Source organism: Delftia sp. RIT313, from assembly GCF_000632165.1.
Classification (GTDB): domain Bacteria; phylum Pseudomonadota; class Gammaproteobacteria; order Burkholderiales; family Burkholderiaceae_C; genus Comamonas; species Comamonas acidovorans.
The window spans coordinates 56,188-112,815 of record NZ_JFYT01000024.1 but is presented as its reverse complement, the minus strand read 5'-3'; the positions used below and the strand labels follow the sequence as shown (position 1 = coordinate 112,815).

The 56,628-nt window shown below is 68.0% G+C and carries 50 protein-coding genes and 1 pseudogene (2 of these 51 cut by a window edge); 17 read left to right on the top strand and 34 right to left on the bottom strand.

The genetic code is table 11. The features are described from left to right. A protein-coding gene (locus BW39_RS03960; protein ID WP_043819957.1) for a Crp/Fnr family transcriptional regulator crosses the window boundary here: on the bottom strand, positions 1-83 show its 5' end (the start). It extends 655 nt beyond the left edge of the window; only the first 83 of its 738 coding nucleotides appear in the window; its start codon is at positions 81-83; the stop codon falls past the left edge of the window. 153 nt (positions 84-236) lie between these two features. Between BW39_RS03960 and BW39_RS03955 the strand changes: the two genes are divergently transcribed. Genes BW39_RS03955 through BW39_RS03925 form a run of 7 tightly spaced genes read left to right on the top strand, consistent with a single transcriptional unit; the run spans position 237 to position 9,485 of the window. Next, the gene (locus BW39_RS03955; protein WP_043819955.1) at positions 237-1,301 is read left to right on the top strand and encodes a porin; all 1,065 of its coding nucleotides are present in this window, start codon (positions 237-239) and stop codon (positions 1,299-1,301) included. A 9-nt stretch (positions 1,302-1,310) separates the two neighbouring features. Then, complete coding sequence (locus BW39_RS03950) at positions 1,311-3,437, top strand: acetate--CoA ligase family protein (protein WP_043819952.1); 2,127 nt, start codon at positions 1,311-1,313, stop codon at positions 3,435-3,437. Further along, positions 3,434-4,456, top strand: a complete 1,023-nt coding sequence (locus tag BW39_RS03945; RefSeq protein ID WP_043819949.1) for a Bug family tripartite tricarboxylate transporter substrate binding protein — start codon at positions 3,434-3,436, stop codon at positions 4,454-4,456. The genes BW39_RS03950 and BW39_RS03945 overlap by 4 nt, the downstream gene beginning before the upstream one ends. A gap of 24 nt (positions 4,457-4,480) precedes the next feature. Further along, positions 4,481-5,866: a DUF1254 domain-containing protein gene (locus BW39_RS03940; protein ID WP_043819947.1), complete on the top strand. Its 1,386-nt coding sequence runs from the start codon at positions 4,481-4,483 to the stop codon at positions 5,864-5,866. Between the two features lie 8 nt (positions 5,867-5,874). Continuing rightward, positions 5,875-7,194 carry a DUF1254 domain-containing protein gene (locus BW39_RS03935; RefSeq protein WP_043819944.1) on the top strand — a complete coding sequence of 440 codons (1,320 nt, stop codon included), beginning with the start codon at positions 5,875-5,877 and terminating at the stop codon, positions 7,192-7,194. Further along, positions 7,191-8,444 (top strand): alkyl sulfatase dimerization domain-containing protein, encoded by a 1,254-nt coding sequence (locus BW39_RS03930; RefSeq protein WP_043819942.1) that lies wholly within the window; start codon positions 7,191-7,193, stop codon positions 8,442-8,444. Before BW39_RS03935 ends, BW39_RS03930 begins: the two co-directional genes overlap by 4 nt. A 51-nt stretch (positions 8,445-8,495) precedes the next feature. Continuing rightward, the gene (locus BW39_RS03925) at positions 8,496-9,485 is read left to right on the top strand and encodes a Bug family tripartite tricarboxylate transporter substrate binding protein (RefSeq protein ID WP_043819940.1); all 990 of its coding nucleotides are present in this window, start codon (positions 8,496-8,498) and stop codon (positions 9,483-9,485) included. Positions 9,486-9,510: 25 nt separating this feature from the next. Here the strand turns inward: BW39_RS03925 and BW39_RS03920 are convergent, their stop codons facing one another. The 3 genes from BW39_RS03920 to BW39_RS03910 all read right to left on the bottom strand — a co-directional run bounded on the left by BW39_RS03920 (position 9,511) and on the right by BW39_RS03910 (position 12,831). Continuing rightward, the gene (locus tag BW39_RS03920; RefSeq protein ID WP_043819936.1) at positions 9,511-10,539 is read right to left on the bottom strand and encodes a Bug family tripartite tricarboxylate transporter substrate binding protein; all 1,029 of its coding nucleotides are present in this window, start codon (positions 10,537-10,539) and stop codon (positions 9,511-9,513) included. Positions 10,540-10,615: 76 nt separating this feature from the next. Further along, positions 10,616-11,632, bottom strand: a complete 1,017-nt coding sequence (locus BW39_RS03915) for a Bug family tripartite tricarboxylate transporter substrate binding protein (protein ID WP_043819935.1) — start codon at positions 11,630-11,632, stop codon at positions 10,616-10,618. 14 nt (positions 11,633-11,646) lie between these two features. Further along, complete coding sequence (locus BW39_RS03910; RefSeq protein WP_043819932.1) at positions 11,647-12,831, bottom strand: M20 family metallopeptidase; 1,185 nt, start codon at positions 12,829-12,831, stop codon at positions 11,647-11,649. Positions 12,832-12,908: 77 nt separating this feature from the next. Here BW39_RS03910 and BW39_RS03905 point away from each other — a divergent pair, with 77 nt between their 5' ends. Then, positions 12,909-13,853, top strand: coding sequence for a MurR/RpiR family transcriptional regulator (locus BW39_RS03905; RefSeq protein WP_043819930.1), 945 nt, complete (start codon positions 12,909-12,911; stop codon positions 13,851-13,853). A gap of 55 nt (positions 13,854-13,908) precedes the next feature. On the opposite strand, the gene BW39_RS03900 is transcribed toward BW39_RS03905, so the two are convergent. The 5 genes from BW39_RS03900 to BW39_RS03880 form a co-directional block, all read right to left on the bottom strand. Continuing rightward, positions 13,909-14,646 (bottom strand): amino acid ABC transporter ATP-binding protein, encoded by a 738-nt coding sequence (locus BW39_RS03900; protein ID WP_012203297.1) that lies wholly within the window; start codon positions 14,644-14,646, stop codon positions 13,909-13,911. A 25-nt stretch (positions 14,647-14,671) separates the two neighbouring features. Then, a complete protein-coding gene (locus tag BW39_RS03895; RefSeq protein WP_012203296.1) occupies positions 14,672-15,343 on the bottom strand; it encodes an amino acid ABC transporter permease in 672 nt (223 codons plus the stop codon). Position 15,344: 1 nt separating this feature from the next. Further along, entirely contained in the window at positions 15,345-16,097 is a 753-nt protein-coding gene (locus BW39_RS03890) for an amino acid ABC transporter permease (RefSeq protein ID WP_043819928.1), read from the bottom strand. 112 nt (positions 16,098-16,209) lie between these two features. Further along, positions 16,210-17,109 carry a transporter substrate-binding domain-containing protein gene (locus BW39_RS03885; protein WP_043819925.1) on the bottom strand — a complete coding sequence of 300 codons (900 nt, stop codon included), beginning with the start codon at positions 17,107-17,109 and terminating at the stop codon, positions 16,210-16,212. Between the two features lie 443 nt (positions 17,110-17,552). Beyond that, complete coding sequence (locus tag BW39_RS03880) at positions 17,553-18,488, bottom strand: LysR substrate-binding domain-containing protein (RefSeq protein ID WP_170962088.1); 936 nt, start codon at positions 18,486-18,488, stop codon at positions 17,553-17,555. Positions 18,489-18,694: 206 nt separating this feature from the next. On the opposite strand from BW39_RS03880, the gene BW39_RS03875 reads away from it, so the two are divergent. From BW39_RS03875 to BW39_RS03865, 3 genes are read left to right on the top strand one after another with little or no spacing between them, the layout of a single operon-like run. Next, positions 18,695-19,240, top strand: a complete 546-nt coding sequence (locus tag BW39_RS03875) for a TRAP transporter small permease (RefSeq protein ID WP_013804178.1) — start codon at positions 18,695-18,697, stop codon at positions 19,238-19,240. Next, complete coding sequence (locus BW39_RS03870; protein ID WP_043819923.1) at positions 19,237-20,535, top strand: TRAP transporter large permease; 1,299 nt, start codon at positions 19,237-19,239, stop codon at positions 20,533-20,535. The genes BW39_RS03875 and BW39_RS03870 overlap by 4 nt, the downstream gene beginning before the upstream one ends. A gap of 32 nt (positions 20,536-20,567) precedes the next feature. Further along, the gene (locus tag BW39_RS03865; RefSeq protein ID WP_043819922.1) at positions 20,568-21,611 is read left to right on the top strand and encodes a DctP family TRAP transporter solute-binding subunit; all 1,044 of its coding nucleotides are present in this window, start codon (positions 20,568-20,570) and stop codon (positions 21,609-21,611) included. A 157-nt stretch (positions 21,612-21,768) separates the two neighbouring features. Here BW39_RS03865 and BW39_RS03860 read toward each other — a convergent pair whose 3' ends face one another. Then, positions 21,769-22,425, bottom strand: coding sequence for a TetR/AcrR family transcriptional regulator (locus BW39_RS03860; protein WP_043819920.1), 657 nt, complete (start codon positions 22,423-22,425; stop codon positions 21,769-21,771). A gap of 116 nt (positions 22,426-22,541) precedes the next feature. Here BW39_RS03860 and BW39_RS03855 point away from each other — a divergent pair, with 116 nt between their 5' ends. Further along, positions 22,542-22,973, top strand: coding sequence for a hypothetical protein (locus tag BW39_RS03855; protein ID WP_235264147.1), 432 nt, complete (start codon positions 22,542-22,544; stop codon positions 22,971-22,973). Positions 22,974-22,989: 16 nt separating this feature from the next. Here the strand turns inward: BW39_RS03855 and BW39_RS03850 are convergent, their stop codons facing one another. The 7 genes from BW39_RS03850 to BW39_RS03820 all read right to left on the bottom strand — a co-directional run bounded on the left by BW39_RS03850 (position 22,990) and on the right by BW39_RS03820 (position 30,289). Then, a complete protein-coding gene (locus BW39_RS03850) occupies positions 22,990-23,937 on the bottom strand; it encodes a 2-hydroxyacid dehydrogenase (RefSeq protein WP_012203287.1) in 948 nt (315 codons plus the stop codon). A gap of 106 nt (positions 23,938-24,043) precedes the next feature. Next, entirely contained in the window at positions 24,044-25,006 is a 963-nt protein-coding gene (locus tag BW39_RS03845) for a PDR/VanB family oxidoreductase (RefSeq protein ID WP_043819915.1), read from the bottom strand. A 33-nt stretch (positions 25,007-25,039) separates the two neighbouring features. After that, positions 25,040-26,113, bottom strand: coding sequence for an aromatic ring-hydroxylating dioxygenase subunit alpha (locus BW39_RS03840; RefSeq protein ID WP_043819912.1), 1,074 nt, complete (start codon positions 26,111-26,113; stop codon positions 25,040-25,042). Positions 26,114-26,143: 30 nt separating this feature from the next. Continuing rightward, positions 26,144-27,496 (bottom strand): MFS transporter, encoded by a 1,353-nt coding sequence (locus BW39_RS03835; protein ID WP_043819996.1) that lies wholly within the window; start codon positions 27,494-27,496, stop codon positions 26,144-26,146. Between the two features lie 254 nt (positions 27,497-27,750). Further along, positions 27,751-28,224: a MarR family winged helix-turn-helix transcriptional regulator gene (locus tag BW39_RS03830; RefSeq protein ID WP_043819911.1), complete on the bottom strand. Its 474-nt coding sequence runs from the start codon at positions 28,222-28,224 to the stop codon at positions 27,751-27,753. Between the two features lie 98 nt (positions 28,225-28,322). Beyond that, positions 28,323-29,414, bottom strand: coding sequence for an aromatic ring-hydroxylating oxygenase subunit alpha (locus BW39_RS03825; protein WP_043819909.1), 1,092 nt, complete (start codon positions 29,412-29,414; stop codon positions 28,323-28,325). A gap of 116 nt (positions 29,415-29,530) precedes the next feature. Continuing rightward, entirely contained in the window at positions 29,531-30,289 is a 759-nt protein-coding gene (locus BW39_RS03820) for a GntR family transcriptional regulator (protein ID WP_043819906.1), read from the bottom strand. Between the two features lie 230 nt (positions 30,290-30,519). Here BW39_RS03820 and BW39_RS03815 point away from each other — a divergent pair, with 230 nt between their 5' ends. Next, positions 30,520-32,412 (top strand): S9 family peptidase, encoded by a 1,893-nt coding sequence (locus BW39_RS03815; RefSeq protein WP_152547182.1) that lies wholly within the window; start codon positions 30,520-30,522, stop codon positions 32,410-32,412. Between the two features lie 60 nt (positions 32,413-32,472). Here BW39_RS03815 and BW39_RS03810 read toward each other — a convergent pair whose 3' ends face one another. Next, the gene (locus tag BW39_RS03810) at positions 32,473-34,299 is read right to left on the bottom strand and encodes an ABCB family ABC transporter ATP-binding protein/permease (RefSeq protein WP_012203279.1); all 1,827 of its coding nucleotides are present in this window, start codon (positions 34,297-34,299) and stop codon (positions 32,473-32,475) included. Between the two features lie 41 nt (positions 34,300-34,340). Between BW39_RS03810 and BW39_RS03805 the strand changes: the two genes are divergently transcribed. Continuing rightward, positions 34,341-34,817 (top strand): acyl-CoA thioesterase, encoded by a 477-nt coding sequence (locus tag BW39_RS03805; RefSeq protein ID WP_012203278.1) that lies wholly within the window; start codon positions 34,341-34,343, stop codon positions 34,815-34,817. A 72-nt stretch (positions 34,818-34,889) separates the two neighbouring features. Here BW39_RS03805 and BW39_RS03800 read toward each other — a convergent pair whose 3' ends face one another. After that, positions 34,890-35,555 carry a bactofilin family protein gene (locus BW39_RS03800; RefSeq protein WP_012203277.1) on the bottom strand — a complete coding sequence of 222 codons (666 nt, stop codon included), beginning with the start codon at positions 35,553-35,555 and terminating at the stop codon, positions 34,890-34,892. 218 nt (positions 35,556-35,773) lie between these two features. Here BW39_RS03800 and BW39_RS03795 point away from each other — a divergent pair, with 218 nt between their 5' ends. Continuing rightward, positions 35,774-36,241: a MarR family winged helix-turn-helix transcriptional regulator gene (locus BW39_RS03795; protein ID WP_013804191.1), complete on the top strand. Its 468-nt coding sequence runs from the start codon at positions 35,774-35,776 to the stop codon at positions 36,239-36,241. Further along, positions 36,238-37,617, top strand: coding sequence for an MATE family efflux transporter (locus BW39_RS03790; RefSeq protein ID WP_043819903.1), 1,380 nt, complete (start codon positions 36,238-36,240; stop codon positions 37,615-37,617). Before BW39_RS03795 ends, BW39_RS03790 begins: the two co-directional genes overlap by 4 nt. Before the next feature lie 40 nt (positions 37,618-37,657). Here the strand turns inward: BW39_RS03790 and BW39_RS03785 are convergent, their stop codons facing one another. The 15 genes and pseudogenes from BW39_RS03785 to BW39_RS03715 form a co-directional block, all read right to left on the bottom strand. Next, the gene (locus tag BW39_RS03785) at positions 37,658-38,149 is read right to left on the bottom strand and encodes a thioesterase family protein (protein ID WP_043819902.1); all 492 of its coding nucleotides are present in this window, start codon (positions 38,147-38,149) and stop codon (positions 37,658-37,660) included. Beyond that, complete coding sequence (locus BW39_RS03780) at positions 38,143-38,937, bottom strand: enoyl-CoA hydratase (protein ID WP_013804194.1); 795 nt, start codon at positions 38,935-38,937, stop codon at positions 38,143-38,145. Before BW39_RS03780 ends, BW39_RS03785 begins: the two co-directional genes overlap by 7 nt. A 16-nt stretch (positions 38,938-38,953) precedes the next feature. Further along, positions 38,954-39,784 (bottom strand): acyl-CoA thioesterase, encoded by an 831-nt coding sequence (locus BW39_RS03775; RefSeq protein ID WP_013804195.1) that lies wholly within the window; start codon positions 39,782-39,784, stop codon positions 38,954-38,956. A gap of 37 nt (positions 39,785-39,821) precedes the next feature. Continuing rightward, a pseudogene (locus BW39_RS03770) lies at positions 39,822-40,726 on the bottom strand (alpha/beta hydrolase family protein). A 179-nt stretch (positions 40,727-40,905) separates the two neighbouring features. Then, positions 40,906-42,102, bottom strand: a complete 1,197-nt coding sequence (locus tag BW39_RS03765; protein WP_043819900.1) for an acetyl-CoA C-acyltransferase — start codon at positions 42,100-42,102, stop codon at positions 40,906-40,908. A gap of 154 nt (positions 42,103-42,256) precedes the next feature. Further along, positions 42,257-44,659 carry a 3-hydroxyacyl-CoA dehydrogenase/enoyl-CoA hydratase family protein gene (locus BW39_RS03760; RefSeq protein ID WP_043819898.1) on the bottom strand — a complete coding sequence of 801 codons (2,403 nt, stop codon included), beginning with the start codon at positions 44,657-44,659 and terminating at the stop codon, positions 42,257-42,259. A gap of 53 nt (positions 44,660-44,712) precedes the next feature. Further along, positions 44,713-45,153 (bottom strand): DUF2147 domain-containing protein, encoded by a 441-nt coding sequence (locus BW39_RS03755; RefSeq protein ID WP_012203268.1) that lies wholly within the window; start codon positions 45,151-45,153, stop codon positions 44,713-44,715. An 80-nt stretch (positions 45,154-45,233) separates the two neighbouring features. Then, positions 45,234-47,039 (bottom strand): acyl-CoA dehydrogenase C-terminal domain-containing protein, encoded by a 1,806-nt coding sequence (locus BW39_RS03750; RefSeq protein ID WP_012203267.1) that lies wholly within the window; start codon positions 47,037-47,039, stop codon positions 45,234-45,236. A 63-nt stretch (positions 47,040-47,102) separates the two neighbouring features. Next, entirely contained in the window at positions 47,103-47,810 is a 708-nt protein-coding gene (locus BW39_RS03745) for a TetR/AcrR family transcriptional regulator (protein WP_043819896.1), read from the bottom strand. Positions 47,811-47,997: 187 nt separating this feature from the next. Further along, positions 47,998-48,693 (bottom strand): nucleoid occlusion factor SlmA, encoded by a 696-nt coding sequence (slmA, locus tag BW39_RS03740; protein ID WP_012203254.1) that lies wholly within the window; start codon positions 48,691-48,693, stop codon positions 47,998-48,000. Between the two features lie 82 nt (positions 48,694-48,775). Continuing rightward, entirely contained in the window at positions 48,776-50,263 is a 1,488-nt protein-coding gene (locus BW39_RS03735; RefSeq protein WP_034390299.1) for a sensor histidine kinase, read from the bottom strand. A 37-nt stretch (positions 50,264-50,300) separates the two neighbouring features. Next, a complete protein-coding gene (locus tag BW39_RS03730; protein ID WP_012203252.1) occupies positions 50,301-51,020 on the bottom strand; it encodes a response regulator transcription factor in 720 nt (239 codons plus the stop codon). Positions 51,021-51,141: 121 nt separating this feature from the next. Then, the gene (gene argB / locus BW39_RS03725) at positions 51,142-52,032 is read right to left on the bottom strand and encodes an acetylglutamate kinase (protein WP_012203251.1); all 891 of its coding nucleotides are present in this window, start codon (positions 52,030-52,032) and stop codon (positions 51,142-51,144) included. 110 nt (positions 52,033-52,142) lie between these two features. Next, positions 52,143-53,246 (bottom strand): glycosyltransferase family 4 protein, encoded by a 1,104-nt coding sequence (locus tag BW39_RS03720; protein ID WP_081816121.1) that lies wholly within the window; start codon positions 53,244-53,246, stop codon positions 52,143-52,145. 5 nt (positions 53,247-53,251) lie between these two features. Beyond that, a complete protein-coding gene (locus BW39_RS03715; RefSeq protein WP_043819891.1) occupies positions 53,252-54,025 on the bottom strand; it encodes a glycosyltransferase family 2 protein in 774 nt (257 codons plus the stop codon). A gap of 344 nt (positions 54,026-54,369) precedes the next feature. Between BW39_RS03715 and BW39_RS03710 the strand changes: the two genes are divergently transcribed. Next, on the top strand, positions 54,370-56,628 hold the 5' portion of the coding sequence (locus BW39_RS03710; RefSeq protein ID WP_043819890.1) for a methyltransferase domain-containing protein. It continues 1,533 nt past the right edge of the window; 2,259 of the gene's 3,792 nt are visible here — the first part of the coding sequence; it begins with the start codon at positions 54,370-54,372; its stop codon lies off the right edge, out of view.

Genomic DNA, 56,628 nt, shown 5'->3' with positions numbered 1-56,628 from the left:
CAGTTGCGCAGCATGCGGCACAGGCCCAGGGCGCGGCGGATCAGCGCCGAAGGGTCGGCCACGGGAGCAGGCTTGGAGCGCATGGTTCTCTCACGATGTCGAAGGCCCCGGGTTAGTCCGGTGCCCATGTACCGCCATTTGTCAATGGCTTGACAGAGTGCATCCCCTGTCGCTCGGGATAGTAGCAAGCAAGCCACCGGGCAAAGCATCCGGGGCGCTACCAAGGAGACAAGTTCGTGAAGCACAAGCATTGGCTGGCCGCCGGCGGCATGGCGGCCCTGGGCACGTCCGCGTGGGCGCAGGGCAGCGTGGAGATGTTCGGCATCGTCGACGTCCACATCAACAGCGCAAGGTCGGGCGCCACGCGCCTGAGCCGGCTGGAGGACGGGGGCAGCGCGGCATCGCGCATCGGCTTTCGCGGCAGCGAGGACCTGGGCGGCGGCCTGCGCGCCCAGTTCATGCTGGAGGCCGGCGTGGCGCCGGATACGGGCCTGGGCACCATTCCCGGCCCGGGCCTGGCCTTCACGCGCCAGGCCTGGGTGGGGCTGAACAGCGGCTGGGGCGCAGTGGAGATGGGCCGCATGTACACGCCCATGTTCGGCGCGCTGTTCCGCGCCGATCCGCTGGGCATGAACGCGCTGTTTTCCTCGCTGAACCTGGTGTCGGCCACCGATGCCCAGGCCGGCCTGCGGCCGTTTGCGGCGCGGGCCAACAACCTGGTGCGCTACCGCACGCCGGCAGGCCAGCCATGGCTGGCGGACCTGGCCTATTCCTTCGGCGAAGTGGCTTCGCCGAACAGCAGCAACGGCCGCCTCTATGGCGCCACGCTGGGCTGGAACCAGAAGCCCTGGTTCCTGGCCTACAGTTTCCAGAAGTCCGTGGAAGGCAGCGCCGCCGCACCCGTGGCCGCGCCCGCCACCAGCCAGTACCAGGCGTTGTCGGCCAGTTGGGAAGCCCTGGACGGCCTGCGCCTGACGGGCAACTACGTCATCAACCGCGTGGACCGTGCAGGCACACCCAAGGCGAAGCTGGCCCAGCTGGGCGCCGATTGGAGCGTGGATGCGCGCTCCAAGCTGCTGGTCTCGGTGGCGCGGCGCGAGGTGGGCGGCACGGACCGCGCCCAGAACACCTGGACGCTGGGCTACGACTACGCGCTGAGTAAGCGCACCGTGCTCTACGCGCGCTGGCTGCAGCTGGGCAATGCGGCCAATGCCTCGGCCGCCATTGCCAACGTGCCGGTGGCCGCCAACAGCGGCGACGGCGTGCGGTCCCTGGCGCTGGGTGTGCGCCACAACTTCTGAGGGACACACATGACCGACAGCCATTGCTTCGACACTTCCCGGCTCGACGCGCTGTTCGCGCCGCGCTCCATCGCCGTGGTCGGCGCCTCGGACCAGGCCAGCAAGATCGGCGGCATTCCGCTGGACTACCTGCTGCGCTTCGGCTACGGCGGCGCGCTGTATGCGGTGAACCCGCGCGCCAGCCGCGTGCAGGGCCTGCCCGCGCACGAGCGGCTGGCCGCCATCGGCGCGCCGGTGGACCTGGCCATCGTCGCCGTGCCGCAGTCGCAGGTGGCCGGCGTGCTGGAGGATGCGGCCGCCGCGCGCGTGCAGTCCATGGTGCTGTTTTCCTCGGGCTATGCCGAGACCGGCTCCGAAGGCACGGCCGCCCAGCAGGCGCTGGCGCGGCGCGCGCAGGAGGCGGGCATACGCCTCATCGGCCCGAACTGCCTGGGCTTCATGCGCCCCGGCCACCAGGTCTACGCCACGTTCTCGCCCGCGCCGGGCGGCGGCCTGGTGCGGCCCGGGCGCATCGGCATGGTCAGCCAGTCGGGCGCCTTCGGGGCCTATGCCTACAGCCTGGCGCGCGAGCGCGGGCTGGGCCTGTCGCTGTGGGCCACCACGGGCAACGAGGCCGATGTGCAGCTGGCCGATGGCCTGGCCTGGCTGGCCCAGGACCCCGAGACCGACGTGATCATGGCCTACATGGAAGGCTGCCGCGACGGCCCCCGGCTGCGCGCGGCCCTGGCCCTGGCGCAGGAGCGCGGCAAGCCCGTGGTCATGTGCAAGGTGGGCACCAGCGCCCTGGGCGCGGCCGCCGCCGCATCGCACACGGCCTCGCTGGCGGGCAACGATGCGGTCTATGACGCGGTGTTCCGCCGCTACGGCGTGCTGCGCGCGCATTCCATCACCGACTTCTTCGCGCTGGCGGCCAGTGCCTCCATCGCCCGGGCCCCCAAGGGGCGGTCCATCGGACTGTTCACGGTCTCGGGCGGCGTGGGCGCCATGATGGCCGACGACGCCAGCGCAGCCGGCCTGGACGTGGCACCGCTGTCCGATGCGGCCCAGCGCCAGCTGCGCGAATGGGTGCCGTTTGCCGCGCCGCGCAACCCCGTGGACATCACGGGCCAGGTCACCAACGACATGACGCTGCTGGAGCGCAGCGCCCGCCTGATGCTGGCCGACCGGCAGTTCGACAGCTGGCTGGGCTTCTTCGCGGCAGGCGGCCTGTCCGACGCCTTCTGGCCCGTGCTGCAAAGCCTGGTGCAGACGCTGCGCACCCACCATCCCGACACCCTGCTGGCCGTCAGCACGCTGTGCCCGCCCGAGCGCCGCGATGCGCTGGAGGCGCTGGGCTGCCTGGTGTTCGCCGACCCGGGCGCAGCCATACGCTGCATTGGCGCGCTGGCCCGCCTGCATGAAACACCGCAGGCGCTGCCCGCGATGGCCGATGCAGGCAGCGCACTGCACCTGCCGGCGGGCACGCTGTCGGAGCAGCGCAGCATGGCGCTGCTGGCCGAGGCCGGCGTGCCCGTGGTGCCGCACCGGCTGGTGCGCACGGCGGCCGAGGCAGCGCAGGCCGTGCAGGCCGCGCAGGAGATGGGCGGACGCATTGCGCTCAAGGTCTGCAGCGATGCCATCGCCCACAAGTCCGACGTGGGCGGCGTGGCATTGAACCTGGCGGATGCGGCCGGCGCCCAGGCCGCCTTCGACCGCATCCTGGCCAACGCGCGCCAGGCCCGGCCCGATGCCCTGATCGACGGCGCGCTGGCCGCGCCCATGGTGCAGGGCGGCGTGGAGTGCATCGCGGGCGTGCACCGCGACCCGGTATTCGGCCCGGTGCTGATGTTCGGGCTGGGCGGCATCCATGCCGAGATCCTGCGCGATGTCTCGCTGCGCCTGCTGCCCATCACGCGCGACGACGCGCTGGCCATGGTGCGCGAGCTGCGGGCCTTTGCCGTGCTGGACGGCGCGCGCGGCCGCCCCCGCGTGGACCTGGACAGCATTGCCGACACGCTGTGCGCCCTGGCCGGCTTTGCGCAGCGCGCAGGCGCCACGCTGGAAAGCGCCGAGATCAACCCCCTGATCGCCCGCCCGCGCGAGGACGGCGGCTGCGTGGCCGTCGATGCGCTGGTCATCGGCAGGGAGGCTGCATGAAAGCCGACACCCACCCCATCGCCCGCCCGGAGGCCACCATGAACACACCCCTGCTGCGCACCGCCGCACTGACCTGCCTTGCCCTGGCCTGCAGCGCCGCGCTGGCCCAGGACGGCTATCCCGCCCGGCCCGTGCGCATCGTCGTGCAATACCAGGCCGGCGGCTCCACCGACACCGTGGCGCGCATCCTGGCCGAGGGCCTGGCCAAGCGCCTGGGCCAGCCCGTGGTGGTGGACAACCGCAGCGGCGCGGGCGGCATCATCGGCACCGAGCATGTGGCCAAGAGCGCGCCCGACGGCCACACCCTGCTGCTGACCGTGCCCGGGCCCATCACGGCCAACCTGGTGCTCTACAAGAAGCTGCCCTACGACCCTCGCACCGAGCTGCGCATGGTCTCGGACGTGGTCTCGCCCTCCATGGTGATGGCCGTCAACCCGGCCGTGCCGGCCAAGGACTTCAAGGGACTGGTCGAGGCCGTGCGCCAGTCGCCGGGCAAGTACGCCATGGGTTCCTGGGGGGCGGGCACGCAGCCGCACCAGGTCCAGGTCTTCATGGACAAGGCCTACGGCCTGCAGTCGCTGCACGTGGCCTACAAGGGCGAGGGGCCCATGTCCATCGACCTGATCAGCGGCGTGATCCAGATGACGCTGGGCTCGGCCGCCACGCTCAAGCCCTTCATCGACGCCGGCAAGCTGCGCGCCCTGGCCGTGGCCGGACCGCGCCGCAGCAAGGCCCTGCCCGATGTGCCCACCTTTGCCGAGCAGGGCTACCGCGAGCCCGTGTATGCCATCACGGGATCGATCTCGCTGATGGCGCCCGCGCGCACGCCCGACGCCATCGTCGAACGCCTGGGCCGCGAGGTGGCCGCCGTGATGCGCGAGCCCCAGGTGCGCCAGCGTGTCGAGGCGCTGGGCCTGGAGGCTCAGGGCAACAGCCCGGCCGAGGCCAGCGCCGCCTACGCCGCCTTTTTGCCCGTGGCGCTGGACCTGGCGCGCTCCACGGGCGTGACCCTCGACTGACCCCCTCCTGCCCTGAAGAAAACAATGGACATGAACCCGACCTCTCCCTCCCTGCCCGAAGTCCGCCGCGCCCTGGCGCGCTCCATCGGCCTGGCCGCCTTTGTCTACGGCTATCCGCTGATAGAGACCTACCGCACCTGCCGCCTGCAGACCGATGCCGGCGCCGCACGTGCCACCGGATTGGGCCTGGACATGCGCGGCGACTTCGACACGCTGCACCACAGCCAGCGCCCCTCCACCCATGAGGACCGCGACGTGGTCACGCCCGCCAACGACCTGCTGTACTCGCTGGCCTGGATCCACCTGGCCGACGGCCCGCGCCTGCTGACCGTGCCCTCCAGCGCCGCACATCCGGGCCGCTATTTCGTGCTGGCCCTGTACGACGCCTATACCGAGAATTTCGAGAACCTGGGACCGCGCAACTGCGCGCCCGAAGGCGAGACCGTGGTCCTGGTCGGGCCGGGCGGCCAGGTGCCGGAACACTTGGCCGGCCACCGCCTGGTGCACTGCCCCAGCAACCTGGTCTGGCTGATCGGCCGCACCGTGGTGGGCGATGCGCCCGACTGGCCTGCAGCCCGCGCACTGCAGGCCGACATCCGGCTGGAGCCCGCGCCGGGCACGCCGAAAGGAGGCCGCCCGGCCGCCGTCGCGAACTGGGTCGGCCCGCCCGTGGACGCCATGGCGGCCGCCTTCGAGAACCAGGAGCCTGCGGCCGAGGTTGCACCGCGATTTTTTGCCAACCTCTGCCATGCGCTGGCCGAGGCGCCTGGCCGCAAGGAGGACCAGGGGCTGCTGGCCTGGTTCGGCCAGGCCGGCCTGGTGGCCAGCGCCCACATGGCGTGGGAGCAGCTGGAGGAGCCCGTGCGCGAAGGCCTGACCGAGGGCTTTGCCGACGGCGTGCGCACCGTGGCCGCCATGGGGCGCAACCGCCGGCCCCGGCCCTGGACCATGACGCCGTCCACCGGCCGCTACGGCAGCGAGTACCTGGGCCGCGCACGCACCGCCTACCTGGGCCTGGGCGCGCTGGCCACCAGCGAGGCCATCTACGCCGCCGCCCACCACGACGCAGGCCTGCAGCCGCTGGACGGCAGCCAGCGCTATGTGCTGCGCTTCAATGCCGCCGACATGCCACCGGCCGATGCCTTCTGGTCGGTCACCCTGTATGACGCCGACCGCTTTCTCTACGGCAACGAGATCGGCCGCCACTCCATCGGCGACCGCACGCCGGGACTGCTGCGCGAGGCCGACGGCAGCCTGCAGATCGACCTGGGCCATGCCCGACCGGCACAGGGCGCCGCCAACTGGCTGCCCACGCCGCACGGGCGCTTCTACCTCATCCTGCGCATGTACCACCCGCAGGCAGGCGCGCACCAATGGCCTGTTCCGCCCCTGCAGCCCGTGGCCGCATGAGACACGCCATGGACCTGAGCACCCTGGCCGAAGAGGCCGTCATCCACACCTGCCCGCTGTACGAGATGCGCCGCATGCGCGCGGCCACCTCGCCCCGGCGCAATGCGGCCGGCGAGGCTGCGCCCGCACCGCTGCGCTGGTGCAACCAGTTCGTTCATGCGCGCCAGCTGCTGCGCGCCGGCACCAGCCGCGTGGTCACGCCCAACAACGACACGCTCTACACCAACGCCTGGCTGGACCTGGGCGCCGGGCCGCTGGTGATCGACGTGCCCGACACGGCGGGCCGCTACTACGTCCTGGGCCTGCTGGACTTCTTCACCAACCCCTTCGCCCACCTGGGCCAGCGCCTGACGGGCACGGCTGCGCGCTCCTTCCTTGTCACGCCGCCCGGCTGGCAGGGGGCGCTGCCGCCACCGTTCGATGCGCCCGGCGCACACATTGCCGCGCCCACGCCCTGGCTGTGGGTGATAGGCCGCATCCTGGTCGATGGCGAGCACGACCTGCCCGCCGTGCACGCGCTGCAGGACGGCTTTGCGGTGCGCCCGCTGGCCGACTGGCAGGCGGGCACTCCCTCGCAGGCCCGCGCCTTCGACCCGGACTGCGATCCCCAGGCCCCGCCAAATGCCGAGCACTATGCAGCCCAGGTGAATGCCGCCTTGCGCGACAACCCGCCGCCGGCAGGGCATGCCGCACGGGTCGCACGCTTTGCTGCCGTGGGCCTGGGCGCCGGGCTGGGCGCACCCGATGCGCAACAGCAAGCCGCACTGCAACGCGCCCTGGACAGCGTGCTGCCCCGGCTGCGCGCGGCCAGCACGGGCCGGCGCCTGGACTCGGGCTGGGAACTCCCCGCCCTGGTCGAAGGCAGTTTTGGCGACGACTTCCAGGCCCGCGCCGAAATTGCGCTCAAGTACATCGGCATGCTGGAAAGCCGCGAGGCCATCTACCCGCTGGCCTGGCATGACGCCCAGGGCCGGCCCCTGCACGGCAGCCGCCGCTACCGGCTGCGCTTTGCCCCAGGCGCGCTGCCGCCCGTGCAGGCCTTCTGGTCCCTGACCCTCTACGGCGCCCACGACTGCATGCTGGTGGACAACCCCATCGACCGCCATGCCATCGGCGACCGCACGCCGGGCCTGCGCCCCGACGCTGATGGCGGGTTGACTATCCACATCAGCCACGCGCCACCGGCCAGCGAAGACCACCGCGCCAACTGGCTGCCCGCGCCGCGCGAAGGCTTTTACCTGTGCCTGCGCGCCTACATGCCCCGGCCCGAACTGCTGGACGGCCGCTACGCCCTGCCCCCCATCGAACCAGACCCGGAGACCCCATGAACGCCAGAGACGACGACAAGCCCTTCTTGCTGGTGGGCACCGGCAGCGAAACCGTGGCGCCGGGCCTGCACATACTGCGCGGCCAGGGCCAGTCCTTCGTGGCCGAGACCGACGCGGGCCTGGTGGTGATCGACGCCGGCCCCGGCGGCAAGGTCAGCCAGGACATGATCGCCAGCCTGCGCCAGCTCAGCGACGCGCCCGTGCATGCGCTGTGCTACAGCCACGGCCACATCGGCTACAACGCGGGCGTGCCCGCCTGGCTGGAGCATGCGGCCGCGCGCGGAGAACCCGTGCCGCGCCTGATCGCGCACCGCAACCTGCCGCGCCGCCAGGCACGCTACCGCGAGACCCGGGCGCTGCAGCACCGCATGGCCGAGATCCAGTTCAACCGCAGCGCGGGCTTTTTCGAGCACCGGCTGGACATGCACGAGCCCACCGAAACCTTCGACACGCGGCTGGAGATAGGCAGCGGGGACAGCCGCATCGAGCTGTTCTGGGCGCCGTCCGAGACCGACGACGCCATCGCGCTGTGGAGCCCCGGCCAGCGCGTGCTGTACGGCGGCGCGGCGCTGCTGGACTCCATCCCCAACATCGGCACGCCCTTTCGCACGCTGCGCGACACCGTGCGCTGGGCCGACACGCTGCAGGCCATGGCCGCGCTGCGCCCGCTCAAGGCCGTGCGCGAGTTCGGTCCCGTGATCGAGGGCGAGCAGGCCGTGCAGCAGGTGCTGCTGCACACCGCACAGGCGCTGCGCTGGCTGCGCGCCGAAGTCGTGCGCCTGATGAACGAGGGCCTGAACGAGCAGCAGGTGCTGGCGGCCATGGACTATCCGCAGGCACTGTTCGGCGTGGAGTGGATGAAGCCCACCTATGGCGACCCCAGCTACATCGTGCGCGACATCTACCGCTCGGAAAACGGCTGGTGGGACCGCAACCCGACCACGCTGCACCCGGCCCCGCCCGAGGCCGCAGGCGCCGCCATTGCCGATGCCATCACCGACAAGCCCGGCCTGGTGGCCAGCGCCCAGGCGCTGGCCGACGCGGGCCAGTGGCAGCTGGCCCTGCATGTGATCGACGTGCTGGCCACCGCGGCCGGCGACGCGCCCGAGATCGGCCAGGCCCGCAGCCTCAAGGCCGCCTGGCTGCGCGAGCGTGCGCGCGAGGTGGACAGCTATGTCTCGCGCAACCTCTACCGCGTGGGGGCCGACATGATCGAGCTGGGCACGCAGGCGCGCCTGGGGCTGCGCTGACGGGGCCGTGCACAGGCAAGGCGACACAAGGCGACACAAGGAGACAAGTGCATGAAGACGATGAAGAAGCACGGCATGGCCCTGGCACTGCTGCTGGCCATGGCCTGCACAGGCCACGCCCAGCCGGCACAGGATGCCGGCAACTACCCCGCCCGCCCCGTCACGCTGATCGTGCCCACGGCCGCCGCCGGCGGCACGGACACCATCGCGCGGGTGTTTGCCGAAGGCCTGACCCGGCTGCTCAGGCAGCCCTTCGTGGTGGACAACCGGCCCGGCGCCAACGGCCTGGTCGGCGTGGAGCAGGCCGCGCGCAGTGCGCCGGACGGCTACCGGCTGCTGTTCACCTACACGGCGTCCATGGCCGTGAACCCCAGCCTCTACCGCAAGGTGCCCTATGACCCGGTAAAGGACTTCACGCCCATTGCGCAGATAGGGCGCGCCGGCAATCTGCTGCTGGTCTCGCGCGATCTGCCCGTGCATTCGCTCAAGGAGTTCGTGGCCTATGCAAGCGCACGGCCCGGCCAGCTCAGCTACTGCTCCTGGGGCCAGGGCTCGGGCGGGCACCTGACCATGGAATTCCTGCTCAAGCAGGCCGGCCTGCAGATGCAGCATGTGCCCTACAAGGGCAGCAGCCCCTGCGTGCAGGGCCTGCTGGGCGGGCAGGTGCAGGCGGCGTTTGCAGACACCTCTTCCACCGTGGAGCTGGTGCGTGCGGGCCGCGTGCGCGCCATCGCCCACAGCGGCGACAAGCGCATTCCCAGCCAGCCGGACCTGCCCAGCCTGACCGAGGCGGGCTACCCGTTCCACAACTATTCCTGGTACGGCGTCTTCGCGCCCGCCAAAACGCCGCAGCCCATCGTGGACAAGCTCAACGCCGCCATCAACCAGTTGCTGCAGGACCCGGCCACGGCCAAAAAGCTGGGTGAGCTCAACCTGACCGATCTGCCCCGGACCACGCCTGCGCAATTCGCCGACACGTTGCGCCAGGACCTGGCGGACTGGGGGCGGCTGGTGCGCGAGGTGGGCGTGCAGCTGGACTGAGGCGCAGGCCCTTGGCGGGCCAGGCTCACTCGGCCACGATGCCCGTCCTGCGCACCACCTCGCCAAAGCGCTTGAGGCGGTCGGACATCATGGCCTCGAAGGCGGCGGGGCTCATTTCCTCGGGCGGGGTCACGCCCCGGTCCTGCAGGCTGGCCACCATGGCCGGCGCCGTGGCGGCCTGGCGCACGGCCTTGAAGAGGGCCTGCACCACGGGCGCGGGCGTGCCGGCCGGCGCGGCCAGGCCGGTCCAGGAGCTCATGTTCAGTTGCGGGTAGCCGACCTCGGCCAGCGTGGGCACATCGGGAATTTGCGCCACGCGCTGCTCGGATGCCACGGCCAGGGCGCGCACCTTGCCTGCCTGGATGTGGGGCAGCATGGAGATGAGGTTGTCGAAGAACACCTGCACCTCGCCCGCCAGCACCGAGGTGACCAGCAGCGTGCCGCCCCGGTAGGGAACATGGGTGATGTCCAGGCCCGCATCGGCCTTGAACATCTCCATGTTGAGCTGGCCCATGCTGCCCGTGCCGCCGCTGCCGTAGTTGAGCTGGCCAGGGTGCTTTTTGGCATAGGCGATGAACTCCGCAAAGCTGCGGATGGGCAGGCTCGCGGGCACGACCAGCACATTGGGCAGGCGGCCCAGGATGGCGATGTTCTCGAAATCCTTGATGGGGTCGTAGCCCACCTTGGGCTGGGTCAGCGGATTGGCCAGGTGGCTGCTCTGCGAGGACACGACCAGGGTGTAGCCGTCCGGCCTGGCGCGCGCCACGGCCAGCGCAGCCACCGAGCCGCCCGCGCCGGGCCGGTTCTCCACCACGATGGGCACGCCCAGGATGCGCGCCATGGGCTCGGCGTACTGTCGCGCCATGGCGTCCACCGAGCCACCGGCCGGAAACGGCACGATGAAGCTGATCTGGCGCGTGGGGTAGCCGGCGGCCTTGCCTTCGGCGGCCAGCGCCGCAAGCGGGGCCAGCACACCCAGGCCCAGCCCCGCGCCGAGCACGCGGCGGCGGGAAGGGTGGCTGGCAGCCTGGCGGGCGATAGGGGTCATGCTCATGTCTCCTCCTTATGGAAATACGTCGGCTGCGCCCGGCCATCCGGGGCGCCCTGGGGGCGCCCTGGGCGTGCCCTGCTTACTCGGCCACGATATGGGCCTTGCGCACCACCTCGCCGAAGAGCTTCAGGCGCTCGGCCATCATCTTCTCGAAGGCGGCGGGGCTCATCTCCTCGGGCGCGACCACGCCGCGCTCCTTGAGGCTGGCCACCATGGCCGGCGCCGTGGCCGCCTGGCGGATGGCCTTGTACAGCGTCTGGACGATGGCGTCGGGCGTGCCCGCAGGCGCCGCAATGCCGGTCCAGGAACTCATGTTGAGCTGGGGATAGCCGACCTCGGCCATGGTGGGCACGTCGGGCAGCATGGGCAGGCGCTGCTCCGAGGCCACGACCAGGGCGCGCACCTTGCCCGACTGCACGTGGGGCAGCATGAAGACCAGGTTGTCGAGGATGAACTGCACCTCGTTGCCGATGGCGGCCGTGACCAGCGGCGAGCCGCCACGGTAGGGGATGTGCGTGGCAAAGATGCCCGTGGCGGCCTTGAGCATTTCCACATTGAGCTGGCCCATGCTGCCGATGCCGGCGCTGCCGTAGTTGACCTGGCCGGGGCGCTTCTTCACGTACTCGATGAACTCCTGGAAGTTCTTCACGGGCAGGCTGGAATGCACCATCAGCGCATTGGGCTGGCGGCCCAGGATGGCAATGTTCTCGAAGTCCTTGATGGGGTCGTAGCCCACCTTGGGCTGGGTCAGAGGATTGGCCAGGTGGCTGCTCTGCGAGGACACGACCAGGGTGTAGCCGTCCGGCCTGGCGCGCGACACGTACTGCGTGGCCACCGAGCCGCCCGCGCCGGGCCGGTTCTCCACCACGATGGGCACGCCCAGGATGCGCGACAGGGGCTCGGCGTACTGGCGGCCCATGATGTCCACCGAACCGCCGGGCGGAAACGGCACGACCAGCGTGATCGGGCGCGAGGGGTACTTGTCATCGGCGCGTGCGGCCAGCGGCGCCAGCGCGGACAGGCCCGCCAGGCCAAGGCCTGCGCCCAGCAGCTTGCGGCGGGTGTTCAGGGAGGGGTTCACGGACAGATTTTTCATGGGTATCAGCGCAATCAGGGGTGATCAAAGATGGCGAGGGCCACAGCCTGCGCACGCGGCACGAAGGTGGCCAGCTCGCAGTACTCGCGCTCGGTATGGGGATGGCCGCCCACGGGGCCGGTGGCGCACAGCGTTGGCACGCCCACCGACGCGGTCAGGCCGCTGTCGGCCGCGCCGCCCGTGAACTCGCCCTGCACATCAAAGCCCAGCGACTGCGCGCCGCGCCGGTACAGCTGCAGCAACGCATCAGGCGTGGGCGCCATGGGCAGGGTGCGGCGCACGGCGGTGACGCGGCCCTGGGTGCGGGGCACGGATTCTTCCTCCACGATGGCGCGGATGCGCTCCATCAACGCATCGGGATCGGTCTGGGCCGTGTAGCGCACATCGAGCTCGGCCTTGGCGTGGGGCGCCACCATGTTCGGCACGATGCCGCCCTGCAGCACGCCCACATTGGTGGTCGTGCCCGTGGCAGGATCGGTCAGCGCATGCAGGGCCAGCAGCTTGCGCGCCATGGCCTCCAGCGCGCTGGCGCCGGCCGCGTGGTTGATGCCCGCATGGGCGGCCACGCCCTGCACCTCGAACTCCACGGCCATGGAGCCCTTGCGGCTGGTCACCAGGTTGCCGCTGACGCGGCCGGGCTCGGCATTGAAGACGGCGCGCGCGCCGCGCACCGTATCCATGATGGTCTGGCGCGTGGCGGGCGAGCCGATTTCCTCGTCGCACGAGAAGAACAGCTTGAGCGGCGCGCCCAGGCCGCCACAGCGCGCAAAGGCCTCGGCCACGAAGACGTTGAGCACCAGGCCCGACTTCATGTCGGCCACGCCGGGACCGTAGGCCCTGCCCTCTTCCACGCGGAAGGGGCGGCGCGCCACGGTGCCCGCCGGGAAGACGGTGTCCATATGGCCCATCAGATAGATGGGCGCGCCTTCGGCCGGGCCGTCCCCGTCGGGACCGGCGACATCGGCATGCAGCAGCACGCCGTAGCCGGGCACGTCCTCGAAGCGCACGGCCACGCCGGCCGCCTCCAGCCGCTCGCGCAGCGCCTGGGCCACGGCCAGGATGCCGGCTTCATCGCGGCTGCCGCTGTCGATATCGACAATCCTGTGCAACAGATCTTGCATGGCCTGCTGCTGGCCGCCCAGCCAGTCCAGCAGTCTCGCGCGCTGCTGCACGCGGCTTTGTTCGAGGGTATCGTGCATGGTGGAATCTCCAGAGTGCATGCAGTGTTGCACGCGACCCCCTATTTTGCAACACACGTTGCATATACAAGAAAAATATGAAATCACCATTGCAAAAAGCCACACTGCTGCTGCCACAGCGCCTGGCGCAGCAGGGCGCGGAGCTGACGGCCAGCGAGCTGACGCTGGCCCAGACCCTGGGCAGCAACTACCCGCATGCGCTGCTGGAGTCGGCCACGGCGCTGGCCGCGCACACGGGCACCAGCGCCTCGACCGTGGTGCGCCTGTTCGCCAAGCTCGGCTATGCCAGCTATGCCGAGGCCCAGCGCGAGGCGCGCGGCGAGGTGACGGCGCTGCTGCAGACGGCCGCCCAGCGCGCGCCCGTGCTGCTGGGCGCGCAGCGCAGCCTGAGCGAGTGCGTGGACGATGCGCTGCTGCACGACCAGCACAACATCCAGGCCACGCGCGAGGGGCTGGACATGGCGGCCTTCGAGGCCATGGCCCGCAAGCTGGCCCAGGGCGAGGGCCGCGTGTTCGTGCTGGCCCAGCTCAACAGCTCTCCGGTATCCGCCTGGCTGGCCCTGCACCTGAACATGTGCCGCCCCGGCGTGCAGGAGCTGGATGCCGGAGCCATCGCGCCGGCCGACCAGCTGCTGTGGATCGGCCCCTCGGACACGCTGCTGGCCTTCAGCGTCAGCCAGTATTCGCGCGGCACCTTCGAGATAGCGCAGCGCTTTGCCGACGCCGGCGCCCAGGTGCTGGCCCTCACCGACAGCCCCGCTGCGCCGCTGGCCACCGTGGCCCACCACTGGCTGCAGGTACGCACGGCCAATGCCTCGCCCTTTCACTCCTACACGGCGGCCTTCTACCTGTGCAACGCCCTGGTCTCGGCCGTGGCCCAGCTGCGCCACAAGGATGTGTCCGAGGCCCTGGCCCGGCGCGACGCGCTGTGGAAGGAGTTCAACCACCAGTTGATCAGGACGCCCGAGCCGCGTGCCGCCGCACGGCGCAGCCCCGGCCGCTCCAGAGCGGCAAAAGACTAAGGGCGCCGAAGCGCCCTTGTCTTGAGATGGCCTGCTGCCTGCCGGCAGCAGCCGATCAGTGCTGCAGGATCTTGTTGAGGAATTCCTTGGTCCGGGGCTGGCGCGCTTCCGGGTTGCCGAAGAATTCGTCCTTGGAGCAGTCCTCCAGGATCTTGCCGCCCACGTCCATGAAGATCACGCGGCTGGCCACCTTGCGTGCGAAGCCCATTTCGTGGGTCACGCACATCATGGTCATGCCTTCGTTGGCCAGGCCGATCATCACGTCCAGCACTTCGCCGACCATTTCGGGGTCCAGCGCGGAGGTCGGTTCGTCGAACAGCATCACGATGGGGTCCATGGACAGCGCGCGCGCAATGGCCACGCGCTGCTGCTGGCCACCCGACAGCTGGCCCGGGAACTTGTCCTTGTGCGCCGTCAGGCCCACGCGGTCCAGCATCTTGAGGCCGCGCTTCTTGGCATCGTCCGGGCTGCGACCGAGCACCTTGATCTGGGCGATGGTCAGGTTCTCGGTCACCGACAGGTGCGGGAAGAGCTCGAAGTGCTGGAACACCATGCCCACGCGGCTGCGCAGCTGGGGCAGGTTGGTCTTGGGATCGTGCACGGCCACGCCGTCCACGAAGATCTCGCCCTTCTGGAAGGGTTCCAGCGCGTTGATGGTCTTGATCAGCGTGGACTTGCCCGAGCCCGAAGGGCCGCAGACCACCACGACCTCACCCTTCTGGATGTTGGTGGAGCAGTCGGTCAGCACCTGGAAGCTGCCGTACCACTTGGAAACGTTCTTGAGTTCAATCATTGCAATTCCTCAATGGGGTGCTGGCTCATCGAATGATGGCAATCTTTTTGTGCAGGCGCTTGACTGCCCACGAGAGCGAGTAGCACAGCACGAAGTAGGTCACGCCAGCGGCCAGATAGGATTCGATGGGACGGCCATAGTTCTTGCCCGCCACTTCGAAGCCCTTGAGCATGTCGTAGGCACCGATGGCATAGACCAGCGAGGTGTCCTGGAACAGGATGATGGTCTGCGTGAGCAGCACCGGCAGCATGTTGCGGAAGGCCTGGGGCAGGACCACGAGGCGCATGTTCTGGCCGTAGGTCATGCCCATGGCCTGGCCCGCGGAGACCTGACCGCGCGGGATGGACTGGATGCCCGCGCGCATGATCTCGCTGAAGTAGGCCGCCTCGAAGGCGATGAAGGTGATGATGGCCGAGACCTCGGCGCCGATGGGCCGACCGATGATCAGCGGCATCAGCAGGAAGAACCACAGGATCACCATCACCAGCGGCACGGAGCGCATGCCGTTGACGTAGAGCGTGGCGGGCACATCAAGCCACTTCTTGCCGGACAGGCGCATCAGCGCCAGCACGGTACCGAAGAGCACACCGCCGATGGTGGCGATGACGGTCAGCGTCAGGCTGAAGTACAGGCCCTTCAGCACGAAGTTGCTGAACAGGTCCCAGGTGAAGAACGACCAGTCGATTTGCAGGTTCATGTCAGTGTCCTCCGCCGCTGGCAGCGATCAGGCCCGGGACGCGCGAACGCTTCTCGATGAAGGCCATGATGCGGTTGATGGCAAAGGCGGAAATCACATACAGGCCGGTGACGGCCAGATAGATCTCGATGCCGCGCGAAGTCTCTTCCTGCGCCTGCATGGCGAACATGGTCAGCTCGGCCACGGACACGGCGAAGGCCACGGACGAGTTCTTGAACACGTTCATGGTCTCGCTGGTCAGCGGCGGGATGATGATGCGGAACGCCATGGGCAGCAGCACGTAGCGGTAGTACTGGAACGTGGTGAAACCCATCGCCATGCCCGCATAGCGCTGGCCGCGCGGCAGCGCCTGGATGCCCGAACGCACCTGCTCGGCGATACGAGCCGAGGTGAAGAAACCCAGCGCCAGCACCACGAGCACGAAGCCCGGCAGCGACTTCAGCGCAGGAACAAAGGACGGAACCACGTGGTACCACATGAAGATGTGGACCAGCAGCGGAATATTGCGAAACAGCTCCACCCAGGCATTGCCCAGCCGCACGATCCACGGCCGGCCCTCCAAAGTGCGCAGCGTGCCGATCAGCGATCCGACGACCAGTGCGATCACCAGCGACAGCAGCGACACGGAAATGGTCCAGCCCCAGGCCGACAGCATCCAGTCCAGGTAGGTGATATCGCCGTTCTTGCCGAAGCAGCTTTGACCGACCTCTTGGGTAATGGTGTCCTGGCAGAACACCTGCCAATCCCAACTCATAGGAGCACCCCTTCATTCAAAACACGAAATGCGTGCCGGCAGAAAAACCGGCGACGCAACAAAAAACGCCCCTTCCAACCGCATGGCAGAAGGGGCGGCATTCAGCTGGTGCTTACTTGACTTCGTACGACTCCATGGGCTTGTCGTTGGGGTGGGCCCATGCGTCCTTGGTGGCGTCGGACAGTGGCAGGCCGACCTTCACGTTGGCCGGGGGAATCGGCTGCATGAACCACTTGTCATAGAGCTTGGCCAGCGAGCCATCGGCGATCTGGCGCTTGATGGAATCGTCCACGGCCTTCTTGAAGGCAGGGTCGTCCTTGCGCAGCATGCAGGCGATGGGCTCGACCGACAGGGTTTCGCCGACGATCTTGTACTCGGCAGGTGCCTTGGACTTGGAGATGTTGGCGGCCAGGATGGAGCCGTCCATGATGAAGGCGTCGGCGCGGCCGGTTTCCAGCATCAGGAAGCTGTCGGCGTGGTCCTTGCCCATGACTTCCTTGAAGGTCAGGCCGTCGGCGCGCTTGTTCTTGCGCAGGGTCTGCACCGAGGTGGTGCCCGTCGTCGTGACGATGGTCTTGCCGTTCAGGTCCTTGATGCCGGTGATGCCGGAGTTGCCCTTGACGGCGATGCGCACTTCTTCCACGTAGGTGGTCACGGCGAAGGCCACATCCTTTTGGCGGGCCTGGCTGTTGGTGGTGGAGCCGCACTCGATGTCCACGGTGCCATTGGTCACCAGGGGGATGCGGTTTTGCGAGGTGACGGGCTGGTACTTGATGTCCAGCTTGACCAGGCCCAGTTCCTTCTGGATGTCGGCCAGCACGCGCTCGCCCATCTCGGTGTGGAAGCCCACGTACTTGCCATTGCCCAGCGTGTAGCCCAGGCCGGAGGATTCACGCACGCCCAGCGTCACGGCGCCGGAGGACTTGATCTTGGCCAGGGTGTCACCAGCCTGCGCGAAAGCGCTGCCTGCAGCCAGGGCGGTCACGGCGATGGCCAACAAATGCTTCTTCATACGGGTCTCCTGAGATGAGAACGAAAACGGTCTTGATGAGAACGGTCGAGTCGCCTTGTGGGCTTGCTCGAACTATCAACGATGTGACACATATTGTGCAATCACGCACGGTGCTGGAGCACCGACACGTGCTAGGGCTTTCCAGCACGTCAGCCGGATTCAGGTAAGCAACTGCCGTGCCATGGCACGCGTTTTTTGCCCGATCCAGCGCACCGGCGGTCCTGCACACGGCGTGGTTGCTGTGCGCGCACTCTAATGCCAGGGCCGGTGGCACAGCCAATGCCGTTTGCAAAAGCCCTTATGCATGCTATGCATAATAGGTGTTTACCCTAGGCATAACCCGTGCACCAAGTCGGGCTCTTGCCGGGCACCCGCATGCACCAACGTGCAGCAAAAAGGGGCTGCGAGAGCCCCTTTTTTCCTGATGCGTGCCGTTTGGCGTGTCAGCCGATGGTCTCGCCCTGCTCCAGCAGGAAGTTCCACAGCGCGCCGGCCACGCCCTGGGGCGCGTCCTTGCTGGCGGGTTTTTCACGGTAGGCGCGCACTTCCATGTCCATGCGAAAACCGTTGTCGCCCGCAGGCGCGGCGCTGACCAGGCGCCCGGCCTCCAGCTCGTTGCGCACGGCGCTGAACGGCAAGAAGGCGACGCCATGGCCTTCCAGCGCCATCGCCTTGAGGCCTTCGGCCATGTCGGTCTCGTAGACACGTTCCAGGTGCACGGCCTCGGCCGCTTCCTTGAGGATGAGCTCCGTCACCCGGCCCAGGTAGGCGCCGGGCGCATAGCCCAGATAAGGCAGCGGCTGGCCCTGGCGGCCCGGCAGCTGGTGCAGCGGCAGGCCGTCGGCGTCGGGCTTGGCGTAGGGGGCGAGCACCTCATGGCCCAGGCTGACCATCTCGTAGCGCGCCGGGTCAAGCTGGAAGGGCTGGGACGGATGGAAGTAGGCGATCAGCAGGTCGCAGCCGCCTTCGACCAGGCGCATCACGGCGTCATGCACGTTGAGCGCGAACAGCCGGCTGCGGAACGGCCCGAACTTGGCCTGCACGCTGGAGACCCAGTTCGGGAAGAAAGTGAAGGCCAGCGTGTGCGGCACCGCAAACCCCACCATGCCCTTGCCCGCGCTGACGTGGGCACGCAGCATGGTGCGCGTGCTCTGCAGCGACTGCAGCATCTCCAGCGCCTGGTCATACATGGTCTTGCCGGCCGGCGTGAGCCGGGTCGGGTAGGAGCTGCGGTCCACAAGGTCGGTGCCGGCCCAGGCCTCCAGTGCCTGGATGCGGCGCGAGAACGCAGGTTGCGTCACGTGCCGCAGTTGGGCGGAGCGGCTGAAACTGCGTGTTTCAGCCAGGCTGACGAAATCTTCTAGCCATTTGGTTTCCATGCCCGCCATTATCCGCCGGGCCGTGACGGGTGCCTGACAGGGCAGGGATGGTCCCTCTGGCACACCGCATGGATGCGCACATAATGGCGCTGCGCCGCATTTACCCAATGTGACATTTTTTCCTCACGGCCCCCGGCACACGACGCCGAGGAAGCTCAGTGACTGCATCTGCCCCGCCATGTGTAATTTTCTGACTCCCCGCGTCCATGTCATCCCCTCCCACCGAAAACGGCGCCGCTGAGACGCCTTCGCAGCCGGACGAGCCGCGTTCGCTGCGCATCGAGGACTGGCTCACCGTGGTGATCATGGCCCTGCTGGCCCTGATCACCTTCGCCAATGTGCTGGTGCGCTACTTCACCTCCTCCTCCTTCGCCTGGACCGAGGAAATCTCGGTCTTCCTGATGATCCTGCTGGCCATGGTCGCGGGCTCGGCGGCCGTGGCGCGCAACGCCCATATCCGCATCGAGTACTTCGCCGAAGGCGGCAGCGCCCTGCGCAGGAAGCGCCTGGCGCGCTTCGGCACGCTGATGGTGGCCCTGCTGTTCGCCGTGATCGCCGCACTGAGCGTGCGCGTGGTCTGGGACGACTACCGGTTCGAGGAAACCTCGCCCGGCATCGGCGTGCCGCAGTGGTGGTATTCGATGTGGCTGCCGATTTGCTCGGCTCTGATCACGGTGCGCGCGCTGCAGCTGTTCCAGCGCCAGGGCCGCCCTGGCGCCTTCGATGACAGCACCGGGGAGAAGGCGCAATGATCGCAACCCTGCTCTTCATCGCCTTCCTGGGCCTGATGTTCCTGGGCGTGCCGATCGGCGCGGCCCTGGGCCTGGCGGGCGCCGCCGCCATCGCGCTGGCCAGCCCCGACACGCAGTGGTTCGGCCTGCTGGCCGTGCCGCAGAACTTCTATGCGGGCCTGGGCAAGTACCCGCTGCTGGCGATTCCGATGTTCGTGCTCGTGGGCTCGATCTTCGACCGCTCTGGCGTGGCGCTGCGCCTGGTGAACTTCGCCGTGGCCATCGTGGGCCGCGGCCCCGGCATGCTGCCCCTGGTGGCGATTGCCGTGGCCATGTTCCTGGGCGGCATCTCGGGCTCGGGTCCGGCCAATGCCGCCGCCGTGGGCGGCGTGATGATCGCGGCCATGAGCCGCGCCGGCTATCCGGGCAGCTTCTCGGCCAGCGTGGTGGGCGCGGCTGCGGCCACCGACATCCTGATCCCGCCGTCCGTGGCCTTCATCATCTACTCGGTGCTGGTGCCCGGCGCCTCGGTGCCGGCGCTGTTTGCGGCCGGCATGATCCCCGGCATCCTGGCCGGCGTGGCGCTGATCATTCCCGCCGTTTGGATGTCGCGCAAGCACAAGATGGGTGCGCTGGAATCGTCCATGCCGCGCCCGCCGTTCTGGCGCAGCCTGCGCGAGGCCTCCTGGGGCCTGGCCGCTCCGGTGCTGATCCTGGGCGGCATGCGCGCCGGCTGGTTCACCCCCACCGAGGCCGCCGTGGTGGCCGTGTTCTACGGCCTGTTCGTGGGCATGGTGATCCACCGCACCATCACGCTGCGCGACCTCTACCCCATCCTGCGCGAGGCCGGCGAGCTGTCGGCCGTGATCCTGCTGGTGGTGTCGCTGGCCGGCATCTTCGCGTTCTCGCTGTCCACGCTGGGCGTGATCGATCCGGTGGCCAAGGCCATCGTGGACTCGGGCCTGGGCGAGTACGGCGTGATGGCGCTGCTGATCCTGCTGCTGATCACCGTGGGCATGTTCCTGGACGGCATCTCCATCTTCCTGATCTTCGTGCCGCTGCTGCTGCCGATCATGCAGCACTACAACTGGGACCCGGTGTGGTTCGGCGTCATCCTCACGCTCAAGGTGGCGCTGGGCCAGTTCACGCCGCCGCTGGCCGTGAACCTGATGGTGTCCTGCCGCATCGCGGGCGTGCGCATGGAGTCCACCGTGCGCTGGGTCGGCCCCATGCTGCTGGCCATGTTCCTGGTGATGATCGCCGTGATCGCCTTCCCGCAGCTCGCCCTGTGGCTGCCCGCCCGTCTGGGCTACTGATTTCCCAAAAATTCAACAAGGAGACCTTCGCAATGAAACTTCGCAGCTTCCTCGCCAGCGGCTTGGCCGCAGCAGCGGCCCTGGCCCTGTCTTCTGCACCCCTGATGGCCCATGCCCAGGCCAAGTACAAGAGCGAGTACCGCATGTCGCTGGTGCTGGGCACGGCCTTTCCCTGGGGCAAGGGCGGCGAGATCTGGGCCAACAAGGTGCGCGAGCGCACCAACGGCCGCATCAACATCAAGCTCTACCCGGGCGTGTCCCTGATCCAGGGCGACCAGACGCGCGAATTCAGCGCGCTGCGCCAGGGCGTGATCGACATGGCCGTGGGCTCCACGCTGAACTGGTCGCCCCAGATCAAGGAGCTGAACCTGTTCGCCCTGCCCTTCCTCATGCCCGACTACGCCGCCGCCGACGCGCTCACGCATGGCGAGCCCGGCAAGCGCCTGTTCCAGCGCCTGGAAAAGGCCGGCGTGGTGCCGCTGGCCTGGGGCGAGAACGGCTACCGCGAGATCAGCAACTCCAAGCACGCCATCAAGACCCCTGCCGACCTCAAGGGCCTGAAGATCCGCGTCGTGGGCTCGCCGCTGTTCCTGGACACCTTCACCGCGCTGGGCGCCAACCCCACGCAGATGAGCTGGGCCGATGCCCAGCCCGCCATGGCCAGCGGCGCCGTGGACGGCCAGGAAAACCCCGTCTCGGTCTACATGGCCGCCAAGCTGCAGTCCGTGGGCCAGAAGCATCTGACGCTGTGGGGCTACATCAACGATCCGCTGATCTTCGTGGTCAACAAGGACATCTGGGCCACCTGGACCAAGGAAGACCAGGACATCGTGCGCCAGGCCGCCGTCGACGCCGCCAAGGAGCAGATCGTGATCGCGCGCAAGGGCATGATCGAGGCCGACAAGCCGCTGCTCAAGGACCTGGCCGCCAACGGCGTGACCGTGACCCAGCTCACGCCGGCCGAGCGCGAAGCCTTCGTCAAGGCCACGCGCCCCGTCTACGACAAGTGGAAGCAGCAGGTCGGCGCCGACCTGGTGGATGTGGCGGAGAAAGCCATTGCCGCGCGAACTCGTTAGAATGCTATCGGTTGATCGCACACTCCGGTAGAAGCAAAAGGCCCCGCTCTGCGGGGCCTTTTTTTTTGCCATCCTCCTGCGCAGGAACGGCCCGGGCCTCCGGCACGCCATCAACGAACGCCATGCCCCATGATGGCCTCGGCGAATGGAACAGCCTCTATGAGGCAGCAGCGCCGGCGCCCTGCACGCCACCCAGCAACATGTCTGTCCCCATCTCGCACAGCAGCTCCTCCAGTGCGCCCGAGGCAATCAGCGGCGAGGCCTCCAGCGAGGCGAAGCGCACCGTGCCCAGCACGGCCCGCGTGGCCACGTAAAGGCGCGCATAGGACAGCGAGGGGCCACCCCAGCGCTGCAGGTGCGCGGCCATGCGCTCGGCGGTCTCGCGCATGGACAGGGCAATGCGCTCGTCACCATCCTGGCGCCAGGCAAAGCGCGCCAGCTTGCGCCGCGCAGGCGTGCGACCCGCAAAGCCCTCGACGATGCAGGCGACCACGCCGCGCGCCACGGCCTCGCGCGGCAGGCCCTGCTCCGACGCCTGCTCCAGCCAGGTCTCGATGGCCGCGACGGCCGCACGGCGCTGGCCATCGACCATGGCACGGAAGACGGCCTGCTTGTCGGGGAAGTACTGGTAGAGCGTGCCGATGGAGACACCTGCGCGCTCGGCAATGCGGTTGGTGGTGAGCGCGGCTTCGCCCTCCTTGACCAGAATCTGAGCTGCTGCCTGAAGAATGGCCTGCAGCGTGCGCTGCGCACGGGCCTGTACGGGCTGTCTTCTTCTCTGGGATTCAGTGGTAGCGGAGGTATGGGAGGGCATGCGGCAAAACCTGAGCACAAGGCGAGTTTTCTGCCCGGAGTTTAAGCACTACAGTGGCCGGCCATTGCAGCAAATCCCAAGGAATACACCATGAAGAAACATCAGCACACCGGCGCGTGGGAAGCCCTGGCGTGAAGGGCGTGCAACTGCTGGCCCTGGCCGCCGCCCTGTTCGACACGGCGGCCGCGCTGGCCCACTTCGCCTGCATCGTCTGGGGGGGACGTGGGCTGCGGCTCATGGGTGCCGGCGAGCGCATGGCGCGCATGGCCGAGGCCGGGCACTGGTATCCGCCACTGGTGTCGGCGGCCATCGGCGTGGTGCTGTCGCTGCTGGCGGGGTATGCGCTGGCAGGCACGGGCCTGCTGGGTCCCCTGCCCTTCATGCGCCCGGTGCTGGCCGGGGCCGGCCTGGTGCTGGTGGCGCGGGCCGTGGCCTATCCGTGGCTGAAGCCGCGATTCCCGGACAACAGCGACCGCTTCTGGCATGTGTCCTCGGCCATCTGCCTGGTCATGGGACTGCTGCACCTGGCAGCAGCCCTTGGGAGGTAAAGGGCTGAATCCAGCCTCAGGCCGTGACGGGCGAGACCAGCGGGCGGCCTTCCAGGTGGCAGCGCATGTTGGCGATGAAGCGGTCCACCGAGGCCTGCACGGCTTCGGGCGACCAGCCGCCCACATGGGGCGTGAGCACCACGGCGTCCAGGTCCAGCAGTTCGGCCGGGGGCGCGGGTTCGCTTTCGTAGACATCCAGGCCCGCGCCGGCAAGGCGGCCTTCGCGCACGGCGGCGGCCAGGGCGGCGGTATCGACCACGCTGCCGCGCGCGATATTGACCAGATGGCCCTGCGGGCCCAGCGCATCCAGCACCTGCGTGTTGATGAGGTGGCGCGTGCCCGGGCCGCCCGGCGTGGCGACCAGCAGCACATCGGCCCATTGCGCCAGGGACAGCAGATCGCCGAAGTAGCGGTGTGGCAGCTCGCTGCGCTGGCTGCGGTTGTGGTAGCCGATCTCCATCTCGAAGCCCAGCGCGCGCTGGGCGATCTTGGCGCCGATGGCGCCCATGCCCAGGATGCCCAGGCGCTTGTGCGAGACATTGGGCGGCAGCGGCATGGCGGTGCGCCAGACGCCGTCGCGCGTGGCGCGGTCCAGGCGCACCAGGCCGCGCACGGAGGCGATCAGCAGGCCCATGGCGTGGTCGGCCACGCAGTCGTCATTGGTGCCCGCGCCATTGCCCACGGCAATGCCATGGGCCTGCGCATGGGCGACATCGATGTTCTCGTAGCCCGCGCCCAGTGCGCAGACCAGCCGCAGCGCAGGCATGCGCTGCATCTGCGCGGCCGACAGGCCGATGGAGCCGATGGTCAGCACGGCCTGGATGCGTGCGCCGTGCTCGGCGAGAGCCGCCTCGCATTGGCTGGCGTCGGGCGCGTAGAGCAGGTCGAAGGAGGGAAAGGCCTGGGCCATCTGGCGCAGATGGCCTTCGGCGTTGAAGTTCAGGACAAGCAGGGCAGGTTGCATGGCGAAAGAGCGGCGCCCGCTGCCGCGGGGAAATCAGCGGCTTCAACGGGCTGTGGGCAAGGAGAAACCCATTGTCCACCCGCCAGGGGCCCTGCGCGGTGCCGCCCTACAGGTCCAGCACCAGCCGGGCGGATTTCGCGCGCGAGCAGCAGGGCAGGAACTGGTCGCAGGCGGCCTGCTCGTCCTCGGTCAGGTACATGTCGCGGTGCTCGGGCTCGCCCGAGAGCACACGCGTGAGGCAGGTGCCGCACACGCCCTGCTCGCACGAGGTCTGCACCTCCACGCCGATGCCGGCCAGCGCCTGGACGACGGTCTGCTCGGGCGCCACGCGCACCACCTGGCCGGTGCTGGCGATCTCGATCTCGAACCCGGCATCGCCCTCGCGCTGCACGGCCTCGCCCGCGAAGAACTCGTAGTGCAGGCTGTCCTCGCCCCAGCCCGACGCGCGGGCATGGCCCAGGGCCGCGTCCATGAATCCGCGCGGGCCGCAGACATACAGGTGCAGGCCTGCCTGCGGGGCACCGAGCAGTTGCGCCATGTCGAGCGCACCCTCGCCATCCACATGCAGGTGCACGCGGTCGGCCCAGGGCATGGACTGCAGCATGGCCGTGAAGGCCATGCGCTCGCGCGAACGCGCGCAGTAGTGCAGTTCGAAATCGGCGCCCTCGCGCGCCAGCTGGCGCGCCATGGCCAGCACGGGCGTGATGCCTATGCCGCCGGCCAGCAGCAGATGCCGTGCGGGCTGGCCCGCATGCAGCGCGAAGTGGTTGCGCGGCGCGCCAATGGCGATCTGCTGGCCTTCCTGCACCTGTTCGTGCACGGCGGCCGAGCCGCCGCGCGAGGCGGCCTCGCGCAGCACGCCGACCACATAGCGGCCCGTGTCCTGCGGGTCGTTGCACAGCGAGTACTGGCGCACCAGGCCACCGGGCAGGTGCAGGTCGATGTGGGAGCCGGCCGTGAAGGCGGGCAGGCTTTCGCCGTCCAGCGGCACGAGTTCAAGGCTGCAGATGTCCTGCGCCTCGGCGCATTTGCGCGCGACGCGCACCTGAAGGATGGGATGGGCTTGCATGGGGAAACGTGGGAATGGAGGGGTTCGGAAAAATCAGGCCGCCGCCAGCGCACGGGCGCTGGCCTCGCGCAGCCGGTGGATGACGCGGCGCGCGCGGTTGGGGCCGGCGTCCACGTGGATGTCGATGACGGGGCGCGCGCCAAAGCGCTGCTGGTTGCGGAACTGGGCCTCGATGACGACCTTGTCCTCCTCGAAGGTGGCGGCCGTCTGGTCGATGACCAGGCGCGTGGTGTCCTGCATGTCGGGATGCGGGTTGGTGGCAATGGTCCAGAAGTAGTGGGCCGAATGCTCGGTCTCCGGCGTCACGCCGTGAAACCCCCGCATGTGAAAGCCTTCGCGCTGCGGATCGTCGAGCTGCCCGCTGCCTGCGTCCATGGCGCCGGTCCAGATGCGCACATGCGAGGGGTGGAACTCCACCTCCTGCCAGCGGTCGATGCGGCCCGCGAACGGCCAGGCCGCCGCATAGGTGGGCGGCGGGTCGGAGTCGGGCATCCAGCGCAGCACGGTGACGCTGTCGCCCTCCTGGCGCACCTTGAGCTCGGCATTCATGTGGACGCCGGCATTGCCACCGATGGTCTTGAGGTGCACATAGCCCAGGTGGCTGAGGTCCAGCAGGTTGTCGTGGATGAGCTGGTAGGGCGCGTCGTAGTGGTAGACATCGCCGCCGAAGCGGTAGCGCGCATCGCCGTGCACGGGATAGGCGGGCGGCTCATGCGCGGGCACGGAATCGGGCGTGGCGCCCATCCAGATCCAGAGGATCTGATCACGCTCGCGCAGGTCGAAGGACTTGACGCAGGCCTTGGGCGGTATGCGCTGCTGGCCCGGAATCTCCAGGCACTGCCCGGCGCGGTCGAACAGCAGGCCGTGGTAGCCGCAGCGCAGGCCGCGCGCCTCCACCGTGCCGCAGGACAGCGGCAGCTCGCGGTGGCAGCAGCGGTCTTCCAGCGCGGCGACGCTGCCATCGGGCGTGCGAAACAGCACGACGGGCCGGCCCAGCAGGGTGCGCGCCAGTGGCGCGTCCTGCAGCTCCCAGGCAAAGCCGGCGACATACCACTGGTCCAGCGGAAAGGCGGGCACAGGTGAGGGTGCGGTGGTGCATTCGGTCATGGGTTTCTCTTTCCTGTCTGCGGTTCGTGGTCAATGCGCCGACAGCGCGCGGCCTGCAGCTGCGGGCCTGCCGGCTTCGGGCCCTTGCAACCGGTGCAGCGATACGATGCAGGCCGCGAACACAAAGGCCGCGCCATAGCCCACGTACAGCTGGCTGGCCGACCAGGAGGCGTCGAGCAGCGAGCCCGCGACCATGGGCGAGACGATGGCGCCGATGCGCCCTATGCCTATGCCCCAGCCAACGCCGGTCACGCGCACCTCGCCGCCATAGACCATGGGCGCGATGGCATAGAGCCCCGCCACGCAGCCGTTGACGAAGACGCCGATCAGAAAAGCCAGCGCATACGACAGCAGCAGCGAGCCCGGATTGCTCACGATGAAGCACAGCAGCACGGCCGTGGCCAGCATGAAGCCGGCCAGTGCGCGGTGCACGGGATAGCGCGCCGCCAGCAGGCCCAGCAAGGTGGCGCCCAGGATGCCGCCCAGGCTCAGCAGCACGCCCCCGGTCACGCCCTGCTCGGGCGTGAGGCCCGAGGCGGCCAGCAGCTTGGGCGTCCAGCTCATGACGAAGTAAAAGCCGAACATCACCGCGAAGAACGACAGCCAGACCAGCAGCGTGGGCCGGCGCAGGCCCGGCGCGAACAGCTGCAGCGGGCCCCGCCGCGCCGGCCCCGCCGATGCGGGCGCGGCAGGCGGCAGCGCAGCCAATGCGGGCAGGCCCAGCCGGCCGACCAGGGCGTTGAGCCGCTGCAGCGCGCCGGCCGGGCGCCGCGCCAGCAGGAAGTCCATGGACTCGGGCAGTCGCCACCAGGCCAGGACCAGCACGCCCAGCGTCACGCAGCCGCCGAACAGGAAGACCGCGCGCCAGTCATGGCGCCCCAGCAGCCACACCGCGATGGAGCCGCCAATGCTGGCGCCCAGCGCATAGCCCGTGGACTGCAGGGTGACGGCCAGGCTGCGCCAGCGCTGCGAGGCGTATTCGCTGGCAATCACGTTGCTGCAGGCCAGGATGCCGCCCACGCCCAGGCCCGTGAGCACGCGCAGCGCAGCAAGCTGGATGGCGCTGTGGCTGAAGGCCGAGCCCAGCATGCCCACGCCCGAGAGGGCCAGGCAGGCCAGGATCAGCGGCCGGCGGCCCAGCCGGTCGGCCCAGGGCGCGATCAGCAGCGATCCGCCCGCCATGCCGAACAGGCCCGCACTGAGCAGAAAGCCCAGCTGGGCTCCGCTGAGCTGCCAGTGCACCGACACGGCCGAGGCCGTGAAGGCCATGACCAGGACGTCGAAGCCGTCGATCATGTTGAGCACCATGCACAGGGCTATGACCGACCACTGGAAGCGTGTCATGGGCCGCTGGTCGACGCTGGCGCGCAGGTCGGCGCTCATGGCCGCAGCTCCCGCAACGGGCAGTTGGCCGATGCGGAGGCGCAAGGCCGCTGCAGCCATGGGACAGGGGTAGAGGCAGTCATCGCGGGTCTCCTTGGGTTGAAGCTCTATGGGAGCTTTCTTGTGTTCTCAGCACATCATTACGTATGCTGAATGTGATTCAGTTTACTGAATGAAAATCTGCGCCAGATACCGGGATTTCCCCGATCAGGCGGGGCCGCGCAGACTCGGACGCGGAGGCGGCCGGGCCGCCGTCAGTCGGATGAGGACGCGTCGAGGGTGTCGCGTGCGTCGTGCAGCTGCACGAACTTGCGCAGCAGGCGCTTGAACTCGGCCTGCTCTTGGGGTTCGAGCGCGGCCAGCATGCGCTTGTGCAGTTCGTGGACATTGGGCACGAAGCCGGCCAGCATGGTCTCGCCCTCGGCCGTGAGCGTCAGGCGCCGCTGGCGCCGGGGCAGGATCTCGCGCAGCACCCAGCCCTTGGCCTCCAGGCGCGCCGCGATGTCGGCCGTGGTGGAGTTGTCCAGCGCCACCAGCCGCGCCAGCGTCACCTGGTCGATGCCCGGCTTTTCCTGCAGCATGCGCAGGATGGCGTACTGCACGGGCGTCACGTCCGGCCCCAGCACGTCGCGGAACAGCTGCGCCGCGATCTGCTGCGCGCGCCGGATCAGATGGCCCGGCTGGTCGTAGAGGTCGATGGAAAGCGGATCGGAGGCGGAGTGGACCATCGGTGGCGGCAGGCCTTGCGGCCCTGGGGTTGAAGCCCGCCGAGGTTACCCCATCCCCGGCGCCGCCCGCTCCTGCTGGCCTGGCCATGCCGGCAGCCTCAGGCCACGGCGGCGGCAGGCTGGGCCGCTGCTGCGGCCACCGCCGCCGCCTGCTGCTCCTGCGCAATCCATTTGTCGATGACCTTGCGCGACTGCACGCCGCCCGCATCGATGTTGAGCTTGAGCAGCTTGCGGTCGGGGTGGGCACTGAGGTTGCGCTGCTGCAGCTCCAGCATTTGCAGGTCTTCGCTGAAGATCTTGTGCTGGCCCTCGCGTATGCGGTCGGTGACTTCGGCATCGCCCGGATTGAAGCGGCGCGCCATGCCCCAGAAGTACCACATGGACTCCTCGGTCTCGGGCGTGATGAAGTCCACCACCATGCTGTAGACCTTGTGTTCGTCGGGCGCGTCGTAGCCGCCGTGGCCTGCATGGGCCACGCCGACCTCGATCAGCACATGGCTGGGCGGGGTGAAGCGGCAGACCTGCCAGCGGTCCACGGGCACCTCGTCGGCCAGGCCGTTGCTGCGCAGCGCCATCTTCCAGAACGGGGGGGCGGGGATGTGGTTCATGAAGCGGCTGGTGACGACCTCGACATCGGCGCCCTCGCCGCGCGTCTCGGTCTTGCAGGGCGTCTCGTCGATCTCGGCCTGGCCGATGGAGCTGGCGTGCACATAGGTCTCGTGCGTCAGGTCCATGAGGTTGTCGATCATCAGCCGGTAGTCGGCCTGGATGTGGAACATGCCGCCGCCGTAGGCCCATTCGGGGTTGTCGTGCCAGGGCAGCTTCGGAATCAGGGCGGCATCGGCCAGCGCCTTGTCGCCAGGCCAGACCCAGATGAAGCCGTGGCGTTCCTCGACGGGATAGCTGCGGATCTCGGGGAAGCCGCGCACGCGCTGGCCCGGCATGGCAATGGTCTTGCCGTCGCAGCCCATCTCCAGCCCGTGGTAGCCGCAGACCAGCTTGCCCTCGCAGACAAAGCCCAGCGACAGGGGCGCGCCGCGGTGCGGGCAGAAATCCTCCACGGCGGCAATGCCGTGCTGCGCGCGGTAGAACGCAATGCGCTCGCCGCAGATGCGACGGCCCAGCGGCTTGTCCTGGATCTCGTCGGACGTGGCGGCCACGTACCAGGTGTTCTTGGGGAATGTGCTCATGGGGGGTCTCCTTTATGGGTGGGGTCCGCAGTCCTTGGCGCTGCGGTGGCTGGGGCACGGGCGGCCGAGGCCGCCGGCGCGTATCAATCGCACATCAAGCGCAGATCAAGCGCGGATCAGGCTCGGATCAACTGCACGCCAGGAACCGCATGGCTGCCGGGCTCGCTCACGGCCTCGCGCAGGTTGCGGCGCGCAATGCGCGAGTGCTCCTTCATCAGCGCCTCGGCCCGGGCGCCTTCGCGTGCGGCAATGGCGTCCAGCACCTGGCGGTGCTGGTCCTGGGCCACCATCAGGCTGTGGCGCGCACGCGGCGATTCGGCCCGCGCCAGCACAAAGCCCGAGGGCGAGGCGAAGGGCATGCGCACCACGCGCTCCAGCTCGCGCTGCATGACGCTGCTGCCGGCCATGGAGTGCAGCAGGTCGTGGAATTCGGAGTTCAGCGCCACATAGCGCGAGAAGGCCTCATCGCCCCAGTCGGCCGCCTCCAGCACACGGTCGATGGCATCGAGGCAGCGGCCGGCCTGCGCCAGCAGCGGCTCGGCCACGCCGCGCTCGGCCGCCCAGCGCGCGGCCAGGCCTTCCAGCGTGCCGCGCAGCTCGATGGCATCGGCCACATCGGCCTCGGAGAACAGCCGCACGCGGTAGCCGCGCCCGCCGGCCATGGCTTCGAGCAGGCCTTCCTGCTCCAGCCGCATCAGCGCGGCGCGCACCGGCGTGCGGGAGATGCCCAGGCGCTGCACCACGGTCAGCTCGGCGATGCGCTCGCCTGCGGGCAGTTCGCCCGCAAGAATCATCTCGCGCAGTTGCAGCTGGGCCTTGATGACCTGGGAGTGGCTTTCCGCTTCGGAGGCGGCGGGGGCAAGCTGGGGGCTCATGGGGCTTTGTCTGGATGGAATGGCGTGAATGTATACATCCAAGGCGATTCATGGTGCATTTTTCCGCAAAAACACGGGAAAATACCAATCAAATGTATACAAACAATCCCAGCAAAGACAGTGACCCGCCTGTTTGTATACATCGCCATGGCATCATGGCCGGCTCCCTTTTTCCCCTGCCGCTGCAACCCAGGAGGTCACCCTTGCCGACGTTTTCCCGACACCCCGCCATGGCCGCCCACATCCTCAACCTGGCACGGGATGCCAGCGCCGATGCGCAGGCTCCGCAGGCCTATCCGATCAAGGACTTCTTCCGCAATCCGGAACGCGGCTTCTTCCGCCTGGCCGATGACGGAAGCATGCTGGGCTTCATGCAGCCCGTCAGCGTGGAAGGCCATCCGGCGCGCATGAACATTCATGTGCAGGCGCTGGAGGGCAGCACCCCTGTGGGCGAGCCGCGCCGCATCACGGCCGAGACCGAGCGCGACATCAGCAACTTCTTCTGGAAGGGCTCGGACGTGGTGCTCTACCAGAAGGACTTCGGCGGCGACGAGAACTTCCATGTGCTGGCGGTCAACGCGCGCAGCGGCGAAGCCACCGACCTGACGCCCTGGGACGGCGTGCGCGCCAGCATCGAGGACGACCTGGAAGACGACCCCGACCATGTGCTGATCAGCCACAACCAGCGCGATGCCGAGGTCTTCGACGTGTACCGCGTTAACGTGCACACGGGCGCGGCGCAACTGGTGGCGCAGAACCCCGGCAACATCGTCGGCTGGCAGACCGACCATGCGGGCCGCGTGCGGGCCGCCGTGGCCAGTGACGGCCTGAACAGCGCCCTGCTTTACCGCGACGACGAGGCCGGCGAGTTCCAGACCCTGATCACCACCGACTACCGCACCAGCGTCAGCCCGGCCTTCTTCACCTTCGACGACCAAAAGCTCTACGCCCTGTCCAACCGGGGCCGCGACAAGCTGGCCCTGGTGGTCATCGACCCGGCCCGGCCCGACGAGGAAGAGGAAATCTTCGTGCCCGAGGAAGTCGATCTGGGCGCGGCGGCCTATTCGCGCAAGCGCCGCGTGCTGACCCTGGCCGCCTACCAGACCGACAAGCCGCAGTACCGCTTCTTCGATGCCGAGACCGAAGCCCTCTACGGCCGGCTGGCCGCGCAGCTGCCGGGCTACGACTTCGCCATCCAGGGCGCCAACCGCGCCGAGGACAAGTTCATCGTCGCCGCCTTCAACGACCGCACGCCGGGCGCGCGCTACATCTACGACGCGGCCGCCGATGCGCTGACCAAGCTGGCCGACATCAACCCTGCCATTCCCGAGTCCGCCATGTCGCGCGTGCAGCCCGTCAGCTACACCAGCCGCGACGGCCTGACCATCCACGGCTACCTGACCCTGCCGGCCGGCCGCGAGCCCCGGAACCTGGCCTGCATCATCAACCCGCACGGCGGCCCCTGGGCCCGCGACGGCTGGGGCTACAACCCCGAGGTGCAGTTCCTCGCCAACCGGGGGTTCTGCGTGCTGCAGGTGAACTTCCGGGGCTCCACGGGCTATGGCCGCGCATTCTGGGAAGCGGGATTCGGCCAATGGGGCCTGAAGATGCAGGACGACATCACGGACGGCGTGCACTGGCTGATCGACCAGGGCATTGCCGACCCTGCGCGCATCGGCATCTACGGCGGCAGCTATGGAGGCTATGCCACACTGGCCGGCGTGGCCTTCACGCCCGACCTGTATGCGGCGGCCGTGGACTATGTGGGCGTGTCCAACCTGTTCACCTTCATGAAGACCATTCCGCCCTACTGGAAGCCGCTGCTGGACCAGATGCACGCCATGGTGGGCGATCCCGAGCGCGACAGGGAGCGCCTGGCCGCCACCTCGCCGGCCCTGCATGTGGACCGCATCAAGGCCCCGCTGTTCATCGCCCAGGGCGCGCGCGATCCGCGCGTGAACAAGGACGAGAGCGACCAGGTGGTGAAGGCGCTGCGCGAGCGCGGCGTCGAGGTGCAGTACATGGTCAAGGACAACGAGGGCCACGGCTTTCACAACGACGAGAACAAGTTCGAGTTCTACGAGGCCATGGAGCAGTTCCTGGTCACGCACCTCAAGCCCTGAAGCCGTCCAGGCGCCCGGCCACCCGGCCGCCCGGCCGCCCGGTCCCTCGGCCGCACCGCGCTACAGCACGGCGGGCTCCCCGCTTTGCTGCAGCGCCCACATGTCCGCATAGCGCCCGCCCGCCGCGACCAGCTGGGCGTGGGTGCCGCGCTCGACGATGCGCCCGGCATCCATGACCAGGATCTCGTGCGCATCGACCACGGTGGACAGGCGGTGGGCAATCACCAGCGCAGTCTTGTTGCGCGCGGCGCTTTGCAGCTCGGCCTGGATGGCGCGCTCGTTGGCCGAGTCCAGCGCCGAGGTCGCCTCGTCAAAGATCAGGATGGGCGGGTCCTTGAGCAGGGTGCGCGCAATCGCCACCCGCTGCTTTTCGCCGCCCGACAGCTTGAGGCCGCGCTCGCCCACGCGCGTGGCATAGCCCTGGGGCGTGGCCTCGATGAAGTCGTGGATGCGCGCTGCGCGCGCGGCCGCCACCACCTGGTCGCGGCTGGCGCCGGGGCGGCCGTAGGCGATGTTGTATTCCACCGTGTCGTTGAAGAGCACCGTGTCCTGCGGCACGATGCCCACAGCGCCGCGCACGCTGTCCTGGGTCAGCTCGCGCAGGTCGTGCCCGGCAATGCGCACATGGCCGGACTGCACGTCGTAGAAGCGGAAGATCAGCCGCGCCAGCGTGCTCTTGCCCGAGCCCGAAGGGCCGACCACGGCCACGGTCTTGCCGGCGGGAATGGTGAAGCTCACGTCCTTGAGGATGGGCCGCTCGGGGTCATAGGCGAAGTCCACATGCTCGAAGCGCAGCTCGGGCGGTGCGCCGTCGGCCGGCAGGGGCCTGGCGCCGGGCGCATCGGCCACCTCGCGTTCCTTGTCCATGAGGGTGAACATGCGCTCCAGGTCGGTCAGGCTCTGCTTGATCTCGCGGTAGATCACGCCCAGAAAGCCCAGCGGGATGTAGAGCTGGATCATGAAGGCATTGACCATGACCAGGTCGCCCAGCGACAGCCGCCCGTCCACCACACCCTGCGTGGCGCGCCAGAGGATGGCGACCAGGGCCGTGGCGATGATCAGCTGCTGCCCGCAGTTGAGCATGCTCAGCGTGGTCTGGCTCTTGAGGCGCACGCGGCGCAGCGCCTCCAGGTTCTCGTCATAGCGCCGCGCCTCGAAGCCCTCGTTGCCGAAGTACTTGACGGTCTCGTAGTTCAGCAGCGAGTCGATGGCCTTGGTGTGCGCCGCCGACTCCTGGGCATTGGCCTCGCGCCGAAAGCGCGTGCGCCACTCGGTCACCGTGACGGTGAACGTGATGTAGAACACCAGCGCCGCCAGCGTGATGACCGCGAACCAGATGTCGAAGCGCAGCGCCAGGATGCCCAGCACCAGCGCCATCTCGATGAAGGTGGGCAGGATGCTGTAGAGCGAATACGAGATAAGCGATTCGGTGCTGCGCACGCCGCGCTCGATGTCGCGCGTCATGCCGCCGGTCTGGCGCTCCAGGTGAAAGCGCAGGCTCAGCGCATGCAGGTGCTCGAAGGTGGACAGCGCAATCGCCCGCGAGGCGCCCTGCGTGGCCTTGGCAAAGACCAGGTCGCGCAACTCGGTGAACAGCGAACTGGAAAAGCGCAGCAGCCCGTAGGCCAGCAACAGGGCCACGGGCACGACGAGCACCGCGCGGGCGTCGCCGGCCTTCAGATCCAGCGCATCGACCAGGTGCTTGAGCAGCACCGGCACGCCCACGTTGGCGAGCTTGGCCCCGATCATGAAGCCCAGCGCCGCCAGCACGCGCCACTTGTATTGCCACAGGTAGGGCAGCAGGCGCCGCAGCGCGTTCCAGTCCCGCGACGGTGCCGGGGTTGGAACTAAGGGTAAATCCGTAGGGGAAGCGCTCTCGCGTCGCATGAAAGACAATTCTCGGTTGTTATATTGACCCGATTGTGCCCATGCCGCCCCGCCCCGACCTCCCGCCCCATCCCTTGCCCGCAGACAAGGAGCTGGTTCTCAAGGTCATTCCCATGCCCGCCGATGTCAACGCCAATGGCGACATCTTCGGCGGCTGGGTCATGGCGCAGGTCGACCTGGCAGGTTCCGTGCTGCCCTCGCGCCTGGGCCAGAGCCGCATGGTCACCGTGGCCGTGAACGAGTTCATCTTCAAGCAGCCCGTGCGCGTGGGCGACATCCTGTCGTTCTACTCCAGCGTGCAGCGCGTGGGCCGCACCTCGGTCACGGTCGATGTCGAGGTCTATGCCGAGCGCTTTGCCGACCAGGGCCGCTTCGTCAAGGTGACCGAGGCCCTGCTGACCTACGTGGCCATCGACGGCCAGGGCAAGCCCCAGTCGCTGCCGGACAACGATCAGGTGCGCTCCTGGCGCGCAGCGGCCGAGCGCAATGCAGAACGCAAGCAGCAGCAGGCCGGCTGAACCAGCCCCTCTGCAGCCATGAAAAAAGCGACCTTCGCAGGTCGCTTTTTCATTTCCGGCAGCAGAGATGGCTCATGCCAGCGACGGCGTGACGCGCGGCTGCAGCGAGGCCGCTGCGGTGGCCGCAGCCAGGGCAGCGGAACTGCTGGCGGCGCTGTCGCTGGAGACGGCCGACGAGGAAGAGGACAGGCTGGAGGCGCTGGACGCCACGGCCGAACCCGAAGATGAACGCGGCGAGGAGCCGGCCTCGATCTGGCCCGTGAGCTCGCCGCCCTCTTCGATCACCACCTTGCCGTAGCGGATCTTGCCGCTGACCTTGCCCGTGCCGTAGATGACCAGCTTCTCGCGCACGGTCAGCGTGCCGTCGAACACGCCATGGATCTCGGCGATATCGATCTCGGCCGTGCCATGGAAGGCGCCCTGCTCGGCGATCTGGATCACGCGCGAGTCCATGGTGGCCTCCACCGTGCCTTCGACCACCAGCGTGTCGCAATCGGTGATCTCCACGCCCTTGAGCTTGATGTTGGGGCCCACGGTGAGCTTGCTGCCCGGGGAGTCCTGCGACACAGGCGAGGCCTGGCGCTGGGTGGATGCCGGGCTGCTCACGCTGGAGCTGGGCATCACGGCTCCCGAAGGGCTGCCGCCCGTGCTGGCGGCGCCTGTGCCGCTGCCCAGGGTGTTGCGGGAGGTGAAAGCATCGTTGTCGCGCTTGCCAAAGAACGGGTTCTGAACAGCCATGGGTGGGTCTCCTTCGGAAAAATCCGATGCTACGCACACGAACTGGCAACAAATGCCGGCATCTCGCAAGAACGGTAACGAGATGGTTCTCCCGTTTCATGTGCTTGCAAGCCTTTCTCGATCACACACCGCGCATGCGCAGGTCGCGCAGCGGACATGCGCAAATCAATAGGTGCATCTACACTCATTTCCATTCCAGGCCACCTGCCCCACGCCCCATGACCTCCTCCACCTCAAGCGCCGCCAGTCCGGTCTGCACCTGCTTCATGGTGCGCAGCCTGTCGCGCAAGATCTCCCAGCTCTATGACGACACGCTGGCGCCCAGCGGCCTGCGCGGCACGCAGTTCAGCCTGCTGGTGCAGGCACGCAATGCGCCCGACGGCCCGCCCACGGTCTCGGCCCTGGCCGAGCAGTTGCACACCGACCGCACGACGATGACGCGCAACCTGCGCACGCTGCAGCAGGCCGGCTTCATCGACCTGGTTCCCGGCGCGGATGCGCGCAGCCGCTGCGTGGTGGTCACGCCCGAAGGCCGCGCCCGCATCCGCGAGGCTGCCGCCCTGTGGCGCCAGGCGCAGCAGCGCGTGCGCGAGCTGTGCGGCAGCGAGCAGATCGGCGCGCTGGAAAGCCTGGTGCTGGGCATGCTGCCCGTGCTGGAAACCGCCACGCAGGAGAGCGCGGAATGAGCGCCGCCCTGCCCTCCGCAGCCCCTGGCGCTGCGGCCAGCGGGTCCGCGCATCCGTTGGTCAGCGGCCCCATCGCCTCCACCCTGATGCGCCTGGCCGTGCCCAACATGGTGGCGCTGAGCATGTCGGTGCTGGTCGCCGTGGCCGAGACCTACTACGTGGGGCAGCTGGGAACCGTATCGCTGGCGGCCATGGCCCTGGTGTTTCCGCTGGCCATGCTCACGCAGATGATGAGCAACGGTGCCATGGGCAGCGGCGTGTCCTCGGCCATCAGCCGCGCGCTGGGTGCGGGCGACGGCGCGCGTGCCTCGGCACTGGCCCTGCACGCCATCGTGATCGGCGCTATCGCAGGCCTGCTGTACTCGCTCATCTTCGTGCTCTGCGGCGCCACCTTCTACGGCTGGCTGGGCGGGCGCGGCGAGGTGCTGGCAGCGGCCACAGGCTTTGGCGCCGTGCTGTTCAGCGGCGCCATCCTGGTGTGGCTGTGCAATACGCTGGCCTCGGTGGTGCGGGGCACGGGCAATATGCGCATGCCGTCGGCCGTGATCTTTGCGGCCTCGCTGGTGCAGATCGCCGTCGGCGGCACGCTGGGGCTGGGCCTGGGGCCCATGCCGCGCTGGGGCATGCCGGGCGTGGCCGTGGGCAACATCGTGGCCATGGTGCTGGCCGTGGCGGCCTTTCTGGCCTACCTGCAATGGGGCCAACAGCGCCTGCAGCTGGACTGGCGCACGCCGCGCCTGGCCTGGCCCATGTTCCGCGACATCCTGCGCGTGGGTGCCCTGGCCTGCCTGTCCCCCGTGCAAACGGCGCTGGCCGCGCTGCTGCTGACAGGCATGGTCGCCCGCCTGGGCCCGCTGGCCCTGGCCGGCTACGGCATAGGCCAGCGGCTGGAGTTCCTGCTGATCCCCATGGCCTTCGGCGTGGGCATGGCCGCCGTGCCCATGGTGGGCATGGCCATGGGCGCCGGCCAGGTGGCCCGCGCGCGCCGCGTGGCCTGGTCGGGCGGTGCCATGGCCGCTGCCCTGCTGGGCGTGCTGGGGCTGGTGGTCATGGTCTGGCCGCAGCTGTGGTCAGGCATCTTCACCGGCGACCCGGCCGTGCGCGCCTACGCCGACCTCTACCTGCGCACCGTGGGCCCGGCCTTCGGGCTGTTCGGCCTGGGACTGGTGCTGTACTTCGCCTCCCTGGGCGCAGGCCGCGTCTGGGCCCCCGTGCTGGCCGGCACGGTGCGCCTGCTGATCGTGGTGGTGGGCGGCGGCTGGCTCATGTCCAGCGGCCTGGGCAGCGCCCAGTCGCTGTTCATCCTGGTCGCCGTGGCCATGGCCGCCTATGGCGCAGGCACGGCCTGGGCCGTGTGGCGCGCGCGCTGGGGGTGAAGAAACGCAAAAAGAAGGCCCGCAGTCAGCGGGCCATGCTTCAAGAAACGATGTACGCCGCCGTCCCCGTGGACAGCAAGCTGCCATCGGCCCCCAGGAATTCCATGCGCGTATTGGCCACGCGCGAACCCAGCCGCAGCACCTCGGCGCGCAGGATGAATTCGCTGCCTATGCCCGGGCGCAGGTAGTCCACGCGCAGGTCGATGGTGCCCAGGCGCGAGAAGCGGTGCAGGCGCTGCAGCGGCGCGTCGTCCATGTGCTTGGCGCCGATGGCGGCCATGACGGCCAGGCCGCCCATGGAGTCCAGGCCGGCGCTGATCACGCCGCCGTGGATGCGCTGGTAAGCGGCGTGGCCGATGAGCTCGGGCCGCATGGTGATGCGGCCTTCAACCCGCTCGGGCAGCACTTCGGTGATGCGCAGCCCCAGCACCTGGTTGAAGGCGATCTGGCGCTCGAACACTTCGCGCAGCCCGGCGATGAACTCGGGCTCGAACTGCACGGGCGCCTCAGAGGCCTTCGTGGATTTCAGCACTGGCTGAAATCCGGCTTGCGCTTCTCCATGAACGCGGTGAACGCCTCCTTGGCAGCAGGCCCGCCCATCAGCTTGCCGAAGCTCGCGCCCTCCTCGGCCATGCGCTCGCGCACCAGGCCGGACTGGCCGGCCTTCATGAGGCGCTTGGTCTCGATCAGGGCCGACAGCGGCTTGGCGGCCAGCTTCCTGGCCTGGGCCTGGGCCAGCGCATTGCATTCGCTGGGCGGCACGACGCGGTTGACCAGGCCCACCTCCAGTGCGGCTTCGGCCAGGAAGGGCTCGCCCAGCAGCAGGGCCTCGGCCGCGCGGTGGTAGCCGAGCATCTGGGGCAGCAGCAGGCTGGAGGCCGCTTCGGGGCACAGGCCCAGGTTCACGAAGGGCAGCGAGAAGGCCGCGTTGTCGCCCGCATAGACCAGGTCGCAGTGCAGCAGCAAGGTGGTGCCGATGCCCACGGCCGGGCCGCAGACGGCGGCGATCACGGGCTTGGGAAAGGCGGCGATGTTGTGCAGGAAGCGCCAGACGGGGCGCTGCTCGCCCTCCGGCCTGGCGGCGCCGCCGGCCGACTGCTTGAGGAAATCGGCAATGTCGTTGCCCGCGCTGAAGATGGCCATGTCGCCCTGGAAGACCACGCAGCGCACGGCGGCGTCTTCGCCGGCCTGGGCCAGCGCATCGGCCATGCTGGCGTACATGGCCTCGGTGATGGAGTTCTTCTTGTCTGCGCGGTTGAAGGTGATGGTGCAGACACCGGCTTCGGTGTGCACGAGGATGTCCTGGGTGGTTTCGCTCATGATGGTCTTGCCTTGCTTATTCCTTGAAATACACGATCTGGTGGCTGCTCGCCAGCATCACGCCAGCCTCGCTCCACAGCTGCGCGCTCTGGTCGAAGAAGCCGTTGCGAAATTCCTGGCCGCGCGCCTGGGCCAGCAGGTGGCCCGTGCCTGCGGCGGCCAGTTCCTCGCGCCCCGCATGGAAGTAGACGGTGATGGACACCGTGCCCGCCGGGGTGCGCTGTGCGCGGCGCAGCCACACGCGCGGGAAGAATACGTCAGCCAGGCCGGCCAGCGCGCAAAAATCCAGTGCGCGCGGCGGCTCGTCGCGCACCCACAGGCGCGTGAGGCTGTCGGTCTCGCGGCCATCCCAGGTCTGGGGAATGATGCCGTCGAGAAAGCGCATGTCGTAGCGGTTGAGCCACTCCACGCCGCCCAGAGGCGGCACGCGCGGCACGGTGGCGGGCGACGGCACCTCGGGCATGGACAGGTCGGTGCCGCCCCAGGTGCTGCGCCGCACGGCCGTGACGGCCGTGGCCGTGGTGACGACCTGGGCATCACCGTCCTGGTCAGGCTGGGTGATGGTCAGCAGCCAGTGCTGGGTGGAGCGGTTGGTGCGCACGGGGCGGGCCTCGATATCGAAGCGCCCCGCGCCCAGCGCGGCCGCGTAGTTGACGGTGATGGACAGCGGATCGCCCAGGCACAGCGGATGCTGCTGGATGGCCTGCACCAGCGCGGCGGCGGTGATGCCGCCGTACGGGCCCACCATGTTCCAGTAGTCCTGCGTGGTCTGGCCCTGGTAGTGGCCAACGGCGCCGGTGGGCGTGAGCGCCACGGCCTGGTCGAGAGGATGGATGTCTGTGCTCATGGCAAACGAGTGTGATGGCAAGCGGGGCCCGCGTCCGTCAAGCCGGCGACTCTGCGGGTGAGGGAAAGCGCGGGTGGGCCGCGGCGGCCGGCGCCTTGGTCCAGCCCGAGAACACGTCCACGGCCCGGCCCCAGAGCGCGTCGCGCATATCGGCGCGGAAGAAGCCGAAATGCCCTATGCGCCGCAACTGCAGCGCCTTGGGTTCGATGCGCTCGATGCGGCTGGGGGCATTGGCGTAGAGCGCGAACAGGTGCTCGGTGCCGCGCCAGGTCATGAGTTCGTCGTCGCTCATGGACAGCGCGCCATCACCGGAAAGCGCACGGCGGCGTAGCTGCGCGCGGCGGCCTCGCCCTCGGCACCCACGCTGTAGCGCGGATTCAGGCACCAGCGGCGCCACTGCAGCATGACGCCGGCCGGCAGGTCGCCCACCTTGCGCAGGCGCCGGCCCGGAAAGTAGCCGCACAGGCGCGTGGCCACGGGCACCAGCACATGCCAGAAATAGGGAACCATGCGCTTGAGGCGGGGCGCATTGTCGCGCCAGTAGCCGCTGCCGGCCGCAATGCTCAAAAGGCCGTCCACCAGCTGCGGGGAGCGCAGCAGGCCCGGCAGCTGGGCGCCCAGGCTGTGGCCGATCAGGAACAGCGGCTGGTCCGGCAACTGCGCCTTGGCATGGGCGATGACTGCCTCGTAATCGCGCGCCCAGTCGCACAGGTCGGCACGCACCTGGCGCAAAGAGCCTTGCAGGGAATCGCCATGGCCCCGGTAGTCAAAGCTGGTCACCCGATAGCCCTGGCCCGCAAGCCAGGTGGCAAAGGCCTCGTAGAAGGCCTGGCGCCCCCCCATGGCCCCGCCGATGACCACGCTGGCGCGCGGCGGGCCAGCGGGCGTGTAGACGCGCAGCGCCAGCGTGGCGCCGTCGCTGCTGAGTTGGTGTTGTTCCATGGCTGTCTCCTGGTCGGTGCCGCAATGTGCTGACACCAAGTCAAAAACCGGCGCGGCCCCACGCCAGAGACACCAAGGAAGGGCCTAGGCCGGCCGCGCCGCCCCGCACCGAGGGTGTCGTCCCCCTCCCTCGCGCAGCGAGTAGAGAGGGGGGAAGCGGCAAAGCCGCTCAGGGGGTGCTACATCCTCTCGAAGATGCCGGCGGCGCCCTGACCCATTCCGACGCACATGGTCACCATGCCGTAGCGCAATTGCTTGCGGCGCAGCGCATGCACCACGGTGGCCGAGCGGATGGCGCCCGTGGCGCCCAGCGGGTGGCCCAGGGCAATCGCGCCGCCCATGGGGTTGACCTTGGCGGGGTCCAGGCCCAGCGTGTTGACCACGGCCAGCGACTGGGCGGCAAAGGCTTCGTTGAGTTCGAACCAGTCGATGTCGTCCTGCTTGAGGCCCGCATAGCGCAGCGCTGCCGGGATGGCCTCGATGGGGCCGATGCCCATGATGGCCGGCGGCACGCCCTTGCTGGTATAGCTCACGAAGCGCGCCAGCGGCGTGAGGCCGAAGCGCTGCACGGCAGCGCCGCTGGCCAGGATCAGCGCGCCTGCGCCATCGCTGGTCTGCGAGCTGTTGCCGGCCGTCACCGAGCCGCGCGCCGCGAACACGGTGCGCAGCTTGCCCAGGCCTTCCAGGCTGGTGTCGGGGCGTGCTCCCTCGTCCAGCTCCACGGTGCGCGTGCGCACCACGGGCTCGCCCTTGGCCAGGTCCAGGCCCCGGTCGGTGACCTCGATGGGCGTGATCTCGTCCTTGAACTCGCCGGCCTGCTGCGCGGCCAGGGCACGGCGGTGCGACTCCAGCGCAAAGGCGTCCTGCGCATCGCGCGAGACCTTCCACTGCTGGGCCACCTTCTCGGCCGTCAGGCCCATGCCATAGGCAATGCCCACGTCGCCATCGCGCTCGAAGATGGACGGCGACAGCGAGGGCGCGTTGCCCATCATGGGCACCATGCTCATGCTCTCGACGCCGGCCGCGATCATCACGTCGGCCTCGCCCACGCGGATGCGGTCCGCCGCCATGGCCACGGCCGACAGGCCCGAGGCGCAGAAGCGGTTCACGGTGATGCCGCCCACGCTGGTGGGCAGGCCCGCCAGCACGGCGCTGATGCGCGCCACGTTCAGGCCCTGCTGGGCCTCGGGGATGGCGCAGCCGCAGATGATGTCCTCGATGGCAGCCGGGTCCAGCCCCGGCACCTGGGCCAGCGCGGCCTTCAGCGTGGTCGCCAGCAGGTCGTCGGGACGGTAGTTGCGGAAAAAGCCCTTGTGCGACTTGCCGATGGGCGTGCGCGTGGCGGCGACGATGTAGGCGTCTTGGATTTGTTTCATGGAGATTGCTCCTAGATCTCAGTTATTCGCGGCCCGCAACGCAGGCATGTCCCAAGTCAGGGACAGCGAGCAAGGGCCTAAGCTGGCCGCGCCGCCCCGCCGCGAGGCTGTCGTCCCCCTGGGGGAAGGCGCGAAGCGACTCAGGGGGGACATATCAATTCCGGACGGGCTTGCCGGTGTTCAGCATTCCGAGAATGCGTTCATGGGTCTTCGGATGGCCGATCAGGTGGCAGAACGCCTTGCGTTCGAGCTTCATCAGATAGGCCTCGTCCACCAGGGTGCCCGCATCCACGTCGCCGCCGCAGACCACGTTGGCGATCAGGCTGGCCACATGCTGGTCGAACTCGCTGATGAAGCCGCCGTCACGCATGTTGACCAGCGAGCCCTTGATGGTGGCCACGCCGCTGCGTCCCGCAACGGGGAAGCTGCGCGGCAGCGGCGCGCGCCAGCCGCCTGCGGCCATGGACTTGGCCTCGTTGATGGCGACGAAGAGCAGCTCGTCCTTGTGCGGCACGATGAGGTCGCTGTCCAGCAGGTAGCCCAGCTTGCGCGACTCGATGGCACTGGTGCCCACCTTGGCCATGGCCGCGGCCGTGAAGCCTTCGGTCAGGAAGGGCAGCAGGTCCTTGCCCGTGCTGGTGGCGGCGTTCTCTGCCGCGCGGCGCGCGATGTAGGTCAGGCCGCCCGCGCCGGGCACCAGGCCCACGCCGACTTCCACCAGGCCGATGTAGCTCTCCATGTGCGCCACGCGGCGCGCGCTGTAGACGGCCAGCTCGCAGCCGCCGCCCAGCGCCATGCCATGGATGGCCGCAACCACGGGCACCTGGGCGTAGCGGATGCGCAGCATCAGGTTTTGCAGCTCCTGCTCCACGCTTTCGATGGCGTCGGCGCCACCGATCACGAAGGCCGGCATGGTGGCTTCCAGGTCGGCGCCCACGCTGAACGGCGCATCGCCCGACCAGATGACCATGCCCTGGAAGTCGGTCTCGGCCACGTCCACGGCTTCCATCAGCGCTTCCATGACTTCGGGGCTGATGGCGTGCATCTTGTTCTTGATGCTGGCGATCAGGATCTGGCCGTCCAGCGTCCAGGTGCGCAGCGCCTTGGATTCGGCGATCGTGGTGCCGGCCGTCTTCCAGTCGGGCAGGCTGTCTTCGCCCAGCAGCTTCTCGGGGAAGATCTGGCGCTCGTAGACGGGCAGCACGCGGCGGGGCACGAACTGGCCCTTGGCAGGGCTCCACGAGCCCTGCGCCGTGTGCACGCCACCAGCCTCGGCCACCGGGCCTTCGAAGACCCACTTGGGCAGGGGCGCCTTGCTCAATGCCTTGTCGGCATCGATGTCCTCCTGGACCATCTTCGCCACTTCCAGCCAGCCCGCTTCCTGCCACAGCTCGAACGGGCCCTGCTTCATGCCGAAGCCCCAGCGCATGGCCTGGTCCACGTCGCGGGCGGACTCGGCAATGCTCTCCAGGTGGATGGCCGCGTAGTGGAAGCTGTTGCGCAGGATGGCCCACAGGAAGCGGCCCTGCGCGCCCTCGGCATTGCGCAGCAGTTTCAGGCGCTCGGCTGCGGGCTTCTTGAGCATGCGGCCATAGACCTCGTCGGCCTTGCCGCCGGCGGGCACGTAGTCCTCGCTGTCCAGCTCGAACTGCAGGATGTCGCGGCCGACCTTCTTGTAGAATCCCTTCTTCGCCTTCTGACCCAGGTTGCCCAGCTCGATCAGCTTGGCCAGCACGGGCGGCGTGCCGAAGCTGCCGTAGAAGGGATCGGTCTCGGCGCTGAGGTTGTCCTGCAGCGTCTTGATCACATGGGCCATGGTGTCCAGGCCCACCACGTCGGCCGTTCGGAAGGTGCCGCTGGATGCGCGGCCCAGCTTCTTGCCGGTGAGGTCATCGACCACGTCGAAGGTCAGGCCGAAGTTCTCGACCTCCTTCATCGTGGCCAGCATGCCGGCGATGCCGATGCGGTTGGCGATGAAGTTGGGCGTGTCCTTGGCGCGCACCACGCCCTTGCCCAGGCCGCTGGTGACGAAGGCTTCGAGCTGGTCCAGCACCACGGGCTGCGTGGTCGGCGTGGCGATCAGCTCCACCAGCGGCATGTAGCGCGGCGGGTTGAAGAAGTGGATGCCGCAAAAGCGCGGCTTGATCGCGTCGGGCAGCGCCTCGGACAGCTTGGTGATGGACAGGCCCGAGGTGTTGGACGCCACGATGGCGTGCTTGGCCACATGGGGCGCGATCTTGGTGTACAGATCGAGCTTCCAGTCCATGCGCTCGGCAATGGCCTCGATGATCAGGTCGCAGCCCTTGAGCAGCTTGAGGTGCTCCTCGTAGTTGGCGGGCTGGATCAGGTCCGCGTCCTCGGCCACGCCGATGGGCGAAGGCTTGAGCTTCTTGAGGTTGGCGATGGCGCGCTCGGCGATGCCGCTTTTCGGGCCTTCCTTGGCAGGCAGGTCGAACAGCACCACGGGCACCTTGACATTGACCAGATGGGCGGCGATCTGCGCTCCCATCACGCCAGCGCCGAGCACGGCGACTTTCTTCACATTGAATCGGGACATGGATGTTCCACAAGTGGGAGGAAGGAGGCCGCTGCGGCCGCCCTCCGGAATGGTTACTGCACGCGCACCCAGGTCTGGGTGCGGCCGAAGGGGCCGATGGAGCCGCGCACCTCGAGCTTGGCGCCGCCTTCGATGGGCGTCAGGCGCAGCGTGTAGGTCTTGCCGTTTTCGGGGTCGAGGATCTTGCCGCCTTCCCAGACGTCCTTGCCCTCGGCCTTCTTGGCGCCGCGGATGATCTCCAGCCCCTTGAGCGGCTGACCCTTGCGGTCGTCAGAACACTCGGTGCAGGTGGCGGCCGGATCGGCGCCCTTGCGCAGGATCTGCTCGATGCGGCCCGTGACCACGCCGTCGTTCTCGGCCACGCGGATCTCGGACTTGGCCTCGCCGCTCTTGTCGTCCACGCTCTTCCACAGGCCCACGGGCGTCATCTGCGCCTGCGCTGCGGCAGCCGTGAGGCCCAGGACCATTGCTGCCAGTGCTTGATATGCCTTCATTTCAAACCCCCTTCGCCTAGAAAGGCGCGCAGGCCACGCTGATGCGCACAGCCCGCGCTCCCATGTTGGAGTGAAGCCGTTCAGGCCAGCGCTGCGTCCGTGTCCATCAGCGACTTGCTGCCTGCGCGGGCCGTGCGCATGAGCGTGGCGGTCTCGGGCAGCAGCTTGGCGAAGTAGAAACGCGCGGTCTGCAGCTTGGCCTGGTAGAACGGGTCGGTGTTGCCCTTGGCGATTTCGCGCAGCGCCACCTGGGCCATGCGGGCGAAGAAGTAGCCGAACACCAGGTGGCCCGCCACACGCAGGTAGTCCACGGAAGCGGCACCCACCTCGTCGGGGTTTTGCATGCCCTTGAAGCCGATCTCGGTGGTGAACTTGGTCATCTGGTCGCCCAGGTAGGCGATGGGATTGATGAACTCGGCCATCTTCTCGTTGACGCCCTCTTCCTCCACCAGTTGCGCCACCAGCTTGCCGAACTTCTTGAGCGAGGCGCCCTGGTTGCCCAGCACCTTGCGGCCCAGCAGGTCCAGCGCCTGGATGCCGTTCGTGCCTTCATAGATCATGTTGATGCGCGCATCGCGCACGAACTGCTCCATGCCCCATTCGGTGATGAAGCCATGGCCGCCATAGACCTGCTGGCTCATGGTGGTGGCCGTCCAGCCGTTGTCGGTGATGAAAGCCTTGACGATGGGCGTCAGCAGCGCCACCAGCTCGGCGCTGTCCTTGCGCACCTTTTCGTCGGGGTGGTTGAACTCCTTGTCGATCAGGAAGGCGCAGTAGGTCACCAGCGCGCGACCGCCTTCGGCATAGGCCTTGGCCGTCAGCAGCATGCGGCGCACGTCGGGGTGGACGATGATGGGATCAGCCGGCTTGTCCTTGGCCTTGGTGCCCGACAGGCTGCGCATCTGCAGGCGGTCCTTGGCATAGGCCAGGGCGTTCTGGTAGGCCACCTCGGTCAGGCCCAGCGACTGGTTGCCCACGCCCAGGCGGGCGGCATTCATCATCACGAACATGGCCTGCAGGCCCTTGTTCGGCTGGCCCACCAGGGTGCCGATGGCGCCGTCGATATTGATCTGTGCCGTGGCATTGCCGTGGATGCCCATCTTGTGCTCCAGCGCGCCGCAGAAGATGGGGTTGCGCTCGCCCAGCGAACCATCGGCCTTGACCACGAACTTGGGCACCACGAACAGGCTGATGCCCTTGGAGCCGACCGGCGCATCGGGCAGTCGGGCCAGCACCAGGTGGACGATGTTGTCGGTGAAATCGTGCTCGCCCGCGCTGATGAAGATCTTGTTGCCGGTGATCTTGTAGGTGCCCTCGGGCGCGCCGGCCACGGGCTCGGCCTTGGTGCGCAGCAGGCCCAGGTCGGTGCCGCAATGGGGCTCGGTCAGGCACATGGTGCCGGTCCACTCGCCGCTGGTCAGCTTGGGCAGGTACAGCTTCTTTTGCTCTTCCGTGCCGTGCACATGCAGGGCTTCATAGGCGCCGTGCGACAGGCCCGGGTACATGGTCCAGGCCTGGTTGGCGCTGTTGAGCATCTCGTACACCGCCGAGTTCACCGCAAAGGGCAGGCCCTGGCCGCCGTAGGCCGTATCGCAGGACAGCGAAGGCCAGCCGCCTTCCACATACTTCTGGTAGGCCTCCTTGAAGCCCTTGGGCGTGGTGACCTCATGGGTTTCCTTGTTCAGCACGCAGCCCTCTGCATCGCCGCTGATGTTCAGCGGAAACGTCACATTGGCCGCGAACTTGCCCGCCTCTTCGAGCACGGCATTGATGGTGTCGGCATCGACCTCGGCATGCGCCGTCATCTGCTGGTAGTCGTCCGTGACCTTAAACACCTCGTGCATGAGGAATTGCATGTCGCGCAGGGGCGGGTTGTAGCTGGGCATTTGTCTTCTCCTGTGATGGCGGGGTTTGCGGTGGATGCGGTGAAAACGGTGGAAGCAAAAAAATCAGGCCGGGCTGGCGTAGCGCGCCAGAATGCTCTCGAAGCCGTCGATGGCGCGCTGCATGGAGCCTTCGTTGCGCAGAAAGCGCGCCTCGTAATGCAGGGCCAGGATCAGGCCGTGGATCTCGAACAGCAGCTGGTTCTCGTCCAGGTCGGCACGCAGGTCGCCGCTTTCGCGGCACTGCACGATGGTGCGGCGCATGGCTGCGTGCCAGGTCTGGACCGAGGCCGTCAGCGCATCGCGCACCGGCCCCGTGCGGTCGTCGAACTCCACGGCGCCGCTGATATAGATGCAGCCCGAGTCCAGCTCGATCGACGTGCGCTTCATCCAGTTGTCGAACAGCGCCCGCAGACGCGCCACGCCGCGCGGCGCCTCCAGCGCGGGAAAGAACACTTCCTGCTCGAAACGGTCGTGGTACTCATGCACCACGGAAATCTGCAGCTCCTCACGCGAGCCAAAATGCGCGAACACGCCGGACTTGCTCATGCCCGTCAGCTCGGCCAGAGCGCCGATGGACAGGCCCTCAAGCCCGATGTGCGTGGCCAGGTTGAGGGCAGCCTCCACAATGGTGGCCTTGGTCTGCTGCCCCTTGTGCAGCGCGCGGCGCGGCGCGGGCGCAGCGGCTTCGTGCGCGGAAGAGCCCGCCTTGGGATCGGCCGTGGCGTCAGCGGTCAAACGGGTGGTGCGGCGTGGGGCGGAAACGCTGGACATGCGAAATTCTTGTTAAAACGAACGTTCGTGCTATTTTGCATGGAAAGCTTGTCGCGGCGAAGACATGCGGGGGAAAACACCTAGCAACCCGATGCGGACGCCCATCCACCGTGCGCCCATGAAAAAGCCACCTGCACAAGCGGGTGGCTTTGCTGCAAAGCGGACCCTGGGGTCCGCTGGGCCATGTTCAGACCATCAAGGCCAGGCTGGCTTCCAGATGCTCGGTCGGCAGGCGGCGGAAACCCGAGCGCGCGTAGCGCTGCAGGCGGCCCAGCGCGAACGATGTCAGCACGCTGGCGGCCACCTGTGCATCGACCGTCGGGGCGGAAGAACCCAGCGCACCGGCGGCCGGGCGCAGGCACTGGCGCAGCGTGGATTCGATGCGGTCGAAGAACTGGTTCATGCGGGCCTGCAGGCGCTCGTGCTCGAAGACGATGGCATCGCCCACCATGACGCGCACCATGCCGGGGTTGCGCTCGCCAAACTGCAGCACGAGGGAGATCACGCGGCTGGCCTGGCGCATGCCATCCACTGCGGGCCGCTCTTCCTCCGGCACATCCCGCCCGACGATCTGCTGCACCAGCGTGAAGACGGATTGCTCGATGAACTCGATCAGTCCTTCGAACATCTGGGCCTTGCTGGCGAAGTGGCGGTACAGGGCTGCCTCGCTGACGCCCAGATGGGCTGCCAGCGCTGCCGTGGTGATGCGTTCTGCGCCCGGCTTCTCCAGCATGGCCGCAAGCGCCTGCAGGATCTGCTCGCGCCGCTCCCCGGGTTTGGGGCGTTTGCGCGCAGGCGTAGGGGCGGAAGCGGAGGCGGCTTCGTCGGAAACGACATCAGCGCCAGGAGCGGATAAAGGCGACAGAACTTCAGACTCGGACATAAGCAGATCAACTATTTGTAAGTAATTCTCTCACAGCCCTCGGCGGCAACTCCGCACAAAGCTGTCCCCATGAGCGCAACCGTCAGGATCGCTTGCCTGTTGCTTGCGCTGCTATTGTTTCCGAGAGCATGGCCGGCATTTGCAATGGAAGCTCCAAGCGTACCAGCAGGCCCTTGCCCTGCGCTGCGGCGCCAAAGGCCAGAGTGCCCTGGTGCAGCAGGGCGATTTCTTCGGCAATGGCCAACCCCAGCCCGGTGCCGTCACCGGCCGCGCCCTGCGCGCGGTAAAAGCGCTGCGTGATCTGCGAGCGCTCGGCCTCGGGCACGCCGGGGCCGTCGTCCTCGATCTCCAGGAAGGCCCAGCCTTGCGGCTCATCCGCAGACTGTGCCGCGCCATGGTACATGCCGCAGCGCAGCGTGACGCTGCCGCCGGGCGGCGTGTACTTAATGGCGTTGTCCACGAGGTTGGACACCAGTTCGCGCAGCAGCCAGCTGTGGCCCCAGACACTGGCGGCCGCCACGTCAAGGCCGAAGTCCAGCCCCTTGGCGCTGGCCTGGTCGAAGAACATTTCCAGCATGCTTTCGCACAGGTCCTTGAGGTCCACCTTCTGCAGCGGCTGGACTTCGGCATTGCGGGCGTCGGCACGTGACAGCGCCAGCAGCTGGCGTGCCAGCTGCGAGGTGCGCCGCGTGGCGTCGCGCAACTGCTCGATCTGCGTCACGCTGAGCACCACCTGGGCCTCGGTGCCCTTGCGCCGCGCCTCGGCCTGGGCAGCCTGCGCGCTCAGCGCCCAGGCCTCGACCTGGGCCTGCAAGGCCGCCAGCGGCGTGCGCAATTGATGGGCCGCATCGGCCACAAAGCGCCGCTGGCCTTCGGCCTGTGCGTTGACCAGTGCAAACAGGCGATTGAGCGAGCGCACCAGCGGACGGACCTCGGCCGGCGAGCTGTGCTCCGAGATGGGACTGAGGTCGCGCGGCGAGCGCCGCTCCACAGCCTGGGTCAGGGTCAGAAGCGGCCGGAAAGCCCGGCTGACCGACCAGTAAATGGCGATGCCGGCACCCGCGATCAGCAGCACGCTGGGCAGCAGCACATGCAGCAGCAGCTGGCGCACCCATTGCTGGCGCACATCGCCGCCATCGGCCAGCACCAGCACCATTTCACCGGCGCCATAGGTTTCGGCGCGCATGACGGCCACGCGGTAGGTCAGGCCGTCATGCTCTTGGCTGTGGAACTCGGCCAGCGGCGTGGAAGGCACGTCGAAGCGGATCCAGGTGTCGCCAGCAACGACATGGCCCTGCAGGTCACCTATGGCATATCCGACGTCGTCGCCGCGCTGGCGCAAGACGTCCTCGATGGCGGGCGTCAGCGCCACCAGGGGCGGCGTTCCCTCGGCGATCGACGGCGCCAGCACCGAATCGGCCAGCGCAGGCAGCAGGCGCAAAAGGCGCTGGTCATGCTGGGTGGAGGCTTCGTCTGCCGAGCGATAGCCGAACCAGCCGCCCATCAGTGCCAGCAGCGTCAGCGGCACCACCAGCAGCACCAGCAGGCGAAGGCGCAGATTGGCCGTCATGGGCGGTCAGCGCCTGGGACCATGCGCCATGTCCGCATCAGGCGGCGGTATGCGAGAGTTCCAGCCGATAGCCGAAGCCACGGATGGAACGAAGTGCCACGCCATGCGGCTCCAGCTTGCTGCGCAGGCGAGAGACATAGACCTCGACGGCATTGGGCGTGATCTCGCGGTCCCAGCCCGTGAGCGCCTGCAGCAGCTTGTCCTTGCTGGCGGGCTTGGGCGCGTGGATCAGCAGGTACTCCAGCACGGTCCATTCGCGCGGGCCCAGGTCGATGGGCAGCAGCTTTCCCTCGCTCTCATCGTCTTGCGCAGGCTGGCGCGCGCCGGCGCGGCGGCCTGCCGTGTCCAGCTCGATGGGACCGAAGCTCAGGACGGCCGATGTGGCTGCCTGCGAGCGGCGCAGCAGCGCACGCAGCCGGGCCAGCAGTTCGGGAAGCTCGAAGGGCTTGACCATGTAGTCGTCGGCGCCCTGGTCCAGGCCCTGCACGCGGTCCTGCAGCGCATCGCGCGCCGTCAGGATCAGCACGGGCATGGCCGAGCTCTCGACGGCGCTGCTGCGCAGGCGGCGTGTGAGCTCCAGCCCGTCGATGCCCGGCAGGCCGATGTCGATCACGGCCAGGTCGAAGGCTTCCTGGGCCAGCACCTCCAGGGCGCGCTCGGCACTGCCGACCCAGTCCACGGCATACCCCGCATCGGACAGCCCCAGCTTGATGCCGCTGGCCACCATCACATCGTCTTCCACAAGAAGCAAACGCATATCAAACCTAAAAAACAAAAGCCGCCCAAAGGCGGCTTGCAGCAAACCGGCCCAGGCCGTCAGACCACGCCCGGGCCATGCGCGATGGTAACGCGAACCGCAAAGTCCGCGCCATCGGGCCTCAATGGCTGCGGATCATGGTGCCGTAGGCCTGGTCGGTCAGGATTTCCAGCAGCATGGCATGCGGCACGCGGCCATCGATGATGTGCACGGCGTTGACGCCGGCCTTGGCGGCATCCAGGGCGCCGCTGATCTTGGGCAGCATGCCGCCCGAGATGGTGCCGTCGGCGAACAGGGCGTCGATCTCGCGCGCCGTGAGGTCGGTCAGCAGGCTGCCGGCCTTGTCCAGCACGCCAGGGGTGTTGGTCAGCAGCACGAGCTTTTCGGCCTGCAGCACGGTGGCCAGCTTGCTGGCGACCACGTCGGCATTGATGTTGTAGCTCTCGTTTTCCTCGCCAAAGCCGATGGGGCTGATCACGGGGATGAAGGCGTCATCCTGCAGCGCGCGCACCACGCTGGGGTCGATAGAGACGATATCGCCCACCTGGCCCACGTCGTACTCGATGTTCGGATCCTTGTTGTCGACCATCTTGAGCTTGCGTGCGCGGATCAGGCCACCATCGCGCCCTGTCAGGCCCACGGCCTTGCCACCGGCCTGGTGGATCAGGCCTACGATGTCCTGCTGCACCTCGCCGGCCAGCACCCATTCCACGACTTCCATGGTTTCCGCATCGGTCACGCGCATGCCCTGGATGAACTCGCCCTTCTTGCCCAGGCGGTTCAGGGCCGTCTCGATTTGCGGCCCGCCGCCATGCACCACCACCGGATTCATGCCCACCAACTTCAGCAGCACCACGTCTTCCGCGAAGTCGGCCTGCAGGGCCGGATCGGTCATGGCGTTGCCGCCATACTTGATGACCATGGTCTTGCCATGGAACTTGCGGATGTAGGGCAGGGCCTGGGCGAGGATTTCGGCCTTGTCGCGGGGGGCAATCGAGAGGATATCGTTCATGGTGCTAGCCCTGGGGCGTGGAAGTAGTCAACAACAAGGCGGGCATTGTGCCGCAACTGCGCGGCAGTGTTGCATGCCCTGATGACGGAACGCCCACTGGCGCCCGGCCATCATCCATTGTTCTGCATCCAGCCCGGCAGCTTGAAGCGCACGATGGCCAGATAGGCGATCACATAGCTGACCACGAACAGCAGGCAAAAACCCACCAGAACGGGCGTGTTGCTCCAGAACAGCAATGCCGGCACCACGGTCAGCAGCGTGAACGCCCACAGGTAGGGCGAAGTCCGGTTATTGCGGCGCAGCATGCGCCGTGCCAGATCGTCGTCGAACACGCCGCGCACGATGCGCCGGTAGATCAGCTGGTGGAAATGCAGGGCATCCGCCATGCCCGGCGACATGCCGCGCATCAGCTTGCGATAAATGGAAAACACCGTCTCCCAGACCGGATAGATCAGCAGCAGCATGGGAAACCATGGCGAGACTGCGGAATTGCGCTGCACCAGGGCAATGCTGGCCAGGGCAATCGCCAGCCCCCAGACATAGGCCCCGCCATCACCTGCAAACATCATGCCGCGCGGGTAGTTCCAGACCAGGAAGCCGCAGGTGGCGGCGGCCAGCGTCACCAGCATGGCGGCCAGGGTCCGGTCTCCCACCTGCAGTGCCACGTGGGCCAGCGCCAGGCAGATGATGGTGGCCACCATCCCGGCCAGCCCGTTGTAGCCGTCAATGATGTTGAAGGCATGGGGCAGGCCCGTCAGGGCCAGCACGGCCAGGCCCATGCCCAGCCAGGGCATGGCCGGACCCAGTGCCTGTTCCAGCCAGGGCCAGCCGAGCCGGGGCACAGTGAGGCCGCACAGCAAAACCGCCAGCACGGCGCTCAGCAGGGTCAGCACCAGCCGGTAACGCACGCTCAGGCGCTGCGATACATCCTCGATGATCCCCCCGACCACGGCCGGCAGCATGGCGGCCAGGCACACGACAACCCACAACTGCATGCGCAGCGAGGAAGGATCTCCACGCATGCTCAGCCAGGTGCCCACCCCCCAGGAGACAGCCAGTCCGAGGTACATGGGCACGCCGCCCAGCCGTGGCACCTCGCCCACATGGAAACGCTGCGGCTTGTCGTAACCGTAGGAACTCTTCGCGTACCGCCCGGCCCAGCGCACCAGCAGTGCACAGCCGGTGCAAGACACCATGAAGGCCAATACCGCCATCCAGATCACGATGACTCCCCGTGCAGACTGCGCAGCGAGGGCGCTGCCTGCGGCAGGGCTCGGGCCTTGCGGTAGGCCGGACGGCTCCACAGCCGCAGCAGGCTGGCCACGTGCCATGCGCCATGGCGCAGGCTGCGCCGGCTCGCCCTCTGACCCGCATGGACGACAGGCAACTCACCGCGCCGAAGCTCTCCGCCCAGCACCCGCAGGCGAAGGCACAGATCCACATCCTCACAATACATATAGAAACCTTCGTCAAACCCACGCAGCCGCATCCAGCTATCCCGGCCCAGCACCAGGCAGGCTGCATTGACCCATTCCACACGCTGCTCCACACGCCCGTGCAGCTTGCGTCGCAGCAAATTCCAGAAAGATGGCAGCTCCCGCTCGAAATCCTGCAGCGTGCCGTCTTCGCCGATCTGCGGGGGATAGGCCAGGGCCAACCCCGGCCGGGCCGCCAGCGCCAGAAGCTCTTGCAGCGGCTCTTCCTGCGCTCCCCAGTACACGTCAGGATTGATCACGCAGACAAACGCCTCCCGGGCATTCGCCAGCGCCCGGTTGTGGTTGCAGCCAAAACCCAGGGGTTGCGCATTGCGCCGGATCTCAAGGACAAAAGGCCAGCCGGTCGCTGGAGCCAGGGGCTCCGGTTCGGGAATATTGAGCGTCAGCACCACGCGGGACATCGGCGCCAGGCGCGCCGACCCCAGGCATTCAAGCAGCCTCTGTATATGAGCGCCATGTCCGTGGCTCACCACCGACACGACCAACGATGAACCCATCAATGCCGCCCTTCAGATCTTCAAATTCCAACCCGCTTACCTGCGCCGAAAAAACGGCGGCTCCGAGTATTCAGCGGAAGGCGCCCGGAAGGCGTCAGCGGGTATGCCGTGATGCAAGGAAATGCAACAGCCGCACAAAATGTCATTAACCCGCCATGCCATGCAATCACTGCGGTGGCCGGGATTATGATGCGCGACAATCTGCCGCCCGGACTTCCGGGATTTTTTGCGCCTGGCGTGGGCGTGCTCCGCCGCTCTCTGCGGACCGGCCACGGTCGACTGGCGCAGATGAATATGACGGGCGATCGATCCCTGCCCGGACCGCGCCTGGCACCTCATTTCCTATGACCACACCCATTCCCGATCCCCACGTCTACCTGCGCACCGTCGATCTGAACGAGCGCACGTCGCTGTCCGTGCTGGCCGGCCATGTCCGGGCCCAGGCGCACATACTGGATCTGGGTTGCGGCAGCGGCGCGCTGGGCGCCTTTCTCGCCGAGCACAAGCAATGCGTCTGCGACGGCGTCACCCTGAGCCAGGAAGAGGCCCGCCATGCCGCGCCCTTTTACCGCCATGTCCATGTGGCCGACCTGGAGGACTGCGACCTGGACCAGCTCTTCGGCGACACGCGCTATGACTACATCGTCTGCGCCGACGTGCTCGAGCACCTGCGCCAGCCCGAGCGCATCCTGGCTGCCTGCCGCAAGCGGCTGACACCCGAAGGCCGTCTGCTGATCTCCGTGCCCAATGCAGGCTACAGCGGCCTGGTGGCAGAACTGCTGCATGGCGAATTCCGCTACCGCGAAGAAGGCCTGCTGGACCGCACCCACCTGCGCTTTTTCACACGGCGCTCGCTGTCGCGCTTTCTGGCCGAGCAAGGCTGGCAGGTGGATGACATCGACACCATCGAGCGAGCGCTACCCGAATCGGAATTCCGCGTCGCCTACGACAGCCTGCCCCCGGCCGTTACCCGCCACCTGCTGGCCACGCCGGATGCACTGGCTTACCAGTTCATCGCCAGTGCGGCACCCGCCGCCCAGGCGCTGCCCATCGAGCCGCCGCTGAACTACCCACAGGCGCATGCACTGTTCACGGCCCAGCTCTACATGGCGCGCGCTGGCCGCTATGAGGAAGAGAGCAAGCTCTCTACCACCGGCATCATTGGCCAGGCACGTCAGACATTGCGCTTTGCACTGCCCGACCACAACACTTCGCTGAGCCATCTCCGCCTGGACTTGGCCGACCGGCCGGGCTTCGTACATCTGCACCGGCTGGCCTTGCTCGATGCGCAAGGCGCCGTCGTCTGGCAATGGCTGCCCGAGGATTCGGACGCCGCCTTGCTGGGGCAACGCCCGCATCATCAGCTCGTGTGGAATGGACTTCATCCGGCAGGCGCCTTCTCGCTGATGCTGCTGCTGACCGGCGATGACCCTTGGTTCGAACTGCCCATTCCTGCAGAAACCCTGACCCCCCTGCGTGGCGCCTCGCTGGAGATCGAGATGGGATGGCCCATGTCGGCCGACTATCTGGCGCTGGCCGGGGCCGTGCAGCCGCTTGAGCGGCAGATCGCGCAGGAACGCAGCCGGGCCAATGATCTGCAGGACCAATGGCACACACAGCGCATGCTGCTCGAGCAGCGGCATGCGCAGGATATCCAGCAGCTGGAGGAACGCAGTGCTTCGATCCAGCGCCTGCAGCACCGCAACGCCCTGTTGGAAGACAGCCACCAATCACAGAGCAAGGAACGCGCCATCTGGCAACAGGAAGCCACCCGCGTACAGCGGGACTTCGCACGGCTGGAACAGCACCTGCGCGACATAGAGAACTCCACCGTCTTCCGGGCCACGCGCCCCCTCGTCCACGCCAAGATGCGCATTGACCGCCTGCTGGGCCGCACGCCAGTGCCTGTCCCCGTCCTCCATACACCCGTGCCCCAGCCGATGCCCCAGCAGCCCGTCGATGTGATCGTGCCCGTATACCGGGGGCTGGACGACACACGCAACTGCATCGAATCCGTTCTGGCCAGCCCCTGCCGCACGCACTGGCAACTCGTGGTCATCAACGATGCCAGCCCGGAGCCCGAAGTCACGGCCTGGCTGCGCGAGAAGGCTGCGCAGGAGCCCCGCATCACCCTGCTGGAGAACGAGGAGAACCTCGGCTTCGTCGGTACCGTCAACCGGGGCATGGCGCTGAACACCGCACATGACGTGCTGCTGCTCAACAGCGACACCGTGGTCGCCAATGACTGGCTGGACCGCATCCGCCAGGCCGCCTACGGCGATGCACGCATCGCCTCCGTCACGCCGTTCTCCAACAACGCCACAATCTGCAGCTACCCGCGCTTTTGCGAGGGCAACGACCTGCCGCCCGGCATGGACACGGCCGCCATCGACGCACTGTGTGCGCGCACCAATCCCGGCCAGGTGGTGGACGTGCCCACCGGCGTGGGCTTTTGCATGTACATCCGCCGCGACAGCCTGAACGCCGTCGGCCTGTTCGATACCGAGCACTTCGGCAAGGGCTATGGCGAGGAAAACGACTTCTGCCAGCGTGCCGCAGAGGCTGGCTGGCGCAACCTGCATCTGCTGGACACCTTCGTGCTG

Coding starts and splice junctions, on each gene's coding strand:
- BW39_RS03950 (WP_043819952.1), top strand. CDS start 1,311: ATGACCGACAGCCATTGCTTCGACACTTCCCGGCTCGACGCGCTGTTC.
- BW39_RS03945 (WP_043819949.1), top strand. CDS start 3,434: ATGAAAGCCGACACCCACCCCATCGCCCGCCCGGAGGCCACCATGAAC.
- BW39_RS03940 (WP_043819947.1), top strand. CDS start 4,481: ATGGACATGAACCCGACCTCTCCCTCCCTGCCCGAAGTCCGCCGCGCC.
- BW39_RS03935 (WP_043819944.1), top strand. CDS start 5,875: ATGGACCTGAGCACCCTGGCCGAAGAGGCCGTCATCCACACCTGCCCG.
- BW39_RS03930 (WP_043819942.1), top strand. CDS start 7,191: ATGAACGCCAGAGACGACGACAAGCCCTTCTTGCTGGTGGGCACCGGC.
- BW39_RS03925 (WP_043819940.1), top strand. CDS start 8,496: ATGAAGACGATGAAGAAGCACGGCATGGCCCTGGCACTGCTGCTGGCC.
- BW39_RS03920 (WP_043819936.1), bottom strand. CDS start 10,539: ATGAGCATGACCCCTATCGCCCGCCAGGCTGCCAGCCACCCTTCCCGC.
- BW39_RS03915 (WP_043819935.1), bottom strand. CDS start 11,632: ATGAAAAATCTGTCCGTGAACCCCTCCCTGAACACCCGCCGCAAGCTG.
- BW39_RS03910 (WP_043819932.1), bottom strand. CDS start 12,831: ATGCACGATACCCTCGAACAAAGCCGCGTGCAGCAGCGCGCGAGACTG.
- BW39_RS03905 (WP_043819930.1), top strand. CDS start 12,909: ATGAAATCACCATTGCAAAAAGCCACACTGCTGCTGCCACAGCGCCTG.
- BW39_RS03900 (WP_012203297.1), bottom strand. CDS start 14,646: ATGATTGAACTCAAGAACGTTTCCAAGTGGTACGGCAGCTTCCAGGTG.
- BW39_RS03895 (WP_012203296.1), bottom strand. CDS start 15,343: ATGAACCTGCAAATCGACTGGTCGTTCTTCACCTGGGACCTGTTCAGC.
- BW39_RS03890 (WP_043819928.1), bottom strand. CDS start 16,097: ATGAGTTGGGATTGGCAGGTGTTCTGCCAGGACACCATTACCCAAGAG.
- BW39_RS03885 (WP_043819925.1), bottom strand. CDS start 17,109: ATGAAGAAGCATTTGTTGGCCATCGCCGTGACCGCCCTGGCTGCAGGC.
- BW39_RS03880 (WP_170962088.1), bottom strand. CDS start 18,488: ATGGAAACCAAATGGCTAGAAGATTTCGTCAGCCTGGCTGAAACACGC.
- BW39_RS03875 (WP_013804178.1), top strand. CDS start 18,695: ATGTCATCCCCTCCCACCGAAAACGGCGCCGCTGAGACGCCTTCGCAG.
- BW39_RS03870 (WP_043819923.1), top strand. CDS start 19,237: ATGATCGCAACCCTGCTCTTCATCGCCTTCCTGGGCCTGATGTTCCTG.
- BW39_RS03865 (WP_043819922.1), top strand. CDS start 20,568: ATGAAACTTCGCAGCTTCCTCGCCAGCGGCTTGGCCGCAGCAGCGGCC.
- BW39_RS03860 (WP_043819920.1), bottom strand. CDS start 22,425: ATGCCCTCCCATACCTCCGCTACCACTGAATCCCAGAGAAGAAGACAG.
- BW39_RS03850 (WP_012203287.1), bottom strand. CDS start 23,937: ATGCAACCTGCCCTGCTTGTCCTGAACTTCAACGCCGAAGGCCATCTG.
- BW39_RS03845 (WP_043819915.1), bottom strand. CDS start 25,006: ATGCAAGCCCATCCCATCCTTCAGGTGCGCGTCGCGCGCAAATGCGCC.
- BW39_RS03840 (WP_043819912.1), bottom strand. CDS start 26,113: ATGACCGAATGCACCACCGCACCCTCACCTGTGCCCGCCTTTCCGCTG.
- BW39_RS03835 (WP_043819996.1), bottom strand. CDS start 27,496: ATGAGCGCCGACCTGCGCGCCAGCGTCGACCAGCGGCCCATGACACGC.
- BW39_RS03830 (WP_043819911.1), bottom strand. CDS start 28,224: ATGGTCCACTCCGCCTCCGATCCGCTTTCCATCGACCTCTACGACCAG.
- BW39_RS03825 (WP_043819909.1), bottom strand. CDS start 29,414: ATGAGCACATTCCCCAAGAACACCTGGTACGTGGCCGCCACGTCCGAC.
- BW39_RS03820 (WP_043819906.1), bottom strand. CDS start 30,289: ATGAGCCCCCAGCTTGCCCCCGCCGCCTCCGAAGCGGAAAGCCACTCC.
- BW39_RS03815 (WP_152547182.1), top strand. CDS start 30,520: ATGGCCGCCCACATCCTCAACCTGGCACGGGATGCCAGCGCCGATGCG.
- BW39_RS03810 (WP_012203279.1), bottom strand. CDS start 34,299: ATGCGACGCGAGAGCGCTTCCCCTACGGATTTACCCTTAGTTCCAACC.
- BW39_RS03805 (WP_012203278.1), top strand. CDS start 34,341: ATGCCGCCCCGCCCCGACCTCCCGCCCCATCCCTTGCCCGCAGACAAG.
- BW39_RS03800 (WP_012203277.1), bottom strand. CDS start 35,555: ATGGCTGTTCAGAACCCGTTCTTTGGCAAGCGCGACAACGATGCTTTC.
- BW39_RS03795 (WP_013804191.1), top strand. CDS start 35,774: ATGACCTCCTCCACCTCAAGCGCCGCCAGTCCGGTCTGCACCTGCTTC.
- BW39_RS03790 (WP_043819903.1), top strand. CDS start 36,238: ATGAGCGCCGCCCTGCCCTCCGCAGCCCCTGGCGCTGCGGCCAGCGGG.
- BW39_RS03780 (WP_013804194.1), bottom strand. CDS start 38,937: ATGAGCGAAACCACCCAGGACATCCTCGTGCACACCGAAGCCGGTGTC.
- BW39_RS03775 (WP_013804195.1), bottom strand. CDS start 39,784: ATGAGCACAGACATCCATCCTCTCGACCAGGCCGTGGCGCTCACGCCC.
- BW39_RS03765 (WP_043819900.1), bottom strand. CDS start 42,102: ATGAAACAAATCCAAGACGCCTACATCGTCGCCGCCACGCGCACGCCC.
- BW39_RS03760 (WP_043819898.1), bottom strand. CDS start 44,659: ATGTCCCGATTCAATGTGAAGAAAGTCGCCGTGCTCGGCGCTGGCGTG.
- BW39_RS03755 (WP_012203268.1), bottom strand. CDS start 45,153: ATGAAGGCATATCAAGCACTGGCAGCAATGGTCCTGGGCCTCACGGCT.
- BW39_RS03750 (WP_012203267.1), bottom strand. CDS start 47,039: ATGCCCAGCTACAACCCGCCCCTGCGCGACATGCAATTCCTCATGCAC.
- BW39_RS03745 (WP_043819896.1), bottom strand. CDS start 47,810: ATGTCCAGCGTTTCCGCCCCACGCCGCACCACCCGTTTGACCGCTGAC.
- slmA (WP_012203254.1), bottom strand. CDS start 48,693: ATGTCCGAGTCTGAAGTTCTGTCGCCTTTATCCGCTCCTGGCGCTGAT.
- BW39_RS03735 (WP_034390299.1), bottom strand. CDS start 50,263: ATGACGGCCAATCTGCGCCTTCGCCTGCTGGTGCTGCTGGTGGTGCCG.
- BW39_RS03730 (WP_012203252.1), bottom strand. CDS start 51,020: ATGCGTTTGCTTCTTGTGGAAGACGATGTGATGGTGGCCAGCGGCATC.
- argB (WP_012203251.1), bottom strand. CDS start 52,032: ATGAACGATATCCTCTCGATTGCCCCCCGCGACAAGGCCGAAATCCTC.
- BW39_RS03720 (WP_081816121.1), bottom strand. CDS start 53,246: ATGGCGGTATTGGCCTTCATGGTGTCTTGCACCGGCTGTGCACTGCTG.
- BW39_RS03715 (WP_043819891.1), bottom strand. CDS start 54,025: ATGGGTTCATCGTTGGTCGTGTCGGTGGTGAGCCACGGACATGGCGCT.